The organism is Nocardia transvalensis NBRC 15921, assembly GCF_000308875.1.
Classification (GTDB): Bacteria; Actinomycetota; Actinomycetes; order Mycobacteriales; family Mycobacteriaceae; genus Nocardia; species Nocardia transvalensis.
The window spans coordinates 55676-113346 of the sequence record NZ_BAGL01000042.1; the positions used below are offsets into that span (position 1 = coordinate 55676).

The following is a 57671-nucleotide window of genomic DNA, read 5'->3' on the forward strand; positions in this document are numbered from 1 at the left end:
ATCGCCACGATCTGCTGCCCGCTCTGCGACAGCGCGGTGACGAAGGTCTGCAGGTTGGCGACGATCGACACCAGGTCGCCGCGGCCCTCCGACAGGGTCTTCATCGCCGCCGACAGCGTGGTGAGCGTCTCGTGCAGGCTCGGTCCCGCGCCGCGCAGATCGGCGGCCGCGGTGTCGACGATCTGCCCGAGAGGTCCGCGCGGGTCGGTATCGGTCGGCCCGAGCGCCGTGGCCAGCCGTTGCAGCTGCGTCTTGATCTGGTCCCATTCCACCGGAACGGCGGTGCGTCCCAAGGGAATCGTGGCCCCGTCGGCCAGCTTCGGCCCCCCGGTGTAGACGGGTGTGAGCTGAACGAACCGGGACGACACCAGATTCGGCGACATGACGACCGCCTTGGCCCCGGCGGGCACCGGCCGATCCTTGTCGACGTGGAATCGCACCCGGACCTTGTCGCCCGCCGGCTCGATCGCGTCGATCCGGCCGACCGCGACCCCCATGACCTTCACCTCGTCACCGGCGTAAAGCCCGGTAGCGGAGGGGAATTCGGCGGTGAAGGAGTCGGTGGTCACGCGCGGCGCGACGATATACGAGCCCACCGCGAGCACGGCGAGCACCGCGACGACGGACACCCACACCAGCGGCGAGCGACGGTTGCCGGAACGCGAATTCATCGTCCCCCCTGCGGAATCCCCGGTGCGGGCGGACCCAGTGCCGCGTCGACATACGGCGCGATGATCTGCCCGGGAATCAGGTTCTGGATATAGGAATTGAAGAACGGCCCGCTCGCCACGGCTTCCCCGAGTTCGGTCATGTACGGGCCGAGACGGCCGATCGCGGTGGCGATATTGTCGCTGTTCTCGCGCAGGATGCCGAGCACGGCGTTGACCCGGTCCAGCGTCGGGCCCAGCTGTGCCTCGTTGTCGCGGACCAGCCCGTTCAGCTGCGTGGCCAGCGCGCTCACATTGGTGAACAGGGTCGATACGGCGGCGCGCCGATCCTGCAATTCGCCGAGCACGGCGCCGGCGTCGATGATCAGGGTGTTGAGCTGCCCGCTGCGCTGCGACAGCACCTCGGTGACCTTCCCGGCGTGCGCGAGCAGATCGCGCAGTTGCTGGTCGCGCTCGGCGATCGTCGCCGACAACCGGCCGACACCGTCCACGGCCGCGCGAATGTCGTCGGGGGTCTGCTGGAGAGTGCCGGCCAGTACGCGCATGGACCGGCTCAGCTGATCGGTGTCGATATTTCCGGCGGTCCGGTCGAGATCGCTCAGGGCGTCGGTGAGGTTGTAGGGCGAGGTGGTGCGCTCGACCCCGATGGTGTCGCCGGGCCGCAGCGCGCCCGTTCCGGCCGGTTGCAGGCGCAGGTGCCGGGCGCCGAGCACCGTCGCGGTCGCGATCCGCGCGGTGGTGTCACGGCCGGGCGTCACCCCGCAGCCGAGATCGAAATCGACTGCGACAGTGGCGCCCTCGATGCCGATGCGGCGCACGCTGCCGCAGTCGACACCGGCGACCTCCACGACGTCGCCGGTGCGCAGCCCGCCGCTGTCGGTGAACAGGGCCCGATAGGTGCTGTGGCTGGAGAGGAACGGCAGCGCCTCGATGTTCAGCGTCGCCAGCACCGCCAGCAGGATCACGGTGGTGCCCACCAGTCCGGCCCGGAAGGGGTCGCGAGTGTCGTTGCCGCGCATCATTTCGGAGCGCACCGCCCCGTGGTCTGCCCGATCAGCGGGGTGGTGACCGAGGCGCCGTCCGGTCCGTCGAGCTGGATCCGCAACCCGCACAGGTAGTAGTTGAAGAAGTTGCCGTACGCGCCGAGCCGGGTCAGCGCCGCGTAGGTGTCGGGCAGCCGCCCCAGCACACTGTCCAGGGTGCCGGATCCGGCATTCAGCTGATCGGCGGTCCGGCCGAGTTCGCCGACGGTGCCCGCGAGCGCCGGACGGTCGTCGGCCAGCAGCCCGGCCAGCGCGGCGGTCGACCGGTCGATGTGGTCCAGCGCCTGTCCCCAGGCATCGCTGTCCCGGGCCAGCCCGGTGGCGATCTGCTGCACGGTGTCCAGCGCCGAGGACAGTTCGGCGTCATGCTTGTCGATACTGCCCAGCACCGTGTCCAGGTTGGCGACGACGCGTCCGATCACCTGGTCGCGATCGGCGAGCGTGCTGGTCAGCGCCGCGGCGTGCACCAGCAGGGACTGCACGGTCCCGCCCTGCCCCTGCAAGACCGCGATCAGCTCGCCGGAGAGATTGTTGATCTGCACGGGATCGAGCCCGCGAAACAGCGGCTGGAAGCTGCCGATCAGCAGGTCGAGGTCGAGCGCGGGTGCGGTGTGGTCGAGCGGGATGGTGTATCCGGGGGAGACGGGCGCGGGATCGCCTGGGCCCTCCTGCAATTCGAGATATCGGTCGCCCACGAGATTCTGGTAGCGGACCAGTGCGCGGGTCGCGCTCGTGACGCGGTAGGTGTCGTCGACGTCGAGTTCGACGTGCCCGCGGTATCCGTCGCCGACGCCGACCGCGGCGACACGGCCCACCTCGACGCCCGCGACCCGGACGAAATCGCCCTTCTTCAAGCCGGAGACATCGGTGAACTCGGCGCGGTAGCCGTGCCCGGAGTCGAAGCGGAACTGGCCGAACACGACGACCAGCGCGGCCACGATCACCAGCATCGCGGCGGCGAACAGGCCGGCCTTGACGGTCGTCGCGGTACTGCTCATCGTGGCCGTCCCGGAGTCGAGGTGGTGTACAGCAGATCCAGCAGCGAACCCGGGACCAGTCGCCGGCCGCCGGTGCTGTCGCGGAAGGGATTCGCGCCGGTGTCGGCGACCACGTAGGGCGTGGGGACGTCGGCCATGGTCGTCTTCGGCAGCGAGCCACAGCGCGGGCCGCCGCTCGCGCGGACCACCGGCAGATTGTCGGGGTAGGTGTACGGGCTGGTGCCGAGCAGCAGCGTCGAGCGCAGCAGCATGCTGGCCCCGTTGCCGCCGGATACCGGCTCGGCGAGTGTGCGGGCCTCGTCGGCGCCCTGGAGGAAGCAGGTGATCTCGGGCGCGTACTCGCCGAGCAGCGAGGTCGTCGGATCCAGCAGCGTGATCGCAGAGGTCAGCGGGTCGGCATTGGCGGACAGGACCTGGGTGCCGGTGTCGGACATGCCGATCACGGCCAGCAGGACGTGGTCGAGGGTGTCGGCGGTGTCGACCAGCGTGTCGGCCGTGGTCGACGCCCGGGTGAGGGTGTCCGACAGGTCGTCGGCGGCGTCGGCGTAGATTTCGGTCGTGTCGGCGGTGGACCGCATGTCGTGCCGGAGCTGGGGGAGTAGCGGATCGATCTGCGCCAGAACGGCATTGGCGTCGTCGATGGCGCGCCCCAGGTCGTCGCCCTGCCCGCGCAGCGCGCCCGCCACCGCCGAGAGGGTGACGTTCAGCTTCGCCGGATCCACGGCCCGCAGGATCGCGGTCAGGGATTCGAAGACCGAGTCGATCTCGACGGTCACGGATCCGGCGCGGATCGTCGCACCGGCGGCGATGGATCGCGTGCTGGGGTCCGGCGGATCGGTCAGGGTGATGTACTTCTCGCCGAAGACGGTGGTCGAGGTGATGTCGGCGCGAGTGTCGGACGGCACGGCGGCCGCCGCGTGCCGGTCGAGCCGGACCTCGACCACTGCCCCGCCCGGCCCGTTCTCGACGCCGACGACGCGGCCGACCTCGACGCCGTGCCGCTTCACCAGCGCGCCGGACCGCAATGCCAGTCCGGCCCGGCCGGATTCGACGGTGATCGGCACCGCGGGCCGGAACGCGCCCCGGTACGCGGCGTAGGTCAGCGCGAGCACACCGGCCAGCACGACCGCGAGCCCGAGGGCGGCCGCCTTCTTCGCCAGCGCTTTCCATGTCATCTCGATCAGCCCGCCAGATGTAGTTGCCGGGCGCTGCCGTACAGCGCGAGCGAGATCAGCAGCGTCACCGTGACGACGCAGATCAGCGACAGTCGCACGGCCCGCCCGGTGGCGACGCCGACACCCGCCGGGCCGCCGCTGGTGTGGAATCCGTAGTAGGTGTGCACGAGCATCACCACCGCGGCCATCGCCATCGCCTGCGCGAACGACCACAGCACGTCGGAGGGATTGAGGAAGGTGCGGAAGTAGTGGTCGTAGACCCCGGCCGACTGGCCCAGCACCAGCACGGTGGTGATGCGGCTGGAGAAGAACGCCGCGACCACGCTGAGCGCGTAGAGCGGGACCACCACGATCAGCCCCGCCAGCAGCCGGGTGCCGACGAGGAACGGCACCGACGCGATCGCCATGGCGTCCAGCGCGTCGATCTCCTCGCTGATCCGCATCGCGCCCAGTTCCGCGGTGGTGCCCGCGCCGACGGTCGCCGCGAGGCCGACCCCGGCCGTGACCGGTGCGACGACCCGCACGTTGACGTACGCGGACAGGAATCCGGTGAAGGCCTCCACGCCGATCCCGCCGAGCGCGTTGTACCCCTGGACCGCCACGGTCGCGCCGGCGAAGAACGTCAGGAAGCCCATGATCACGACGCTGCCGCCGACCAGCGCCAATACCCCTGTGCCGAGGCTGATCTCGGAGATCAGCCGCAGCGTCTCGTCGCGGTAGGAACGCGCGGCCCGGCCCACCGACAGCAGGGACCGCAGGTAGAACAGGACCTGATCGCCGATCTGATCGATCATCGCCGCCCGCTTCCCAGTACCAGGCCGATCGAGGTCAGCACCAGATTGGCGACGAACAGCGCGACCGCGGCGAAGACGACGGTCTCGTTGACCGCGTTGCCGACGCTCTTCGGGCCGCCGGTGACCGACAGTCCCCGGTAGCAGGCGACGAGCCCGGCGATGGCGCCCGACACCGCCGCCTTGACCTCCGACAACGCCAGATCGCCCGAGCCGACCAGCAACGTGACGCTCGACGCGTACGACCCCGGCGACACGTTCTGCAGATAGACCGAGAAGAAGAAGCCACCGACCAGCCCGATCGCGCACACCGCGCCGTTGAGCAGCACCGCCACCACCGTCGAGGCGAGTACCCGCGGCAGCACCAGGCGCTGCACCGGGTCGATGCCGAGGACCTCGATCGCGGCGATCTCCTCGCGGATGACCCGGGAGCCGATATCGGAGGCCATCGCGGTGGCCCCCGCGCCCGCGACGACGAGAACCGTGACCAGCGGCCCGATCTGGGTGACCGCGCCCAGTCCCGCACCCGCGCCGGACAGGTCGCTCGCGCCGATCTCGCCGAGCAGGGAGTTCAGGGTGAAGACGACCAGGACGGTGAACGGGATCGACATCATGACCGTCGGCAGCAGTGACACCCGCGCCAGGAACCAGCACTGGTCGACGAACTCGCCCCAGGGAAAACGTTTGCGGCCCAATGCCTTCGCGGTATCCAGCGCCAGGAGGTAGAACTCGCCCAGCGAGCTGACCGCCGCGTGGACACCGGCGGTGGCCTTGGCGAGTGCGGCGGTCATTCGCGCACCACCCGGTACCGCAGCATCATGTCGTGGTCTTCGTGGTCGAGGAGATGGCAGTGCCAGATGTAGCCCTGCAACTCGGCCGCGTCGTGGGCGTGGTCGTGCGACGACCCGGAAAACGGTGCGTCGGGGTCGAATCCGAGTTCGTCGGCGGTCGGGAAACGGACGATGATCCGGGTGACCGTGCCGCCGTCGGCGCGGACGATGTCCTTACGACCTGCCTCCCACGCTGCGGGCGGCTGTTGCGGACCGGCCAGGAAATCCTCGGCGGGCGGCGTCCACTTCACCCCGATCGGCGGTTGCGGATCGGCCGCCTGGTAGTCGACGGTCCGCAGCGGCGCCCGCCCGAGAATGCGGAAGTTGACCAGGTGCAGGTGGATCGGGTGCGGGTCGGGGGTGATGTTGACGATATTCCACTGCTCGACCGTGCCCTGCCGGGGCATCTCGATCTCGGGGCTGTCGAAGGTGAGGTTGTTCAGCGACATGATCGCCGGCGGGACGCGCAGTTCGTAGGGCTGGCTGACGGTCAGCGTCCGGACGGCCGCCGGAATCTCCAAGGGCGGCAACGCCGGTGGCAGCCCGGGACCACCACGCAATCGATCCGGTACCGGCCCGGTGAATCCGCGCGCGCCGCCGGCCACGAACCGGCAGAACCGCGGCATCGCGACCTCGCCGAGGATGGCCGCCTGGAACACCGGCGGTTCGTCGTTGCACAGCTCCACCGACTCGCCCGGCGCGAGCCGTGAGAAGTCGACCAGCAGATCGATCCGTTCACCCGGCGCCAGTTTCACGCTGCGCACCTCCACCGGTGCGTCGAGCAGGCCGTGATCGGTGCCGATCACCCAGAACCGCATGTGGTTGCCGAAGAACAGATTCCACAGGCTGAACGACGCCCCGTTGAGCACCCGGAACCGGTACAGCCCGCGGGCGACCTCGCACCGCGGCCACACCGCGCCGTTGACGACCCCGACGTCACCGACCGCGCCGCCCTCCCACGCGCTCTGCGGCACGACGAGGGTCGAGCGGAGATTCTGGCGCCCGTCGGCGGTGAACAGCTTCTCCTGCAACAGCAGCGGCAGTTCGAACTCACCGGCGGGCAGGCCGAGCGGATTGCCGGGCTCGCCGGTGTCGAACTCGTCGCGCAGCAGGACCGTGCCCGCCAGTCCCGCATACACATTCGCGCGGGTGATGCCCATCGCGTGGTCGTGGTACCAGAGGTGGGCCGCCGGCTGTCGCAGCGGGAAACGGTAGGTCCGGTGCTGACCCGGGAATGTCGACTGCTGCGGGTGCCCGTCGCTGTCGGGCGGGGTCACGCCGCCGTGCAGGTGCAGGGAACACGGTGGTTTCGTCCGGTAGCTCTCGGCGACGCCGTGCATGCTGGTGTCGATATCCGCCGAGAACGGGTGCGGGCCGAGGGTATTGGCGAATCGGACGGTCAGCGGCTCGTCGACCCGGTGTTCGACGGTCGGGCCCAGATAGCTCTCGCCGCCGTAGCCCAGCGCGGGGACCTCGCCGAAATCGCGGTGGAATCGGTGCGTCGTGGACGCGGCGGCCAGGTCCAGCCGGTCCCCGCGCACCACCGGCAGCACCGGCAGATCGTCGACGTAGGGCCGCATCGGCGGCGAATGGAACAGCAGCGGACTCGCCACTCCGGGAGGCGCCCCGGCCGCGTGTATCGCCCGGCAGGACAGCGCCGCGGCGGCCATCCCGACGCCGGCGCCGCGCAGAAAGCCCCGGCGGCCGATCGGTCCTTGCATCACTGGGTCCTCTCCGGATGGCCTCGTCGCGCACCCGGCTGCAGCGAATATACCTTTTGGTATAGTCAACGGTACTTCGCTGAATGGTACACAGTCGCGGACGCCAGGCAAGCGGATTCCGAAGACCGCCGACCGGAACCGAGGAACCCCGATGTCCACAGCACCCCGCCCGCACCGGCCGGCCCGGCCGCTGACCTAGCATCGAAACCGTGGCAGCCGCAGATGTTCCCCCAGCACCGGCCGCCGGGAGCCCCTCCCCGGCCGAGTCGGAATCCGGCGCTCGCCCGCGACGGTCGAAGAAGGCCGAGGCGCAGCGGCGCGGGCGGAGCCGGACGCCGCGGCTGTCCTACGACGACTGGGTGGACGGCGCGCTCGCGCTACTCGCCCGCGAGGGCGTGGCCGCGATCAAGATCCCCCGGCTGTGCAGCGAGCTGGGTGTCACGAAGGGCAGTTTCTACTGGCACTTCGACGACCTCCAGCAGCTCATGGAGGCGATGGCCGACCGGTGGAGCGCGGTGCAGTCCGACGCCGTGCGCGCGCTCGGCGCGATCGATTCCATCCCGGTCGAGCAGCGGATCGAGAACATGGCGACGCTCCTGGTCGATCAGAGCACCTGGATCGTCGAGGCCACCGTCCGCGAGTGGGCCCGCACCGACCCGAAGGTCGCCGGCGCCGTACAAGCCTTGGAGCGCAAGGTCTTCGACATCGTGAACCAGACCATGCTCGAACTCGGCTTCGACGAAACCCAGTCCCGCCTCCGCGCCGGCGCCATGGTCTACCTCGGCATCGGCCTCATCCACGGCCGCGACAGCCTCCCCACCCCCACCGCCGAGGAAGCCCAGGCCGTCATCGACCTCCTCACCACCCCCTCCCAGCCCCGCCGCCCCCGCACCTAGCGGGTGGAAATGGCTGCCTGCCCGCGCGATTGCTTGGATATCCGCTCGGCCGGTGAGGTGCGGGTTGGAAATCACTCCTCGGTGATTTTCTGTTTCAAACGTACCCGTACTTTCAAGCGCCCTCCTGCGTTCACCTTTTCAAGGGTGATCTCACCCTCCCGCTGGTTTCGGCGAATGAAGTCTTGCCACTCGTCGAGACCGTACTCGAGAATCCAGTTGAGACTGACCTCGCCGTCCGGTGAGAAGTCACGCGCGATAACAATAACGGGTCCGCGCGAAAGGGCAATATGCGACTTGAAATAGCTATCGATCTCTCCGCCGTTGCTGTCCTCGGCCAAGCCGAGCGCTCGCTCGATACTCCACGGCCCTACCGCTAGTTCGGACCGGGTCAACAGTTGAAGCACCTGTTTATGTGAGTCTCCGATGAGGGCGCCCTCCGAGGAGTTCGATAGGTCGAGTAGTTCGACACGGCACGAACGCATCCGGAGCTGAATGCCCGGACCTACGACCAAGTGCTGGATATAGGCTTGGTCGAGGTCAACCTGAGCAGTTCCTCGGAGTTCGAGATAATCGACGGTGATCCGTCGCGCAATGCGAGGGCTGTCGCCTACTGTCCCGTAAACATTCGACCAAAGCTCACCGAGGCTTATTGCACCCGGTGATCTGTGCTCGAATGGCTCCGTGTTGGTAACACTCCGTTGTAGAGCTGCGATCAGCTCGTGGGGTTCCTTGAGCTGCTCAGTACGCCACATAGAGACGATCAGTCGCGCGCATAGCGCAGAGATGGGCACGGCCAAGAGTAGGGTGACCGCCTGTTTGATCGGCAGTCGAGCTACTTGTCGAGCAAGGAATTGTTCGGCTATCGCGAGATGAGTGAATTTGAACGAAAGATCGTCATCTGACCATTCGGCGCTCACACCACACAATGCAATCAGCCGACGTCCCTCTTCCTTGGTGAGTTCACGATCCAAAGCTGCGGAGGCCGCGAGTTCCAATTCTTCTTCTGAAATCTCTGGAACGGCCTTTCGTGCAGCCAATTCCGCTACCTCGGAAAAAATGTCGGCCAATGTGCTCGTGGCAAACAGATCGCCTCCTCGTGAACCTGGCATCTTTCGTCGTTCTCGTTGCAGGTAAACCTCGACAACGAAAGGCAGGAAATCGTATGAAGTGCCGGATCGCGCCCAAGCTGCAAAAGCTAAACAAAAGAATGGTGTCGTGAGCAGTTGTCGAGTCTCGGCCGGGGTGTGCTCCCATGTTGTATCTACCGCTAGTTGACTTGTGAGCTCACGCAACTGCTCGGTCCGCCATGGCAAAAGCTCCAACGCTGTCACGTGTGGTGGCCAGTCCATCGCGTCACGAAGTGCCAAATTCTGCCGAAGCCGGGCTTCCCAGTAGCTCGACCTGGCCGAAAGAATGACCGTTCCTTTGCCGCGTAGTGCATCGAAAATAGGTTTTAGCCCAGTCAGCGGGTTGTCGTAGGTGCGGAATCCGAGCAACTCGTCGAAACCATCGATTACCAGGATTGCCAGGCCTGCGCGACACAGCGCCAGTATCGAACTCTTGTCGACAATCCGTGTGCGAGGCATCCCGGAGTCCAGCAAAGTATCGAGACTTTGAGCCGTCGATCCACTCGATGAGATATAGATTGCGATGGGTTTCAGCCCACCTCCGGGCGAAAGTGACTCCCGAGCGAACTGCAGCAAACTGTGCGTCTTGCCGGAGCCGGCTTCACCGGTCAGTGTTATAAGATTGGTTGCAGCACTATATATGTTTGTCCGCGCGGTTATCCGATTGCATACTTCGGTAATAGTAGCCGCGCGTCCGTCCCCGAAAATGCCAGCGGCGACATGGACCTGGGCGGGGACGTTAGGGATGTGTCGCTTGAGGTCCGGGAATAACTCCTCGCTGATCTGACTCTGCAACTCAACCGAATCCTCGAGCTCTTCTAGAAGACGCTCTTTCAGCAGTTCCCAGTTACATATATCAGCTAAGAACTCCTTGTAAGGTCTGGGGCCGGAGTCGGATCGCCAAATCCGAGCATGGTCGACGTCGATTTCAAAGTTGTCGACCCGGCGGGAGGCGCCGCTGGAAGTGCGCAAATCCCATCTCGCCACGATCGGGCCCGGAGGCTCGACGAGGATTTGGATCGAATTTCGTTCGGCAAATCCCCGTAGATCCTTCTGAATGTCCAGCGCGTAGCTTTCCGACAGTCGGTCACCACTTTGCGGCCCGAGTCTCTGCAATGAATCCAGAATCTCAGCGTCGGTTATGTCGGTAGCTGGGCCTCTTCGGGGCCAGTAGGTGGCGAATGCGGCTGAATAATCGTTCAATATGGCGAGTTCTCCACGGATTGTGATGAAGAACGGTTCGAGCTTTATAACGTGCCGGTGATCATAAATTTCCGAGATGTGACTCGCATTTTGCGTCACCACCTGATCGAGTATCTCATAGTCGATATTCTCCGGATCAGGGCCACCGTGGAAAACCTGGTTACGCATCTTGCGTACCGAAGCGCCTCCGGCGATCTCGGTGTTGATGCCGTCCGCGACGTCGAGCGCGAGGGACTCGCAAGCGTCACAGTTGAAAAACCGCTTGTTGAGGATGATGTATCGAGACCAGGTGTCGAGTGATCCCGGAGTGGTCAATCCTGTCGGTTCGTCGGCCGCTGCAGCACACATCAGACCCAACACGCGCAACTGAAACTCGACGTGGGCCAGGGTCTTTAGCGGATTCTGCTGCTGATCCGGCGCGGCGACCAAGTCCGCTATGGTCAACTCGTCTCCTGGTGGCTATCGGCTATGTAGAGAAACATTCTCCCATGACTGCGCCGCCGCCGAGGCGAGATGGTAAGTGTCGATCGGAAACCCTCGGGTGTAATTCGTTGCCCGTCGCGGGCTTCGGTCATAGGGTGACCTGCTCGCCTCGGGCAACAGAAATACTCGCACCGACACCGGTCTCATCAATTGGTTCAGGCAAATCATTCCGCCGTTGGCTGGTCTATGTGGCTGCACCAGCTATGTGTCGCAACCGGCGGTGCGGCCGCCGGGCTTAGGGCAGGGGTGCGGGGCGGTAGTGGGTGTCCGGCCGGCCCGGCCGGACCACCAGTTCGGTGCCGGGTTCGCCGAGGCGCAGGAGCCGCACCGCCGCGGCGGCGACCGTCTCGGCGGGCAGCATCGGAATTCCGGCCGCGCGGAAGCGATCTCGTCCCGGCGCGGTCAGGGGCGTGTCGACCAGCCCGGGGCAGACCGCGCCGAGGGTGATGTTCTCCTCCGAGAGGGGGCCGGACAGGGAGCGGACCAGGCCGATCACGGCGTGTTTGGTCATGGTGTAGACGGGGTCCTGGGGTGTTGCCCGGATCGCGGCGAGGGAGGCGGTGACGGCGATGGAGCCGCCGCCCCGGCGGCGCATGACGGGGAGGGCCGCGCGCAGGCCCCACATCACCGCGTGCTGGTTGATGCCGACCACGCGGTGGTAGCGGTCGAGGTCCAGGGTGGCGGGGTCCTTGTCGGCCGAATTCGTTCCGGCGTTCAGCACCAGGAGGTCGAGGCGGTCGCCGGCGAGAGCGACCGCGCGCGTGGAGGTTTCGGGATCGGTCAGGTCGCCGACGACGGCCTCGCCACCGATCCGGTCCGCTACCTCCGTGACGTGGGGCTCGCGGTCCACGACGACGCACCGGACACCGTCGGCGGCGAGCAACCCGGCCACGGCCGCGCCGATTCCGCCCGCCGCGCCCGTGATTACTGCCGTCTCGTGCATCGGCGTCCCCTGCCTGTCGACCGTGTCGCCTTGCCGACCTCAAGATTGACAATCTCTGTATGGAGAATAGCATTCTCCGGAGAGAGATTGCGGTATTGAGGAGGGCTCGTGGGATATGCCGATGAGGTGTTCGATCTGACGGACAGGGTTGTGGTGGTCACCGGGGGGAGTCGGGGGCTCGGGCGGGAGATGGCTTTCGCGGCTGCGAGGTGCGGTGCGGATGTTGTCGTCGCCAGCCGGGACTATGACAACTGTGCGGCGGTCGCCGCCGAGATTCACGAGCGGACCGGTCGTGCCGCGATGGCCTACGGTGTGCACGTCGGGCGGTGGGATCAGCTCGACGGGCTGGTCGACGCCGTGTACGACCGGTTCGGGAAGGTGGACGTGCTCGTCAACAACGCGGGGATGCAACCGGTTTACGACAGTCTGACCTCGGTGACCGAGAAGCTCTTCGACGCCGTGCTGGCCCTCAATCTCAAGGGTCCCTTCCGGCTGTCCGCGTTGATCGGCGAACGCATGGTGGCCGCGGGGCGGGGATCCATCGTCAATGTCAGCTCGACCGGGTCCATCCGGCCCCGGCCCTCGATCGTGCCGTACGCGGCGGCGAAGGCCGGACTCAATGCCGTGACGGAGGGGTTGGCGCTCGCCCTGGGCCCGTCGGTCCGGGTCAACACGCTCATGGCGGGCCCGCACCGTACCGACGCCACCGCCGGATGGGACCTCGGGAATCTCGAGCCCGGCCACAACCCGTTCGCCGCCCATGCCCTCCAGTGCATCGGCCGGCCCGACGAAATCATCGGCGCCGCACTGTATCTCGCCTCCGATGCCTCCAGTTACACGACCGGCGCCACCCTCCGCTGCGACGGCGGCATGCCGTAGCGATCAGCCGGGCCCATCGGTGGATCCGGTCGCGGCGCTCGTCTATTGACAGCGATAGTGCCGTCGATCACACTTGTCGGGAAAGTTGACATGACTGTCACGTCATGATGCGAGGAGGCGACGGTGCCTGAAGTTCCCGATATGCGCACGCTGGGCCGGAAGGTCAGCAACTGGGGTCGGTGGGGGACCGAGGACGAGCGCGGGACCACCAATCTGATCACCCCGGAGCGTGTGCGGGCCGCCGCGAGCCTGATTCGCTCCGGAACGACGTTCCCGCTGGGCATTCCGCTCGACGGGGACGGCCCGCAACCGGGCGGCCTGCGGATCAACCCGATCCGGCTGATGTCGGAGAACGGCCAGGAGCAGGTGCTGCCGGGCGGGTTCAAGTGGGCCGACGATTTCGTCTTCATGCCGCTGCAGGCCGGATCCCAGTACGACTCGCTGGCACACGTGCACTACGACGACCAGCTCTACAACGGCCATCCCGGCGACGGGATCACGGTCAAGGGCGCCGCCCGATGCGGGATCCACACCCAGGCCGGGGGCATCGCCGGGCGCGGCGTCCTGCTCGACGTCGCCCGGTCTCGCGGCGTCGACTGGCTCGAGGCGGGCACGGCGATCGGACCCGACGAACTCGACGCGGTGGCCGCCGCCCAGGGCGTCACGATCGGCGCGGGCGACATCCTGCTGATCCGCACGGGATGGCGCCGGAAGTTCCTGGCCGACCGCGACGCCGCGGGCTTCATGGCCGGCGAGCCCGGTCTGAGCCTGGCGTGCGCGCCCTGGTTGCGGGAACACGATGTGGCCGTGCTGGGTTCGGACAACTGGGCGGTCGAGGTGATGCCGGGCGAGCATCCGGGCACCGCGTTCGAACTGCATATGGTGCTCATCCGGGATATGGGCCTCACGCTCGCGGAGATGCTCGATTTCGAGGAGCTGTCCGAGGCGTGCGCGGCCGACAACCGGTGGGAATTCTTCTACGCCGGACCGCCGCTGCCGTTCACCCGCGGCGTCGGCTCGCCGATCAATCCGCTCGCGATCCGGTGAGCGCCAAGGGAATCCGATCCGGCGAGGAGTTGCGCGAATGCTGATCGGGGACATCGTCGAATACGGCGCGCGCAAACATCCGGACCGGATCGCGGTGCGATTCGAGGACGAGGCCATCGACTACCGGCAGCTGTGCGAGCGCAGCCGCCGCCTCGCCAACGCGCTGCTGGGCGTCGCCGCGCCGGGTGACCGGGTCGCGATCCTGTCCGGCAACTGCACGCGGTACCTGGACTGCTACTACGGCGTCCCGATGGCGGGTATGGCGCTGACGATTCTCAACTTCCGGCTGCATCCGGACCAGATCGTCTCGCTCCTCACACATTCCGGCGCGCGGGTGCTGATCGTGGCGCCCGAGTTCGCGGACCTGGTGGACCGCGTGCGCGAGCGCATCCCGTCGGTGACGACGGTGATTTCGATCGGCACGGCCCCGGGCACGCTCGCCTGGGACGAGTTTGTCGGCGCGGCATCGGCCGAGGTCCCGGCCACGCGCCCGGACCCGAGCGAGATGGCGTGGCTGGTGTACACCAGCGGCACGACCGGCGCGCCGAAGGGCGTGATGCTGTCGCATCGCAACCTGCTCGCCGGTCTGACGTCGTCGGCCCTCCAGTGGGGCATACCGGAGGAGACGGTATTCCTGTTCTGCTTCCCGCTGTGTCACATCGGCGGGTACGTCGTCATGATCAACCATCTGGTCGGCGCGACGGTCGGCATCCTGCGCGCCTACGACAACGCGACCTTCCTCCGGCTGGTCGACGAATGGCGGGTCACCCACACGGGTCTGGCCCCCACGATGATCAACTTCCTGCTCCAAGACCCGGAGCTGGACCGGCATTCGCTGACCACGCTGGAGGCGGTCGGCTACGGCTCCTCCGCCATTCCCGCCGCCGTACTCCGCGCGGGACTGCAACGCTTCGGCTGCGATTTCTATCAGGGCATGGGCATGACCGAACTCGCGGGCAATGTGCTGCACCTGGATCAGGCCGCGCATCGCCGGGCCGCGCAGGGTGAGACGCATCTGCTCGCCTCGGCGGGAAAGCCGATGCGGCTGGCCGACATTCGCATCGTCGACGACGATTTCGCCGACGTGCCCGCCGGGGCCGTGGGCGAGATGATCGTGCGCGGAGACCAGGTGACCGCCGGGTACTGGAACGATCCGCGGGCGACCGCGGAGACCCGCGTCGACGGCTGGTTCCGCACCGGTGACCTGGTCCGCCAGGACGAGGAGGGCTTCGTCTACATCGTCGACCGGAAGAAGGACCTGATCATCAGCGGCGGCGAGAACGTCGCCTCGTTGACGGTCGAACAGGCCCTCTACCGGCAGCCCGGAGTCGCCGAGGCGGCCGCGATCGGCGTGCGCGACGAGACCTGGGGTGAGGTCGTGTGCGCGGTGGTGGTGCTCCGCGAGGGCGCGACCGTGTCGGCGGACGATATCGTCGCGGGCTGCCGTGATCACCTCGGCGGTTTCCAGGTGCCCCGCCGGGTCGAGTTCGTCGACGCGCTGCCGAAGAACGTGACCGGCAAGGTCCTCAAACGCGAACTGCGCGAGCGATTCTCGTGAGGTGGGGTCAGCCGAGGTGACGCGGATTCGCGACCTGGAGGCGGGACAGGACCGCGAGCGTGGTGACGCGGCGAATCTCGTTGTCGGCGTAGTCGTTCTCGCCCGACCGCAGCCGGATCGCCAGTGCCGCTTCGGAATCGCAGCCCAGGGCGGCGAGTTGCCGTCGGACCTCGGTGCCGGCCGCGGGTCCGGCGCGGAGTTCGCGGGCCGCGGTGCCGAGCAGGGTCGTGCAGACGCGCAGCAGGTAGCGTCGGCGCTGATCCGCCTCGGTGAGCGCCGGGCCGATCTCGGCGGCGAGGGTCTCGGTGACGAGTTCGATGATCTCGGCGGGCGCGGGGCGGTCGTGCACGGTGTCGGCGGGTTCGGCCGTCGTGGGCACGGTGACCGCGTCGTCGAGCAGACCGAGCGCGGTGAGCAGGTCGAATTCGGATTCGCAGACCCGCCGGCCGATGGCCGCCAATTCGATCGAGCGTTCCGCGCCGCTGTGGTGGCGCTCGGCCTGGAACATGCTCAGCACCAGCCACTTCAGCGTGCCGAACACCTCCCACCAGTGCAGTTCGTCCGGGGCCGGCCGGGTCCCGGTGGCGCGCTCGTAGCCGTCGAGGAGTTGGTCGCGGGTGCCCAGGCCGCCGACCGGGGCCGGGGCGCCGAAGCGCCAGGCCCGGACGCACAGCCAGCCCAGATCCTCGATCGGGTTGCCGATATGCGCCAGTTCCCAGTCGAGCACCGCGCGCAGGCCGTCCGGTTCGACAAGGAAGTTGCCGAGCCGGAAGTCGCCGTGTACGAGCGCGTTCGGGCGGGCGGCCGGGGGCCGGTCGCGCAGCCATCGCAATCCCATCTCGACCACCGGACGGGGCTGGGCGAGGTCGCGATAGATCTGTTCGAGCGTGTCCAGGGGATCGCTGTCGTCGAGCGGGCCCAGCGTGTCGAGCGGGGTGCGGTGGATACGGCCGAGGACCTCGCCGAGGTCTCCGGCGAGGCGGTCGCGCACCGAGGCGAATTCTGGATTCCGTTGCAGCCTACGGGGAATGGACTCGCCGGTGACCAGCTCCATCACCAGGTAGGGCGCGTCGATGCCCGGCGCGTCGTCCGCGGCGGCGAGGACGGCCGGGACCGGGACGCCCGCCGCTGCCGCCGCCCGCAGGCAGGACGCCTCGGCGCGCATTCGGGCGGCGTCACCGTGCCCCGGCGGATCGCGGCGCAGCACCGCCCGCACCGGCGCGCCCCTGTCGTCGCGGGCGGCGATCGCGTAGACCTCCCTGCTGGCGCCGCCAGTGAACCGCCGCAACTCGACATCGGTCAGCGCGGTGCCCAAAGCCGCCGCGAGCACATCGCGGACGCCGTCGGGCAGGGAAACGGTCACAGCCATGGCGCGGCCTCCGGGGACTTCAGCAAACGCCGTGCGGTGGACATGCGGTGCACCTCGTCGGGACCGTCGTAGACGCGGGCGTAGCGCGCCTGCCGGTACATCCGTTCCAGCGGGGTGTCGGCGGTCAGGCCGAGTGCGCCGTGCACCTGGATGGCGCGATCGATCACGTTGTGCAGCATGCGCGCACCCCAGAACTTGATCAGCCCGACCCGCACCCGGTAGTCCTCGCCGGCGTCCATGGCGCGGGCGGCGTCGAGGGTCATGAGCCGGGCGGCGTGGATCTCGGCGGCGGATTCCGCGATGTACCGGTGGATCTCGCCCTTCTCCGCGAGCAGCGAACCGTGCGCGTAGCGGGTATTGGCGCGGACGCACATCAGTTCGTAGGCGCGCTGGGCCTGGCCGAGCCACCGCATGCAGTGGAAGATCCGGCCCGGCCCGAGCCGATCCTGCGCCACGGCGAAGCCCTTGCCGCGCTCACCCAGCAGGTTCGCGGCGGGTACGCGCACATCGGTGAGCCGGATCTCGTAGTGGTCGCTCGGGTCGTGTCCCATCGTCGGGATGGCGCGGACGATCTCGAAGCCGGGGGTGTCGGTCGGCACGATGATCGCGCTGATCCGGGCGTGCCGCGGCACATCGCCGGATTCGGTGTTCGCGAAGACGGTGCAGTACGCGGCCTGCTGGGCGCCGGTGGTGAACCACTTGTGCCCGTTGATGATCCAGGTGTCGCCGTCGAGTTCCGCGCGGGTGGCGACGAGAGTGGGATCGGAGCCCGCCACCTCCGGTTCGGTCAGCCCGACCGACGGCATGACGTCACCGGCGACCATCGGCGGGATCCAGCGGCGGCGCTGGTCCTCGGTGCCGTGCCTGTGCAGCATGAGGGTGTCCTGCATGGACACCGAGCCGACGGCCAGCTGCCCGAATTCCGAGCGGCCGATGATCTCGTTGAGCCGCACGAAGTCGAGGAACGGCACTCCGCCGCCGCCGAGTTCGGCCGGATGGCCCAGCGCCCACAGCCCGAGTTCCTTCGCGCGCTCCCGCAGCCGGGCCAGCGCGGCCTGCGCCGCCTCGCCCTCGACGACCAGCACGGGCTCCGCCGGCACGACTTCCTCGTCGATGAAAAGCCGCATGCGCGAGATCGTTTCGGTGATGTCCGCGGTCGTCATCGGCGCTCCCGGGCCGCGGCGGCCAGCTCGCGCAGCGGCCGGGTGGCCGCCGAGTCGACGTACTCGTCTATGCGGCCGATACGGCCGTCCCGCACGCGCACGAACAGGGCGGCGGGCACTTCCAGTGCGCCGTGGCCGGGCAGATGTCCGCGCAGGACGTGCTGCTGAGCGAAGCCGTCGCGCAGGGGATAGCGCCGAATCTCCTCGTACCGAAGGTTGTCCACGGTCCGCGACAGCCAGCGCAGCACCCGGAGGTTCTCGGTGACGGTCTGCTCGGTGGCGTCGTCGTTGTGCCAGATGCGCGCGTCCGGCAGGTACATCTCGGTCAGTGCCGCCGCGTCGCCGGCGCTGACGGCGGCGAAGAAGCGATCGGCCAGGTCGTTCATCGGAGGATCTCCTCGAATTCGAGTTCGGCCGTCGAGCGAACCCACCTCGCGGATGTCGACGGCGGTCATGCGATGGTGCCTTGCGCGCGCAACCGGGCCAGCCGGTCGTGGTCGTAGCCGAGCAGGCCGCCGAGGACCTCCTCGGTGTGGGTGCCCGGGCGGCTCGCGCCACCCCACCGGACGCCGCCGGCGGTCTCGCTGAGCCGGGGGACGACGCCGACGCCCTTGGCCGGTACCGGGTCGAACTCCGGATCGTCGCGGCCGCGCGACGGGTCGACGTGATCGACGAAGAGGCCGCGCGCGGTGAACTGGGGGTCGGTCATCACCTCGGCGACCGTGTTCACCGGGCCCGCGACCACGCCGAAGGTGGCGAGGAGGTCGATCAGGTCGGCGGCGTCGTAACCGCCGGCCCACTCGGCGATCAGCTCGTCCAGTTCGTCCTGGTGTTCGCCGCGCGCGGTGTGCGTGGCGTACCGCGGATCGGCGGCGAGGCCGGGCCGGTCCATCGCCTTCGCCAGCCGCCCGAACACCGTGTCCTGATTGGCGGCGATGATCACCCACAGCCCGTCGGCGGCCCGGTACAGATTCGACGGCGCCACCCGGTCGAGGCGGGTGCCCGACGGCTGCCGGATATGGCCGGTCTTGTGGTAGTCCGGGATAGTCGACTCCTGAACGGCCAGCGACGCTTCGGTCAGCGCCGCGTCGACGATCTGCCCGCGGCCGGTGCGTTCGCGCACCAGCAGCGCGGCGAGGACGCCCTGGAAGGCGAACAGCCCGGCCAGGCTGTCGCCGAGGGACAGCGCCAGCCGCGGCGGCGCCTGCCCCGGGAATCCGTTGAGGTGCCGCAGCCCGCTGATGCCCTCCGCGACGGAGGCGTACCCGGGCCGCGACGCGTACGGCCCGGTCTGCCCGTAGCCGGAGACCCGCGCCAGCACCAGTCGCGGATTGCGCGCGGTGAGCGTGTCGTAGCCGAGGCCCCAGCGTTCGAGGGTGCCGGGGCGGAAGCTCTCCACCACCACGTCGGCCGTGGCGGCGAGTTCGAGGAAGACCTCGCGGCCCGCCTCGGTGCGCAGATCCAGGCTGACGCAGCGCTTGTTGCGCGCGTGCACGGTCCAGAAGTACTGGTGCCCGCCCTCGGCCTGACCCCAATCCCGCAGGGGGTCGGGACGATCCGGTGCTTCGATCTTGATGACGTCGGCGCCCATATCGCCGAGCAGGCGGCCGCAGTAGGGGCCCGCGATCAGCGTCCCGAGTTCGAGCACCCGGTATCCGTCCAGGGCGCCGGGAATCTCGGTGGGCGGGGGAGCTGCTGTCATGGTGCCTCCTGCTCGGCGCCGGTGTCCTACGTCTGGTCCGGGTCGAGCCCGAGCGCGCTGACCGACATGCGGTCGAGGGTGTCCAGCAGCGCGGCCTCGTCGGCGTCCTCGCCCTGGATCAACCACAGATAGAGGGTGTGTTCGACCATCGCCGACATCGCGCGGGCCGCCAGCTCCGGATCGAGCTTCGGATGGACCAGGCCCTCGCCCTGCCAGCGGGCGATCGCCCGGGAGGTGCGGTCGAGGAGCTGACGGCGGTGCTCGTGGCGCAGCCGCCGGAAGTCCTCGTTGAAGGTCGCCACCTGTTCGACGATCGCCATGAAGCGGGCGTTGCGCCGATACGCCTCGTAATAGGAGCGGTTGGCGGCGATCAGTTTGGCGGCGGGGGACAGCTCCGCCGGGGCGGGGTCGCGGCGGTGCATATCTTCGAACAGCCGGGTGCTCAGCTCGCCGAAGACATCGTCCTTCGACTCGAAATAGCGGTAGAAGGTGCCATAGGAGACGCCCGCCTCCTGGGCGATCAGCTCCACCCGGGTATCGAGGAATCCGACGGATTCGAAGACGACGCGCGCGGCGTCCAGGAGGGCGTCACGCGTTTTCCGGCCCCGCGGCGTCAAGGTGTCGACCGCGGCGGGCGCGCTATTGACAGATGACTTCGGCACGGATCAGACTATCCAACAACATGACATGACTGTCAAGTCAGTTCATGCGCCGAGCGGAAGGATTGCCATGAGCGCCGCCAACCCGAAATTCCGACTGGGCGGGATCAATCATCTCGCGCTGGTGTGTGCGGATATGCGCCGAACGATCGAATTCTATTCGGGAACACTCGGTATGCCGCTGGTGAAGACTATCGAACTGCCCGGTGATCTGGGTCAGCATTTCTTCTTCGACTGCGGCGGCGGAAATACCCTGGCCTTCTTCTGGCTCGCCGACGCGCCCGACGCGACGCCCGGCCTCGCCGCGCCGAAGGGCCTGCCGGACGAGGGTGAACTGGTCAGCGGGGTCGGCTCGATGAATCACGTGGCGTTCGCGGTGCCGCCGGAGGAGTTCGACGAGTACTACGAGCGGCTGCGGGCCGAGGGCGTCAAGGTCAGCCGGGTGCTCAATCACGACGACAGCCGCAAGGGGGTGTCGCGCGAGGTGCATCCCGGCACGTTCGTGCGGTCGTTCTATTTCCAGGATCCGGACGGCGTTCTGCTCGAATTCGCCTGCTGGATGCGCACTTTCACCGACGCCGACGTGACCCACGAGCCGAAGACGGCGGCCGATCGCCGCGTGCCCTCCGCCCGCTGAACCGCGAAACCCGCACCACCCGAGAGGAATCCGCACGATGCCGCGTCTCCGCGAAGTGCCCCGCGCCGAAGTGACCGACGAGAAGATCCTGTTCTTCTACGACCGGCTGTTCGGCCCCGACAAGGACCCCGCCGTCGATCACGGCACCGTGCACGGCACGCCGGGCGACTGGTGGACCGTCTTCGCACAGTCGCCGGAGGTCTTCCGGCACGCGGTCCGGGGTTTCGCGGTCTACCGCAACGCCACCCTGGATCCGGCGCTGCGCGAACTCGGGCAGAGCCGGGCCGGGTATGCCCGCGGCAGCCGGTTCGTGTTCTCCCAGCACTGTAAGCAGATGCGGTCGCTGGGGGTGGCCGAGGAGAAGATCGCCGCTATTCCGCATTGGCAGGTGAGCGGCTGTTTCTCCGATCTCGAGCGGGCGGTGCTGGCCTATACCGACGGCCTGGTCTACGACGGCGGGCGGGTGCCCGACGAGGTGTTCGCGGTGCTGCGGGCGAATCTCACCGATCCGGAGATCCTGGAGCTGACCTACATCACCGCGCTCTACGACATGCACGCCACCATGTGCCGCGCGCTGCGCCTGGAATTCGACGACCGCCCGGAAGTGGTTGCGGAGGTGCGGGATCCGGAGGGCGTCGAGGTGCGCGATCTGGCGTCGGATCTGACGGGGGACAGGTGAGCTAGCCGCCCACGGGCGACCCGTTGTGCCCGGCGAGAAGTTCGGCGAACGGGGTCGGGGCCGGGAGGGTGTTGCCCGAGGTGCGAGCGCGCACGGGCTCCTCGTCGAGGAAGCCGGAGACCGTGGCCGGCTCCGCGACCACCAGCCGGACGAATTCGGCGGCGGCGCGCCGCACCCGGTCGGTGAGTTCGGCGGATCCGAAATCCGCTGTGGCGGCGAAGACTCCGGTCGGCGTCACCACGGCGCGCAGGTAGCTGAACAGCGGCCGCATGGCGTGGTCGAGGACCAGCGCGTGGCGCGGCGTGCCGGCGGTGGCGGCGATCAGGACCGGCATGCCGTTGAGGGCGTCGGGGTCCAGGACGTCGATGAACATCTTGAACAGTCCGCTGTAGCTCGCCGCGAACACCGGGGTCACGGCGATCACGCCGTCGGCGGCGGAGATCTGCTCCCGCACCGCGGCGACCGCCGGGGTGGGCAGGCCGCCGGTGGTGAGCGTGGTCGCCAGATCGGTTGCCAGATCCCGCAATTCGACGATCTCGAAGTCGACGGACTCGCCGCGGCCGGTGACGGCGGCGTCGACGGCCCCGGCCAGTTGATCGGCGAGCAGCCGGGTGGTGGACGGTTGGGACAGTCCCGCGGTGAGGACGACGACGGTGCGACTCACGGGTTCATTCCTTCCGGGCTGCGGCCAGCCGTTCGCGGGCGGGTTCGACGAGATGGTGCGGGGCCTCGGGGCCGGCGGCCACCAGCGAGGCGTGCGTGGGCGGGTCGCTGGGCACGTGGCTCGGGCGGCGGGCCTCGAACTCCTTGCGCAGCACGGGAACTACCTCGCGGCCGAGGATCTCGAGCTGCTCCAGGACCACGTCGAGCGGCAGGCCCGCGTGATCCATCAGGAACAGCTGACGCTGGTAGTCACCGACGGCGTCGGCGAATCCGAGGGTCCGCTCGATCACCTGCTCGGGCGTGCCGACGGTCAGCGGGGTGAGCTCGGTGAACTCCTCCATCGACGGGCCGTGGCCGTAGACGGGCGCGTTGTCGAAGTACGGCCGGAAGAACTTCTTGGCCGCCGCCTCGGTCTCGGCCATGAAGACCTGACCGCCCAGGCCCACCACGGCCTGATCGGCGGCGCCGTGGCCGTAGTGCTCGTAGCGCTGCCGGTACAGGCCGACCATCTGCGCGGTGTGCTCGATGTTCCAGAAGATGTTGTTGTGGAAGAAGCCGTCGCCGTAATAGGCGGCCTGCTCGGCGATCTCGGGCGACCGGATCGAGCCGTGCCATACGAACGGCGGGGTGTCGTCCAGCGGGGCGGGCGTCGCGGTGAAGCCCTGCAGCGGGGTGCGGAACTTGCCCTGCCAGTCCACGCGCGGCTCGCGCCAGAGCGTGCGCAGCAGGTGGTAGTTCTCGATCGCCAGTGGAATGCCCTCGCGGATGTCCTTGCCGAACCACGGATACACCGGGCCGGTGTTGCCGCGCCCGAGCATCAGATCCACCCGGCCGTCGGCCAGATGCTGGAGCATGGCGAAGTCCTCGGCGATCTTCACCGGATCGTTGGTGGTGATCAGGGTGGTCGCCGTCGACAGCTGCAACCGTTCGGTGCGCGCGGCGACATAGCCGAGCATGGTCGTCGGCGACGACGGCACGAACGGCGGATTGTGATGCTCCCCGGTCGCGAACACATCCAGCCCGACCTCTTCGGCCTTCAACGCGATGGCCACCATCGCCTTGATCCGCTCGGCCTCGGACGGCGTCCGCCCGGTCGTCGGGTCGGCGGTGACATCCCCGACGCTGAAGATCCCGAACTGCACGGTGTCCTCCTCACTCCCTCATCCACCACTTTAGTGGACATGGCAACCAAGCCAACACCCCACCCCGCTGTCCTATTCCAAGGCGCGTCAGCGGGAGATCGGCCATTCCTGGCGTTGGTCGCCGTCCCAGCGGCGGATTCCGACGACCGTTGCGGGGAGGTCGCGGTCGGTGGCGACGGCGTGGACGGCTTCCGCGAGTTGGTGGGGCTTCAGGCGGCGGGCGAGGGTTATGTGGGGGGTCCAGGTGTCGGGGCGGACGTTGGCGGGGATGCCGGGGCAGTGGGCGATGACCGTGAAGATGCGGCGCTGGAGGTCCAGGAGGGTGTCGGTGGGGACGACCGGGCGGACGAGGATCGGGTGGCGGGCGCCGAAGATCAGGAGGCCGCCGAGGCGGATGGGGAACGGGTGGAATTCCTGGGCGGCGAGGGACTGGTCGAGGTGCGGCCAGATCTGGCGGGCGACGGCGACGGTGATGTGCGGGCGGTGATGGGCAGCGGGACTGGGCACGCCCGCCTCGGCGAGCAGGCGCCACTGCCGCCGGATCTCGTCCTCGGCCGCGTCGTCCACCAGTAATTCGACCGACTGAACCATGATCGAACCCAAGATACGTGTCGAGGCCGTCCGCTGTATTTCCGGCGTGCCGGTAACAAGAGAGGCGCGCTGGAACAAGATGAGGATGGGTGACGTGGGCGGACTGACGAACGGGGAACAGACACGGATGCGGCTGGGGCTGATCGAGGGGGACGGGATCGGGCCGGAGGTGGTCCGGGCGACGCGGGAGGTGGTGGACGAGGCGTTCGCGGCCGGCGGTGCGGGCCCGGTCGACTGGGTGCCGCTCGCCATGGGGCACACCGCGATCGAGGAGTTCGGCGACCCGCTGCCCGAGCCGACGCTGGCGGCGCTGGAGACGCTCGACGCGTGGATCCTCGGGCCGCACGACAATGCCTCCTACGCCGCCGAGCACCGCGTCGGCGCCCCGCCCGGCGGCGCGATCCGCAAGCGGTTCGGGCTGTTCGCCAATATCCGCCCGGCACGGGTGTTTCCGGGCGTGCGGGCCGCGGCGACGGAGATGGACCTGGTCATCGTCCGGGAGAACAGCGAGGGTTTCTACGCCGATCGCAATATGTTCTCCGGGTCGGGGGAGTTCGCGCCGGCCCCGGACGTCGCCCTGTCGGTCGGGGTGGTGACCCGCCAGGCCTGCGCGCGGATTGCGCACGAGGCCTTCCGGCTGGCCGCCGCGCGCCGCCGTCACGTGACCATCGTGCACAAGGCCAATGTGCTGCCGCTGACCATGGGCCTGTTCCGCGACGTCTGCCGCGAGGTCGCGCACGAGTATCCGGGGGTGCGGGTCGACGACGAGCACGTCGACGCGGTGGCCGCGCACCTGGTCCGGGCGCCCGCCGACTACGACGTCCTGGTGACGGAGAACCTGTTCGGCGACATCCTCTCCGATCTGGCGGGCGAGCTGAGCGGATCGCTCGGCCTCGCCGCCTCGCTGAACTGCTCGGCGACCCAGGCGATGGCGCAGGCAGTGCACGGCGCCGCCCCCACGCTGGCCGGCCACAACCGAGCGAATCCGGCGGCGCTGCAACTGTCGGCGGCAATGCTGTTGCGGTGGCTGGGAATCCGGCGCAACAGCACTGTTGCTGCCCACGCGGCGGAACGGATCGAACGCGCGGTCGCCGCCACCTTCGCCGCGGGCATCGCGACCACCGATCTGGGCGGTCTGGCCTCGACCGGCGAATTCACCGAACAGGTGCGGGCCCGGCTGCATCGCTGGTGATAGGGTCCCGAACTCGGCGTGTAAGGCCGTCCGCCGTACCCCGTGCGGATTAACCTTCGGTAACCGACCGACACAGTCGGTCCGAATCGCCTACATTTCGAACGGCGGGCGACCACCATATGTCGCTCACCCAAACATGGAGGGCTGCTGTGTCTGTTCGATCCGGTGCTCGCGGGTACGCCCTGCGGGCCTTCTGTGTCCTCGCCGGCGGTGCGCTGGCACTGTCCGGCTGCACCACGAATACCGAGGACAACGCCCCCGCGGTGGAGAAGGTCCAGGTCGCCAAGGCCGACGCGATCGCCGCCAAGCTGCCCGACAAGATCAAGCAGTCCGGCAAGCTGGTGGTCGGGGTGAACATTCCCTACCAGCCCAACGAGTACAAGGACGGCTCCGGCAAGATCATCGGCTACGACGTCGACCTGATGGACGCCGTGGCGTCGACGCTCGGCGTGCGTGCCGAGTACCAGGAGTCCGACTTCGAGAAGATCATCCCCGCGATCCAGGCCGGCACCTACGACGTGGGCATGTCGTCGATGACCGATACCAAGGAGCGCGAGGCGACCGTCGATTTCGTCGACTACTTCAGCGCCGGAATCCAGTGGGCGCAGCAGAAGGGTAAGCCGGTCGACCCGAACAACGCCTGCGGCAAGCGAGTGGCGGTGCAGCGCACCACCATCGAGGAGACCGACGACGTCCCGAATAAGAGCAAGGCGTGCGAGGCGGCGGGCAAGCCCAAGATCGAGGTCGTCGCCTTCGACGAGCAGAGCGCGGCGGCCACGGCCCTCGTCCTCGGCCAGGTCGACGCCATGTCGGCCGATTCGCCCGTGACGGCCTACGCGATCAAACAGAACCAGGACAAGATCGAACCGGCCGGCCCGCTGTTCGAATCGCAGCCCTACGGCTGGCCGGTGCCCAAGGGCGCGCCGCTGGCGAGCGTGCTGCAGGAAGCGGTGCAGCACCTGATCGACTCCGGTGACTACCGCAAGATCGCCGAGAACTGGGGCGTCCAGGACGGCGCGATCACCAAGGCCACGATCAACGGCGCGGTGGGCTGACACCCGTGAGCGAGCACGACTCCCCGCCGGGGACCGACCCCGCGGCGATCACGGCGGTGCCGCTGCGGCATCCGGGCCGATGGGTCGCCGCGGCGGTCATCCTCGCGCTGCTGGCGCTGTTCGTCTACGGCGCCGCCACCAACCCCGCCTACCGGTGGGACATCTACTGGAAGTACCTGTTCGACACCAGGATCGAGTCCGGCGTTCTGATCACGCTGGAGCTGACCGTGCTGGCCATGGCCATCGGCGTGGTGCTGGGCGTCGTGCTGGCGGTGATGCGCCTGTCGCCGAATCCGGTGCTGCGGTCGGTGGCGTGGGTGTACCTGTGGGTCTTCCGCGGCACGCCCGTCTACGTGCAGCTGGTGTTCTGGGGCCTGTTCCCGTCGCTGTACAAGGTCATCGATCTCGGTGTCCCGTTCGGCCCGCAGCTGCTGCACCTGTACATCCAGGACTGGCACACGCCGTTCCTGTTCGCGATGATCGGCCTGGGTCTCAACGAGGCCGCCTACATGGCCGAAATCGTCCGTGCGGGAATCAATTCCGTGGGCGAGGGGCAGCGCGAGGCATCCGTCGCGCTGGGCATGTCGTGGGGGCAGACGATGCGCCGCACCGTCCTGCCGCAGGCCATGCGGGTGATCATCCCGCCGACCGGCAACGAGCTGATCAGCATGCTCAAGACCACCTCGCTGGTGGCCGCGATCCCGCTGACCACCGACGTGTACGGCCGCGCCCGCGACATCTACGCCGTCAACCTGCAACCCATTCCGCTGCTGCTGGTCGCCGCGACCTGGTACCTGGTGATCACCAGCGTTCTCATGGTCGGACAGCACTATCTGGAGCGGTACTACTCGCGCGGCGCCAGCCGCCAGCTGACCGCCAAACAGCTGCGGGCCCTGGCCGACGCTCAGCTGGAGGTGGGCAAATGACCGCCGCGGTGAACGATGCCGCGCCGATGATCCGCGCGCAGCAGGTGTGCAAGAACTTCGGTGCGCTGCAGGTGCTCAAGGGCATCTCGCTGGAGGTGCCGCGCGGTGAGGTGATGTGCCTGGTCGGGCCGTCCGGCTCGGGCAAGTCGACCTTCCTGCGCTGCATCAACCACCTGGAACAGGTGAATGCCGGGCGGCTCTACGTCGACGGTGATCTGGTCGGCTATCGCGAGAAGGGCGGCAGGCTCTACGAACTGCATCCCCGCGAGGCCGCCAAACAGCGTCGCGATATCGGCATGGTGTTCCAGCACTTCAACCTGTTCCCGCACCGCACGGCGCTGGAGAACGTCATCGAGGCGCCCACCCAGGTCAAGCGGATTCGCAAGGCCGACGCGGTGACCCGGGCCAAGGAACTGCTGGACCGGGTCGGCCTGTCGGAGAAGGCCGACGCGTATCCGGCGCAGCTGTCCGGCGGGCAGCAGCAGCGGGTCGCGATCGCCCGTGCGCTGGCCATGGATCCGAAGCTGATGCTCTTCGACGAGCCCACCTCGGCGCTGGATCCCGAACTGGTCGGCGAGGTCCTCGGCGTCATGCGGGAACTGGCCGCCTCCGGCATGACGATGGTGGTGGTCACCCACGAGATGGGCTTCGCCCGCGAGGTCGCCGACCAGCTGGTGTTCATGGACGCCGGCGTCGTCGTCGAATCGGGCCCGCCCCGCGACCTCCTGGCCGCTCCCCGCCACGATCGCACCAAGGAATTCCTCTCCCGGATCCTCTGACCTACCCTGCCGCGAGGGCGAGGCGGAGCTGGCCCAGGAGGACCTTCGCGGCGGGGGCGGTGAGGCGGTCGGTGCGCCAGGCGAGGGCGAGGCGGCCGTGCAGCGGCGGGTCGACGAGGGGAAAGGTGCGGACGCCGAAGACGGCGGCCTCCTCGGGGGTGAGCGCGGGGACGACGGCCAGGCCGAGGCCGCGGGCGGCCAGCCGCAGCAGCAGCGGGGGAGAGGCCGCCTCGAAGGCGACGTAGGGTTCGAAACCGGCTGCGGCGCAGGATCGTTCGAGGAGCCCGCGGATGCCGGTGCCGCGGACGAGGCAGATCAGGGCGCGGTCGCGGAGGTCGTCGAGGGCCATCTCGGTGCGCGGATCCGGATCGTCGGCGGCGAGGGCGGCCACGACGGGAGTGTCGAGCACGATCTCGATGCCGACGCGCGGGTCGAGCACCTCGCCGGTGAGACCGACCAGCGCGATATCGAGGACGCCGCGATCCAGGTCGGCCAGCATGAGGTCGGAATCGGTTTCGGTGAGGGTGATCTCGACCTGCGGGTGGTCGTCGTGGAAGTCGGCCAGCACGGTCGCCAGGTCGAATTCGCCGGTGGCCGCGCCGGAGATGGTGCCGAGGCGGATGTGCCCGCGCAGCAGGCCGGTGAACTCGTCGGCCGTGTGCCGGACCTGCGCGGCGGCGTCGAGTGCTGCCCGTGCGTGCGGCAGGACGGCCGCACCCGCCGCGGTCGGCGTCACCGCGCGGCCGGACCGGTCGAGCAGTTGCTGGCCCAGTTCCCGTTCCAGCTGCCGGATCTGCGCGGACAGCCCCGGCTGGGCGAGATGCAGCCGGGCCGCGGCGCGGGTGAAGTTGGCCTCCTCGACCACGGTGACGAAGTAGCGCAGCTGGCGAAGCTCCATAACCAGTAATTCTAACTACGAGAAGAACTATCTGTTTTACTTCTCATTGTCGCGGCGGAATCGTGGAAGCCATGACGAACTCAGACTTCCCCTCTTTCACCGGTCCCGTCTTCCGTCCCGGAGACGACGGCTACGACGCCGAGGTCGCGGGATTCCAGACCGCCTACACCCATCGCCCGGCCCTGGTCGTCGGCGCCGCCCATGCCGAGGACGTCCGCGCGGCGGTGGAATACGCCGCGCGCCACCACCTTCCGGTCGCCGTCCAGGCCACCGGCCACGGCCTGTCGGTGGCCGCGGACGGCGGTGTCCTGATCAGCACCCGGCGGATGACCGACGTCTCCGTCGATCCCGAGTCCCGCACCGCGCGGGTGGCCGCGGGCGTGCAGGCGGGCGCGCTGATCGAGGCGGCCGTGGCGCACGGCCTGGCCCCGCTCAACGGCTCGTCGCTGTCGGTCGGCGTGATCGGGTACCACCTGGGCGGCGGCCTGGGCATCCTGGGCCGTACCTTCGGCTACGCCGCGGACCGGGTGCGCGCGATCGACCTGGTCACCGCCGACGGTCGCCTGCGCCGCCTGGCGCCGGGCGACGAGCTGTTCGGCGCGGTGCTCGGCAGCGGCGGCAACTTCGGCGTCGTGACCGCGCTGGAGATCGACCTCGTACCGGTCACCACGGTCTACGGCGGCGCGCTGACCTTCGACACCCCGCTGGTCGAGCGGGCGCTCGAGGCGTGGCGGGTGTGGACCTCGGACCTGCCGGAGGAGATGACCTCCGCGATCACGATCATGACCATGCCCGATATCCCCGCAATCCCGGAACCGTTGCGCGGCCGCCACATCGCCACGGTCAATATCGCCTTCACCGGATCGGCGGAGGACGGCGAGCGGCTGGTGGCCCCGCTGCGGGCGGTCGGGCCCCGGCTCGGCGACGAGCTACGGTCCATGCCGTACGCGGAAACCCATGGCATCTACCGGGATCCGGACTTCCCGCACGCCTACACGGCGACCAACGTCCTGCTCTCGGAGCTGCCCGCCGACGCCGCGCGGGCCTTCCTGGACACCACCGGGCCGGAGTCCCCGGTCGCCGTCGTCGCCGGATTCCGCCACCTCGGCGGGGCCCTGCGCAGGCGCGGACCGGCCGGAATCGCGGTCGATCATCGCGAGGCCGAGTACATCGCCCGCTTCATCACGATGCCGGAGGGAGACGGCACCGCCGTGCGCGACCGCCACGACCTCATCGGTAAGGCGCTGTCGCCGTGGACGATCGGCCACAGCCTCAACTTCCTGTACGGCGCGGGCGACTGGGCCGGCGAGACCCAGACCCGGGGCGGCTACGACTCCGAGACCTACGACCGCCTCGCCGGCCTCAAGTCCGCCACCGACCCCGCCAACCTCTTCCGCTTCAACCGCAACATCCGCCCGTCCCGCTGACGCCCGTGGTGGACGAACCGTGACGACGGACGCTATCGTAGTGATATCACTTAGATATTGGGAGGATGTCATGGAGCTTCGTCCGGCGTTCCGGGTGAACGGGTTCCTCGTACTGCTGGTGCTGGTCGTGGTCGGGGGTGGGGCGCTGGCCGGCGCGATCGTCGCGGCGGGCGCCGCGTCCGACGGTGGCGGCGGGGCCGGAGCGGCCGCGGGCGCGGTGGCAGGCTTCGTGGTCGCGGGCCTGGCGGTGGTGTTGCTGACCGGGCTCACCACCGTCGGCCCGAACGAGGCGAAGGTGTTGCAGTTCTTCGGCCGCTACATCGGCTCGGTGAACGATGCCGGATTCTTCTGGGTCGTCCCGCTGACCACCAAGCGCCGAATCTCGTTGCGGGTGCGCAACTTCGAGACCCAGACCCTCAAGGTCAACGATTCCGACGGCAACCCGGTGCAGATCGCCGCGGTGGTCGTCTACCGCGTGGTCGACAGCTTCAAGTCCGCCTTCGCCGTCGACGACTACGAGGAGTACGTGCAGACCCAGTCCGAGGCCGCCGTCCGTCACCTCGCGACGGTTCATCCCTACGACTCCGACGATCCGGACCGCACCAGCCTGCGCAACGGCGCCGAGGTCGCCGAGGAACTGACCACGGAACTGAGTGAGCGCACCGCCCTGGCCGGGATCGACATCCTGGAGGCCCGGATCACCCACCTCGCCTACGCCCCGGAGATCGCCCAGGCGATGCTGGTCCGCCAGCAGGCCGCGCAGGTGGTCGCGGCGCGCAGCCGCATCGTCGAGGGCGCGGTCGGCATGGTCGGGATGGCGCTGGAGCGGCTCACCGCCGAGGGCATGGTCGATCTCGACGAGGAGCGGCGGGCGACGATGGTGTCGAACCTGCTGGTGGTCCTGTGCGGCGACCGCTCGGCGCAGCCCGTGGTCAACACCGGATCGCTGTATTCGTAATGGCGCGGAAGGAGCCGAAGCGGGTGCTGCTGCGGCTCGATCCGGCCGTCCACGAGGCCATCGCCAAGTGGGCGGCCGACGATCTTCGCAGCGTGAACGCCCAGATCGAATACGCGCTACGGCTGGCGCTCGATCAGGCCGGCCGGTCGCCGCGGTCCCGCGACTAGAAACATACCGTGCGACTGTTTTGTCCTGTATTTATCACCAACATGTCACGTATTGGGCACAAAACGCACAAGGATGTGCGCCTTTGCTTCTAATCGGTAACGTGGTCGCGTGCCTATCGCGTTCGAAACCGGCGGACTGCAGCAACTCGATCCGAGCACATGGGGCAATCCGGCGACCGGCGACCTCGTCACGCTCTCATACATCGACGCCGTTCCCGATCTACCGGCCCCGCTGGAAGACGTCGAGGCCTTACGCCGGGGCCTGACGGAACAGCAGGCCGAGTTCGGTTGTCTCATCGAGGCGTACGTGATCGGCGTGGCGGGTCAGCCGGCGCTGCTGCGTCTCGAGAAGTTCCCGCTGCCGGACGGGAGCGGGCTGGGATTCACCGCCGGGATCGTGCTCCCGAAGGCCACGTGCAGCGCGATCCTGAAGGTGATGTGCCGCGAATCGGGCCGCTCGGGCACGCGCGAGGCGGCGATCGTGCCCAAGGTCGGCTTCCAGAACATGTTCCGCCCGCACCCGTACGCGCCGGACATCCGCGGCAAACTGCCCTACAACGTCGCCGACGACGCGCAGTGGGATGCGCAGTTCCCCGACCATCCGCTCACCCGGGCCCGCCGCTGGATCTCGCAGGCCAGCCGCACTGCCCGGGTCGACCCGCGATTCGCCGCCCTGCCGCCGTTCACCGGGCCGGTGGCCGCCGGCGCGCAGGAGCCCGACGGCAGCGCGCCGCACGAGGACACCGGCTCGGGACGGCCGGACGGTTCCGGCCCACTATCCGGGGACGCCCGGCCGGACGATCTGCCGGGTCTCCGCGATCGGGAGCCCTCTGCCGGGGCCGCCGAGACCGCGCCGATCCCGAGCGCGTCGGCGCTGGGCACCGCTCCGCGCAAGCCGGCAACCGCGCCGCAGCCGACGCAGACACCCGGCAGCTTCCCGCGGCTGCCCGCCAGTGCCGCGGCCTACGCGAGTTCCGCGCCCGCCGCGAAGACCACCGCCCTTCCCGCCACATCGGGATCGGTGAATTTCCTGCAGCCGCCGGCCGTGGACCAGGACTCCGACGTTCGCGGCCCGGTGCGTACGGACGCCGCCGAGACCACCGCGATGCCCGCCGGCTCGGCGAGCAGCCCGCGCGTGCCGGTCCTGCCCGCGGACGAGACGACCATGCTGCCCGCCGACACCCCGCCGAGCGGATCGCTGACCGGGCTCTCCGATGCCGATCGTTCCGACGACGAGTCGTCCGCTCGCCCGACGCCCGCCGAGGACCCGGACCGCGCCGAGAGCGAGCCGAGCGCCCGGCCGGTACTCCCCGCGGACGAGACGACGGCCATCCCCACCGGCGAGATCGCCAAGACGCCGGACGCCGCCGAGACGACGGCCCTGCCCGCCGGCCGCCTGACCCGCGAGCCCTCGTTCCCCGAGGACACCCCCACCGCCGCAGTAGCCGCAGGCGCCGAAACCCGCCCGATCCCCAAGCGCTGACCAGCGGCCCACAGCACCCCCTCCACTCGGCCCAGCAACTATGCCTCCCTGGCGCCACAGCACCCCTCCTGCCCGGTGCCGCAGGACCCCCTTCCTGCCCGGCGCCGCAGGCTAGTTGCCGGGCTTCTCGGTGACGAAAATGGCTGTGCCCGGGAAGATCTCGCCGCGCAGGGGGCTCCACTGCCCCCACTCGCGGTCCAGCCACTCGGGCCAGTCGGGCTCGATCAGGTCGATCAGCGTGAGCCCGGCGCCGACGATCTCGCGGACGCGGTCGCCGAGCGTGCGGTGGTGTTCGACGTAGGTCGGCTCACCCTCGGCGTCTACCTCCACATACGGCGTCCGATCGAAATACGAGAGGGTCGCGTGCAGGCCCTCGGGCCCCGGATCGTCGGGGAAGATCCAGCGCATCGGGTGGTTCACCGAGAACACCCACCGCCCGCCGGGCCGCAGCACCCGCGCCACCTCGCGCATCACGGCCGCCGGATCGGCGACGAACGGCACGGCCCCGAACGCCGAGCACGCCAGGTCGAAGGAGGCGTCGGCGAAGGGCAGCGCCTCCGCGCCCGCCTGCACCAGCGGCACCCGCGGCCCACCTCGTTCCATGGCGTCCAGGCCGCGCCGCAGCATTCCGGCCGACAGGTCGAGGCCCACCGGTTGCGCGCCGTTCGCGGCCAGCCACCGCGAGCACGGCGCCGACCCGCAGCCGATTTCCAGAACACGCTTACCGGCGATATCTCCGAGCAAATGCCAATCGCCCTCGTGCAGGCCCTCCGGGCACCAGACGAATTCACCCGAGGGCGAATCCACACCGAGGAAGTCGGCGTGCGTGTCGTGGTATTGCTCGGCGTCCGCGTCCCACCATCGCCGGCTGGCGCGCTGGCTTTCCGCCGGCCCCAGCGCCGCCCGAGCCACCCCCGTCGTCCCGAGCAGGGCGTTGGCCTGCGCATGGCGCTCCTCACCGGCCGGATCGCGGTATTCCGGGGCGGCGATTCCGGGCTCGGCGTGCGCGCCGGGATGATCTTCGGGCATCATGTGAGAGTAGCCATACGCCCAGGGGGACCCTTGTTTGCTTGCCGCAACTCACGTCGCGTACGCTGTTTCCCGCGAGTGCCTTTCGTACTTGCGTACACAAGGCGCGCGCATGCTGTGAGTTCCGAGCAATGAGTACAGCGTTGTGCTGTGTCGCAGCGATGTGCTGTACACGCCAACGTTAGTTCCCTCGCTGTGAGTTCACAGCAAAACCGAAAGCCCACATGTCCACTACCGACCACAATCCGTCCGGAGCAACCCAACACATGCCCACCACTGTCACCTCGCCGCAGGTAGCCGTCAACGACATCGGCTCCGCCGAGGACTTCCTCGCCGCCATCGACAAGACGATCAAGTACTTCAACGACGGCGATATCGTCGAAGGCACCATCGTCAAGGTCGATCGCGACGAGGTCCTGCTCGACATCGGTTACAAGACCGAAGGCGTCATTCCTTCCCGCGAACTGTCCATCAAACACGATGTCGATCCGGCCGAGGTCGTTTCCGTGGGCGATGAGGTGGAGGCCCTTGTTCTCACCAAGGAGGACAAGGAAGGCCGGCTGATCCTGTCGAAGAAGCGGGCGCAGTACGAGCGGGCGTGGGGCACCATCGAGGAGCTCAAGGAGAAGGACGAGGCCGTCAAGGGCACCGTCATCGAGGTCGTGAAGGGCGGTCTGATTCTCGACATCGGCCTGCGCGGCTTCCTTCCCGCCTCGCTCGTCGAGATGCGCCGCGTCCGCGATCTGCAGCCGTACGTCGGCAAGGAGATCGAGGCCAAGATCATCGAGCTGGACAAGAACCGCAACAACGTGGTCCTGTCCCGCCGCGCCTGGCTCGAGCAGACCCAGTCCGAGGTCCGTTCCGAGTTCCTGCACCAGCTCCAGAAGGGCCAGGTCCGCAAGGGCGTCGTGTCCTCCATCGTCAACTTCGGCGCGTTCGTCGATCTCGGCGGTGTCGACGGCCTGGTGCACGTCTCCGAGCTGTCCTGGAAGCACATCGACCACCCGTCCGAGGTCGTCGAGGTCGGCATGGAGGTCACCGTCGAGGTGCTCGACGTCGACCTGGACCGCGAGCGGGTCTCGCTGTCGCTCAAGGCGACTCAGGAAGACCCGTGGCGTCAGTTCGCCCGCACCCACGCCATCGGCCAGATCGTGCCCGGCAAGGTCACCAAGCTGGTTCCGTTCGGTGCGTTCGTGCGTGTCGAGGAGGGCATCGAGGGCCTGGTGCACATCTCCGAGCTGGCCGAGCGCCACGTCGAGGTGCCGGATCAGGTCGTCTCCGTCGGCGACGACGCGATGGTCAAGGTCATCGACATCGACCTGGAGCGTCGCCGGATCTCGCTGTCGCTGAAGCAGGCGAACGAGGACTACCACGCCGAGTTCGATCCGTCGAAGTACGGCATGGCCGACAGCTACGACGAGCAGGGCAACTACATCTTCCCCGAGGGCTTCGACCCCGACACCAACGAGTGGCTCGAGGGCTTCGACAAGCAGCGCGAGGAGTGGGAGGGCCGCTACGCCGAGGCGGAGCGCCGTCACAAGATGCACACCGCGCAGATGGAGAAGATGGCCGCCGACGCCGCCGCGGAGGCCGCCAACGGTGGCGGGTCGTCCAACTACTCCTCCGAGAGTGGTGGCGAGCGGGCCTCGTCGTCGTCGTCCTCGCAGTCGGAGTCGGCCGGCGGTTCGCTGGCCAGCGACGCGCAGCTCGCCGCGCTGCGCGAGAAGCTCTCCGGCAACGCGTAGTTCGCACGCAGCTGACGCGGAGGCCCCGATCCGGACGGATCGGGGCCTCCGCTATTTTGTGTACTGTTCTCGGCGGGAATCTTTGAAACTGTCCTTTTTCAGAATTCGCGGGAAGGTCGTATCAGCGGCATGGGGCTCTTCGATGGCATCAACCGGCGTGACTTCCTGGCGAAGGCGATGGCCGCGGGCGGGGTGGGCGCGCTGGCGGGCTGGGCGAATCCGATCATCGAGCGGGCCTACGCCGCCGATCCGGCCGGGATGGGCGGGCTCGGCGATATCGAGCACTTCGTCCTGCTGATGCAGGAGAACCGGTCCTTCGATCACTACTTCGGGACCATGTCGGGGGTGCGCGGATTCTCCGACCCCTCGCCCGCGTGGCAGCAGTACGGCTACCAGCCGGGCGTGGGCCCGGCCGCCGACGGCTACCTGCTGCCGTTCCGGCTCGACACCACCCGGGGTCCGAGCCTCGACGGCGAATGCGTGAACGATCCCGACCACAGCTGGGCGGGTATGCACGAGGCGTGGAACGGCGGCGCGAACGACCGCTGGATGCCGATGTCCATCGCCAGCGTGGGCCCCGGAAACGGGCCCGCCGCCATGGGATACCACACCCGTGCCGACATCCCGGTGCATCACGAGCTGGCCGACGCGTTCACGCTGTGCGACGCCTACCACTGCTCGGTGCTCGGGCCCACCGACCCGAACCGGCTGTACTGGATCTCGGCCACCATCGATCCGGACGGTCTCGCCGGTGGCCCGCTGGTGGAGACGCCGCCGATCATCCCGCAGAACGCCTACAGCTGGCGCACCTTCCCCGAGAACCTCTCCGCGGCCGGGGTCAGCTGGAAGATCTACAACAACCGCGACGTCGGCCCCATCTCCTCGGTGATCCTGGACGGCATGATGGGCTGCTTCACCCAGGCCGCCGACCCGAATTCCGAACTGGCGCAACGGGGTAAGGCCCCGGTGTACCCGCAGGACTTCGCCGCCGACGTGGCCGCGAACCGGCTGCCGTCGGTGTCGTGGGTGATCCCGCCGCTGTTCAACTGCGAACATCCGGCGCTGCCGCCGGCGCTCGGCGCGGTCGGCATCATGCAGGTGCTCGACATCCTGACCGCCAATCCGGCGGTATGGGAGAAGACGGCCCTGATCGTCATGTACGACGAGAACGGCGGCTTCTTCGACCACGTCACCCCGCCGACGCCGCCGCCCGGCACGCCGGGGGAGTTCCTGACCGTGGACCTGAACCGGGTCCCGGCCGCCAAGGGTGTCGCGGGCCCGATCGGCCTGGGCTATCGGGTGCCGTGCTGGGTGGTGTCGCCGTATTCGCGTGGCGGACTGGTGTGTTCGGAGACCTTCGACCACACGTCGCAATTGCGTTTGCTGGAACGGCGATTCGGTGTGGACGTCCCGAATCTCACGGACTGGCGGCGCAGCGTCACCGGCGATATGACATCGGCGTTCGATTTCGCGTCGGCGCCCGATGCGGCGCCGCCGCGGATCACGGATCCGAATTCCCGCACCGAGGCCGCACTGGCGCAATGCGGGCCGAATATCGCGCTGGGATCGGCGGGGCAGGGCGCCCCTTATTCGGTGCCGCCCAACAGTATGCCGAGTCAGGAGGCGGGGACACGGCGACGCCCGAGCGGGGTCGTGTAGGAGGCGATCAGCTCGCGGTGGCGGGCACCCACTGCGCCGCGGCGTCGGCCGTGCGCTTGCGGATCGCGGCGAGGCTGTGACGTGCGGGACTGATCAGCGCGGTGATCCAGGAGCGGCGATACTCGGCCAGCGCGCTCGCGACTTCGCGGATCTCGACACAGTGCACCGTGCCGGTCCTGCCCAGGCGGTGGCGACCCGTCTGGATGTTTCTGGTGCCCAATGGTGTTCCTTTGCTTGCGTGGTACGGCCTGGCTCGCCTGCGGCGAAACATTAGCGGAACGAAAGTGTGTGGCAGCGTATTTTGCGCGACTTTCGTCCCGGCGTGTCGGAAAGTTGCGGACCACAGGTCGGGATCCGGCGGAAAAAGTTTCGAATTGATATCGCCGCCATCACGGATTGAGAAATTTGCCGGTGACCGCGTGAGAGATATTGCGGCGATGGGTAATAGACCCTTTCGGGTCGCTTCCGGCGAGACCGGCGTACGACGCGGGCGTGCCCGGATGCGAGACTGGACGAATGTTGCGTATCGGTCTCACCGGAGGCATGGGAGCGGGTAAGTCGACGGCGGCGCGGCGGCTGGCCGAGCGGGGCGCCGTCCTGATCGACAGCGACGTGATCGCCCGCGAGGTGGTGGCGCCGGGCACCGCGGGGCTCGCCGCCCTGGTCGAGGCATTCGGATCGGACATCCTGGCGGCCGACGGGAGCCTGGACCGACCGGCCCTCGCGGCCAAGGCCTTCGCCGACGACGAGTCCCGCCGCACGCTGAACGGCATCACCCATCCGCTGGTCGGGCAGCGCACCATGGAGCTGATCGCGGCCGCGCCCGCGGACTCGATTGTGGTGCAGGATGTTCCGCTGCTGGTGGAGAACGGGATCGGCGCGATGATGAATCTCGTGGTCGTCGTCATGGCCGAGACCGAGACCCGGGTGCACCGGCTCGAGGAGTTCCGGGGCATCACGCGCGCCGACGCGCTGGCCCGGATCAAGACGCAGGCGACCGACGAGCAGCGCCGTGCCGCGGCCGATGTGCTGCTGGACAACAACGGCGACCCCGAGGCGCTGGAGTCGCAGGTGGACGCGCTGTGGGAGCACCGGCTGGCGCCCTTCGAGCACAACCTGCGCACCCGGACCCCCGCCCCGCGCGGCGAGGTGCACCTGGTGGGGTCGGACCCGACCTGGGATTCGCAGGCGCAGCGGCTCATCGCCCGCCTGGCCCTCGCCTGCGGGGCGGGCGCGCGGCGCATCGACCACATCGGGTCGACGGCGGTGCCGGGACTGCCCGCCAAGGACGTTCTCGACATCCAGGTCACCGTCGCCGATCTCGCGGCCGCCGACGAGATGCGGGAGGGGCTGGAGTCGGCCGGCTTCCCGCGCGCCGAATATCTGACCGACGATCCGAAGCCGGGCACCGATCCCGCCCTGTGGGGCAAGCGCGTTCACACCAATGCCGATCCGGGCCGCCCCGCGAATGTGCACGTGCGGGTCGAGGGGTGGCCGAATCAGGTGTGGGCGCTGGCGTTCCGGGACTGGCTGCGCGCGAACGCCGAAGCTCGCGAGGAGTATCTGGCGGTGAAGCGGAAGGCCGAGGCCGCCGCGACGGGCCTGTCCGGTCCCGCGGCGATCGACGCCTACCTGGATGTGAAGACGCCGTGGTTCGACGAGGTTTATGCGCGGGTGCTCGAGGGCGGGGAGGCTACTTCCAGCTGAGGCTGATGCCCTGCGATTCCATCCAGTGCTCGAAAACGTAGCCGTGACTCGCGATTCCGTCGATGGCCGCGGTGGCGGTCTCGACGGCGCGCCGGGAGTCGGACAGGCTCAGGTATCCGGCGGCGTGCGCGGCGAGCAGTTCGTCGACGTCGAGCAGCTCGAGGTCGCGGCCGGTGCGCACGACGATGTCGAGGTAGTGGTCGATCGACTTCCAGCAGTCCGGCCGGATCTCGGCGAATTCGCCGATGTCCAGGTAGTAGTCCTGGTCGCGGTGGTGCACGGGGTTGTAGTGGAAGACGGTCGCGCGCAGCGACACATGGGGTAGCAGCCACGACTCGAGGTAGTGGAATTGCGGATGGTCGGAGGCGCGGGCCATGTACAGCCCCCACGGCTCGACGTGATAGCGCTCGACCGGCCGCACGAACCCCTTCGGGTCGGTATTCGTGAGTTCGGCCAGGTCGAAGAACTCGACCTTGGGCGGGTGCAGATCCACAACTGGTGCCTGGGACACAGCCCCGAATTTACCGCCGGATCGCTGTCGGCGCGCAGGTACCGCGTGTTCCGGCAGGTGACGCGGGGTGCCCGGCGCGTCGGCGGCCCGGCGGTGCACCGGGCCGCCGACGGCTCACAGCCAGGTCAGCCGGATGCCTCGTGAGGTCAGCCAGCGTTCGAAGCAGTGGTCGTGCGAGGCGATTCCGTCCACGACGGAGGTGGCGTGCTCGAACGCGTGCTGGGCGGTAGCGGCGTCCACGAATCCGGCGGCGTGCGCGGCGAACAGCTCGTCGACGCCGCGCAGTTCGCAGGCGTGGCCGTTGCGGGCCTCGATGTCGAGGTAGTGGTACACCGCCCGCCACCGCTTCGGCTCGATCCGGGCGAACTCGCCGATGTGGATGTGGTACCGGGGATCGCGGTCGTGCGCGGCGTTCACGTGGTTCATGCTCACCCGCAGCGACAGCTGCGGCAGCAGCCACGTCTCGGTGTAGCGGTCGGGCGGCGTATCGGCGGTGCGCATGAGGTACAGGCCCCACGGCTCGGCGTGGTAGTGCTCGACCGAGCGGACGAAGCCGCGGGCGTCGGTCTTGGTGTAATCGGCCAGGTCGAAGTACTCGGTGTGCGGCCGATGCGGGGGTCTCGCCGGGGCGGGGGTCGCGTCGGAGTTGTGGTTCGGGGTGCTGCGGTGTCTGAACTGCATGGGGACAACTCCGTTGAGCGCGGTGGAACGCCGGTTCCGGAGGAGTTCCGCGACGGCGTTGCTCGCTGGCGCTGCGGTGCGTGAGGCAAGGAAACCGGCCATGACACTGCCCTTCTCGACTGTCGGACCGGATCAGAGTACACCCGGGCAACCTCGTGGGGAGGTTCGTGAACAGACCGGAATTGTCCTGTCACGGTTTCGCCATCAACGATGAGGTTCCTTGCGGCACCGGACAATTCGGACATCCTGCGATCGGTCGCGCGCGCCGCGTGGAGGTTGCCCGCGCAGTGCTCCGCGGTCGCAGCAAACGCTGCGGGGATACGGTCGCGGGCGTGGTTTCGACGGGCGGGGAAGCGGTTGTCGGGCGGGGTGTTCGTAGCCGGGGACTGCCGAATATGGTGTGCGGCAACGGTATTACTCACCCTTGAATTGGACATCTGACCGAGGCTCGGTCGGAGGAATGGCCGATGCCGGGACATTGATGGATTGGAATTGACTGCGCGAGAATGATTTTCGACTGTGATGTGGTGACGTTTCGAATCTGTGCGACGCCTGTCCGGCGGAGCGCATCGGCCGTCGGATGCGCGTGTCCGGTGGCCGCTCCGATCGGCTCTTGTGCGACCGGGTTGCGGAGAGATAGCGGTGTGGCGGTGGTCACGGTCGCGCCGCATCCGGTCGGAGGGGTCCGGGCGGGTATGGCCGGGTGCCCCGGCGGTGGGATTCGTCACGGCCCGCCGGTCACCCCCTCAGCGTGTCGGGGGTCGCCCGGCGCTCGGGTGATAGTTGTCGGTGGCTCGTCCTAGGCTGGTAACCATGGCTTTCGCAACCGAGGTCCCCGCCGAGGGCAACACACCGCTGGCGCATTCGGAGTTCCGGCCCATCGGTGAGATCGAGCGTGCCGACGGCCGGTTCCGGGTGGTCAGCGAGTACGAGCCCGCGGGCGACCAGCCCACCGCCATCGCCGACCTGGAGCGCCGGCTGGAGGCGGGCGAGCGGGACGTGGTGCTCCTGGGCGCCACCGGCACCGGCAAGTCGGCCACCGCGGCGTGGCTGATCGAGCGCATGCAGCGCCCCACCCTGCTCATGGCGCCCAACAAGACGCTGGCCGCCCAGCTGGCCAACGAGCTGCGCGAGATGCTGCCGAACAACGCCGTCGAGTACTTCGTCTCGTACTACGACTACTACCAGCCCGAGGCGTACATCGCGCAGACCGATACGTACATCGAGAAGGACAGCTCGATCAACGACGACGTCGAACGCCTGCGGCATTCGGCGACCCAGAACCTGCTGTCCCGGCGCGATGTGGTGGTCGTGGCGTCGGTGTCGTGCATCTACGGCCTGGGCACGCCGCAGTCGTACCTGGACCGTTCCGTGCAGCTCGAGGTGGGCGGCGAGATCGACCGCGACCGGCTGCTGCGCCTGCTGGTGGACGTGCAGTACACCCGCAACGACATGGCGTTCACCCGCGGCTCCTTCCGCGTCCGCGGCGATACGGTCGAGATCATCCCCTCCTACGAGGAACTCGCGGTCCGCATCGAATTCTTCGGCGACGAGATCGAGGAGCTGTACTACCTCCACCCGCTGACGGGCGATGTGGTCCGCCGGGTCGACCGGCTGCGCATCTTCCCCGCCACCCACTACGTCGCGGGGCCCGAGCGCATGGAGCGCGCGGTCCGCGATATCGAGGCCGAACTCGAGGAGCGCCTCGCCGACCTGGAACGCCAGGGCAAACTGCTCGAGGCGCAGCGCCTGCGCATGCGCACCCAGTACGACCTGGAGATGATCCGCCAGGTCGGATTCTGCTCGGGCATCGAGAACTATTCGCGGCATATCGACGGCCGCGCGGCCGGCTCCGCCCCGGCGACGCTGCTCGACTACTTCCCCGACGATTTCCTGCTGATCATCGACGAGTCGCACAACACCGTCCCGCAGATCGGCGGCATGTACGAGGGCGATATGTCGCGCAAGCGCAACCTCGTCGAATACGGTTTCCGGCTGCCGTCCGCGGTCGACAACCGCCCGCTGACCTGGGAGGAGTTCGCCGACCGGATCGGCCAGACCATCTACATGTCCGCGACGCCTGGTCCGTACGAACTCGGCCAGACCGGGGGCGAATTCGTCGAGCAGGTCATCCGCCCGACCGGTCTGGTCGACCCGAAGGTCGTGGTGAAGCCGACCAAGGGCCAGATCGACGACCTGATCGGCGAGATCCGTCAGCGCACCGAGAAGGACGAGCGCGTCCTCGTCACCACCCTCACCAAGAAGATGGCCGAGGACCTCACCGACTATCTGCTCGGCCTCGGCGTCCGGGTGCGCTACCTGCACTCGGAGATCGACACCCTGCGCCGCGTCGAACTGCTGCGGCAGCTGCGGCTCGGCGAGTACGACGTGCTGGTCGGCATCAACCTGCTGCGCGAGGGCCTGGACCTGCCCGAGGTCTCGCTGGTCGCGATCCTCGACGCCGACAAGGAGGGCTTCCTGCGCAGCACCACCAGCCTCATCCAGACCATCGGCCGCGCCGCCCGCAACGTCTCCGGTGAGGTCCACATGTACGCGGACAAGATCACCGACTCGATGCGCACCGCGATGGACGAGACGGAACGCCGCCGCGCCAAGCAGATCGCCTACAACGAGGCCAACGGCATCGAGCCGACGGCGCTGCGCAAGAAGATCGCCGACATCCTCGACCAGGTCTATCGCGAGGCCGACGAGACCGAGGTCGAGGTCGGCGGCTCGGGCCGCAACGCCAGCCGCGGCCGTCGCGCCCAGGGCGAGCCCGGGCGCGCCGTCAGCGCGGGCGTCTACGAGGGCCGCGACGTGAAGAACATGCCGCGCGCCGAACTCGCCGACCTGATCAAGGAGATGACCGACCAGATGATGAACGCGGCCCGGGAGCTGCAGTTCGAGCTGGCCGGCCGGCTCCGCGACGAGATCGCCGACCTCAAGAAGGAGCTGCGCGGTATGGACGCGGCCGGGCTGAAATGACCTCAGCCCTGGGTTTTCATCCATTCGTTCACGCGGCGCTCGGCCTCCTCGCGGGGGACGTCCTCGACGCGGGTCATGCAGACCCAGCGGTGCCCGAACGGATCGATGACCGCGCCGTAGCGGTCGCCGGTGACGAAGGTCTGCGGGTCGTCGACGCTGTGTGCGCCGTGCTCGCGGGCCCGCTCCGCCACCAGGTCCACGTCGTCGCAGTAGTGCACGATGCTGGTGTGCACCCACTCGCCGGTCGGCGCGCGCAGCCCGTGCTCGGGAACCGGCATGCCGACCTGGATGGTCGAGTCGCCGATCTTCAGCTCGGCGTGGGCCGGCTGCCCGTCGGGCAGATCGTTGCGGCTCACCACCTCCGCGCCGAAGACCGCGGTGTAGAAGTCGATGGCCTTGTTGCCGTCGGGGACGGCCAGGAAGCAGGTGATGGAGTGGTAGCCCTCGGGGATCGGGTTCACGGTGTTCGTCATGCCCGTAACTCTCGTCGCTCGCGCGGCGTGGGTCTTGTAAGAACGCGACAGCCCCGGCGGCGGCCGTGAGCCGCCCGCCCGGTCCGGCGGAAAGCGGTGCGCCGGAACGGATTCCGGTGCCACCGCCGGAGGTGACCAAAGGCATCCTGCATCCCCGGGAGCAGGAGCGGCACCGCACCCTGGCCCGGTTTCCGGCCGGGCCGCAGACGTCCCGGTTCGCCGAGTGGTACTGGTCGGTGCGGTGGGATCTGCGCGGGCGCCCGCCGTATGTGGCCGAGGTGCTGCCGTTCCCGTGCGTCAACGTCACCTTCGAACAGAGCCACACCCGCAGCGGCGGCTGGGTCAACGGCGTGTGCACCACCAAGTTCACCCGCGAGCTGGCCGGCGTGGGGGAGACCTTCGCGCTGAAGTTCCGGGTCGGCGGCTTCGGCGCGTTCACCGGGCTCGATGTCGGCTCCTTCCGCGACACCGCGGTCCCGCTGACCGACGTGCTGCCCGAGGCGGTGGGGCTGAGCGAGAAGGTGCTGTCCGAACCGGAGCCCGAGGCCCGCCGCGATCTGATCGAGGATTTCTTCGCCGACGCCGCGCAGCACGCCCCGGACGACGAGTCCTATCGCGCGGTGCTGAGGATCGTCGCCGCGATGGCGGCGGACCCCGACCTGACCCGCGTCGACCAGGTCACCGAGCGGTTCGACGTGCCGATCCGCACTCTGCAGCGGCTGTTCCGCCGCTATGTCGGCGCGGGCCCGAAATGGGTGCTGCGCCGCTACCGCCTACAGGACGGCGCGCAGCTGCTGGCCGACGGCCGCACCGACGACCTGTCCTCGCTCGCACTGGATCTCGGCTACTTCGATCAGGCGCACTTCTCCCGCGAATTCGCCCGGGAGGTCGGGATGGCGCCGCTGGAGTACGCGCGGACCACCTCGGCCCCGCCGGGCTGAGGTCACCGACCCGTGCGGGCGGCGGCGGCCCCCGACATGCGGTCCAGGGCCTCGTCCAGGGTCGTCGCCGCATCGATCAGCGCGAGGTGGGTGAACGCCTGCGGGAAGTTGCCGAGCTGTTCGCCGGTGAGGCCGATCTCCTCGGCGTACAGGCCCACATGATTGGCGTAGGTCAGCATCTTCTCGAAGGCCAGCCGGGCCTGCTGCGCCTGTCCCGCCCGCGCCAGCGCGGTGACATAGGTGAAGCTGCACAGCGAGAACGTGCCCTCGGTCCCGCGCAATCCGTCCGGAGCCGCCTCGGGGTCGTAGCGATAGACCAGGCTGTCGGTGACCAGCTCCTGCCCCATCTCCGCCAGCGTCGACAGCCACATCGGATCGCGGGGCGCGACGAATCCGACCTGGACCATGCGCAACAGTGACGAGTCGAGCACATCGCTGTCGTAGTGCTGCACGAAGGCCCGGCGCTTCGGATTCCAGCCCTGATCCCATACCTGGGCGTAGATCCGGTCGCGCTGGCTCCGCCACAGCTCGACCGGGCCGGGCAGGCTGTGGCGGGCGGCGAGGCGCAGCGCGCGGTCGAATGCCACCCAGCTCATCAGCCGTCCGTAGGTGTAGTCGGCGCGCCCGCCGCGGGTCTCCCAGATGCCCTCCTCCGGTTGATCCCAGTTCACCGTGAGCCAGGTCATCAACTCGCCCACCGTCTCCCAGCCCTGGTGGCCGATCCACAGCCCGTGCCGGTCGGCCTGGTAGAGGCTGTCCAGCAGTTCGCCGTAGATGTCGAGCTGCAGCTGATCGGAGGCGCCGTTGCCGATGCGCACCGGGCTGGACCGGCGATAGCCCTCGAGGTGGGTGAGCTCCTCCTCGCGCAGATCCGAGGAGCCGTCCACCCGGTACATGATCTGCAGGGGCCGGCCGTTCGAGCGGTAGCGCCCGTGCAGCCAGCGCGCGAAATCGCCTGCCTCCTCGGTGAATCCGAGGGCCAGCAGCGACGACACCGAGAACGACGCGTCGCGCACCCACGCGTAGCGGTAGTCCCAGTTCCGTTCGCCGCCGATCTGTTCGGGCAGCCCGGCGGTGGGGGCGGCGACGATGGCGCCGGTCGGCGCGTAGGTGAGCAGTTTCAGGGTGATGGCGGAGCGGTTCACCATCTCGCGCCACCGGCCCCGATACGTCGACCGTGCCACCCAGGCGTGCCAGAAGCGGACGGTCTCGTCGAAGGTCGCCTCGATCTCCGAGACGCGCACGGCGTGTGGCGTGCGCGACGTCCCGGATTCGAGGACGAATCCGCGCACCTGCCCGGCCGTCAGCGGCAGCCGGCCGTGCAGATCGCCGTCCTCGGTGACCCGGACCTGCGCCAGGCGTTCGTCGTGCGGTTCGCGTACCGCATGCAGGGTGAGGCCGATATCGCCGCCGTCGAAGGTCGCCCCGTCGGCGGTCGCGCTGGTCGAATGATCCTGCCGCCCATAGCCGAAGCGCGGCGCGACCTCCAGCTCGAAGGTGATCCGGCCGCGGATACAGCGCAGCATCCGCACCAGCCGATGGGTGCCGGTGATGTCGCGGCCCGCCGGGGGCATGAAGTCGACGATCTCGCCGGTTCCGACCTCGGTGCTGAACCGGGTGATGAGGATCGCGGTGTCCGGGAAGTACATCTGCGTACTGCGGTAGGGCCGTTCGGCCGGCCGGATCCGGCAGTGCCCGCCGCGGCGCCGATCCAGCAGCGCGCCGAAGACGCTCGGCGAATCGAAACGGGGACAACAGAACCAGTCGATCGAGCCGTCGACGGTGACCAGCGCGGCGGTCTGCAGATCGCCGATGAGGCCGTGGTCCGCGATCGGTGGATAGTCGGTCACGAGCAGCTCCCTCGTCCGGATTCTCCGCGGTCACCGACCATGGTCCCGCGCGCGCTCGCGCCGGGCGTCACCCGCCGAGGGTGAGCCGGTCACGTGCGCCGATTCATTCGCGACGGAGGACGCCGATTCCCGTCCCGGCCCGCCAGATTCGTGGTGCGTCCATCACTGCGAGCAGAAGGGGTCGACCATGACACACGCGCCCGAAACACACGTGCCGGAGCTGAGGCCGGTGGCGGAACGCACCGAGATTCCCGGTGGCGTACTCGCCGCGGCGATCCTGCTGGTGACGGTCGGCGTTCTCGATATGTTGCAAGGCATTTCGGCCGTCGGCGCCGACCAGCTGTACGTCGTGGGCGTCGAGTACCTGTACCGGTTCGACACCACGGCGTGGGGGTGGATCCACATCGTGGTCGGCATCGTGCTGGTGCTCACCGGGATCGGCCTGATGAGCGGCACGGCGGCCGCGCGGATCGCGGCGATGGTGATCGCGGCGCTGTCGATCATCGCGAATTTCATGTCGCTGCCCTACTATCCGGCCTGGTCGATCCTGGTCATCGTGCTCGACGTGGTGGTCATCTGGGCCGTCGCGACCTGGTACGCACAGGCGAGCCGGTAGGGGTGAGCCGACGCATCGTGCCTGTGCCGCAAGGTTTTTCCCAACGGTTGCGTGCCGATTCCGTTGCGGGGTTCGCCATCTGGGCCGCGGCGGTGCCGGAGGCGTTCGCGTGCGCGTCCATCGCCGGGCTGCCGGCGATGGCCGGGCTGTACGCGCTCGTTCCGGCGCTGGTCCTGTACGCCGTCGCCGGTGGCTCGCGGCAGCTGGTGGTGGGGCCGACGCCGATGACCGCGGCGCTGACGGCGGCCGTCGTGGCGCCGTTCGCCGCGGCGGAGGGCCGGGCCGTCGCGGCGGCCCTGGCGGCGGCGTGCGGGCTGGCCGGGATCGCCGCCGGGATGGCCCGGCTGGGCTGCGCGGCGTCGGGGATCGCCCGGCCCGTGCGGCGCGGATTCGCCGCCGGGCTGGCCGTGCTGATCGCCGTCGAGCAGGCTCCCGCGCTGCTGGGCCTGCGGGAATCCCCGAGCGAGTCGTGGCGGGAGGCGTGGTCGGTGGCCGGACATCTGGGCCTGTCGGACTGGCGGACCGTCCTGCTCGGCGGCGGCTGCCTGCTGGTGCTGCTCGTATTGCAGCGCTGGGCGCCGCTGGTCCCCGCGGCACTGGTCGTGGCGGTGGCCGGGGTGGCCGCGGTCCGGCTGCTGATGTGGGACGGGCAGGTCGCGATGCTGAGCGGTCTCGCGTCCGGGCCGCCGCCGATCGAGATCCCCGAGCCGGGCGATGTGCGGGCGGTGCTGGTCCCGGCGTCGGCGGTGCTGCTGATCGGATTCGCCGAGGGGCTCACGCTCGCCGAAACCCTCGCGGCGCGAGGCGGTTACCGGATCAGCGCCCATCGCGAACTGTTCGGGCTCGGCCTGGCGAATCTGGGCGCGGCGTTGTGTTCGGGCATGGCAGTCGGCGGCAGTCCCGCGCAGACCGCGGGACTGTGCGGCGCGGGCGCGCGCACCCGGCTCGGCGGGCTCGTCGTCGCGGCCCTCGCGGCGGTGACGATGCTGACGCTCACCGGCATGTACGAGGGCCTGCCGGCGGCCGTGGTGGCGGCCATCGCGATCGCGGCGGCGATCCGGCTGGCCGAACCGGCCGAACTGCGACGGCTGTACCGGATGTGGCGGGAGCGGCGGGGGAGTATCTACGGGAACGCGGCCGGGGCCGACTTCGCCGCGACGCTGCTCACGGTGGTGTCGGTCGTGGTCGCGGGCGTGCTGCCGGGGCTGCTGATCGGGCTGGGCGGCTCGATCCTGTTGCTGCTGTACCGTTTCGCGCAGTCGCGTGCCGCCGGGCCGTCCGGCGCGGCCCGGCCCGCCCCGGACGATCGTCACCTGCTGATCGTGCCGTTGGGCCCGATCCTGTTCTTCGCCACCGCGAACCGGCTGCGGCGGCGGATCCTCCGGCAGTGCACGGACCACACGCGGCTGCTCGTCCTCGACGCCGTGGCCTGCCCGGTCATCGATGTGACCGCGGCCCGGGCACTGGGCGAGCTGAGCGAGGATCTGGCCTGGCGCGGCATCGCCGTACGACTCGCAGGCCGGGCCACCCCGGACCGCACCCCCTCGCGCCAGGCCTGGTCCGGTGATGGGCCGATCACCGTATACCCCAGCGTCGCGGCGGCTTTGGCGGACGGTGTGCGTTGACAGGGCCGCTGCGGTTGTGACGGCATTGGCGGACGGTGCGTACCGACCCGCCCGGTGCGGTCGGGGCGGCGCCTGGCGTCTCGGCGACGTCGCCGCAGCTTGCCGGTGTGTACTCGTCCTGGGTGCCGCTTCGTCACAGCAGGCCGGTGCGGCGGGCCAGTTCGAGGGCGCCCGCTCGGGTGCTGGTGCCGAGTTTGCCGTAGATGCCGCGGAGGTGGGTTTTCACGGTGTTGATGGAGACGCCGAGGACGTCGGCGATCTGCTGGGCGGTGCGGCCCGAGGGTAGTTGGTTCAGGACGGTGAGTTCGGTCGCGGTCAGGCTGGGTGGCCGGTGCTGTCGCCGTAGCGCGGGGTGGGCGCGCACGGCGGCGGCGAAATCGTTGTCGTGCCCGAGGGTTCCGATATGCGCGTCGAGTAGTTCGGCCGCGCCGGGTACGTCGAGGAACGGGCGGACCAGGCCCTCGGGCGCCGCGTGGTGCACGGCGGTGGCGAGGGCGCGGCGCGCCCGGGGCGGATTGCCCAGCGCCGCCTGGGCGGCGGCTTCCAGCAGCCATGCCGGCGCCGTGGTGAGCGGCTGTGCCGCCGCCGCGGTCGCGAGCAGCGGCGCGACCATCGCGGAGGTCGTGGCCGGCCGGTGCGCGAGAGTCGTTGCCGCGCGGGCGAGGACGACGTCGGCGGATTCCCCGAGGACGTCGGCGGCCTGATCGACGAGCAGCCGCGCCGAATGCCCCGCGTCGACGGCGAGCAGCACCCGCACTACATGCGGCAGCAGCCGCCCCGCGGCGGCCGGGAGCGGCAGCGGCGTGCGCAGCATGACCACCGTGCTGCGCCGCAGCGTCTCGGCCGCCGTGTACCGGTCGTCGGAACGATCGAACTCCAGCAGGTGCGCGACGACCTCGTCCCAATCGCCGGAATGCGTTGCGGTGGTATCGATCTCGCTGCCAGTTGTTTCGCCCCGCAGGTACCGCGAGAAGGCCGAGACGGCCTGCGCGCCGAGGGCGTCACCGGTCGCCGTGCGCCCGGATCTCGCCGCCGCGGCGACCGCCCGGCCCGCGTGTTCGCGCATGCCGGTGACGGTGCCGCGGATCAGCGCGGCGACCGCGAGCCGGGCCTCGGCGCGCACGCTCAGCGACGCGCAGCCCGCGCACCCCGCCTGGGCGCGACCGCGGCGGAACTGCCGCTCGGCGCGCTCGATATCGCCGTGCGCCAGCGCGACGGTGCCGAACTGCAACGCGGCGTACCCGTCGACATCGGGTTGTCCGGTGACGAAAACCCGGTCGGGGAAACGGAATTCGGCCAGTCCGGCGCCGGTTGCCAGCGTGACGCCGGCGCCTGCGGCCGTGGCCAGCAGCCGGATCCAGCTGTCGGGCACGATCGCACCGGTGCCGGCCGGACGGCGGTAGAGCTTGTCGAGAAGGATCATCGCCTTGCCGATATCGCGCTGTTCGAGGGCGTCGATCGCGCGCAGCACCCGCACCAGCGGGTCGTCGGGCGGGACCGCGTCGCTCTGGTCGAGCTGCCGGAACAGGTCGGGGCCGTCACCGTCGAGCACCATGCGAAGTCCGGTGTCGCGCAGGAACGTCCGCAGTTGCGAGGCGGCCGGTGCGCGCAGCAGATGATGCAGCGCCGACCGGGGCAGGCCCGCCGACAGATAGGAGTCCGCGGTCCGCAGCTGCAGCGCGGTCATATCCTCGCAGCGGCGCGCCTCGCCGAGCAGATGGGCGCGCATCAGCGGGTGGTAGGTGAACCACAGGTCACCGTCGCGGGCGTGACGAGTCATCGGGAATCCCGCGCGGACCAGCTCGTGCAGCACCGGCACGGCGATATCTCCTGTCAGCCGTTCGGCGAGCGCACCCGTGAACGAGCCGGGGACACTCGTGATCCGGACGAACCGCCGGATCCGGTCCGGGAGCGGCGCGAGCACCTCGTCGGCGAGGAAATCCGCGATCGGCGCGGGCGCCTCGGCCAGTTCGGTGAGCGCCGTCGACCGGTCGTCGTGCGCGGCGAGACGCCCCGCCGCGATGCGGACCAGCGCGGGCCACCCACGGGTCAAACCCATCAGCATGGCCAGTTCCGTACCGGTGAGCGGGCAGTGGTGCTGGCGGCACAGCTGCGCCGCGCGGATCTCGCTGAACGCCAGATCCACGGCGTGCAAACGGAATACGCGGCGCCGCAGGTCCACCGCGTGCCAGCGCAGGGGCGGATCGTGCCGGGCCGAGAGGACCGCGGTGAGATTCGGCGGCGCGTCGGTCAGCAGCCGCTGCAGATACGCCAGGTCCCCGGGATCGGTGAGCAGATGCGCGTCGTCGACGACCAGGACCCGCGGGCGGTCGTCCGCGCGCAGGGCCGAGATCACCTGTGCCGCGGCCGTATCCGGATCGGTCACCGGTTCGATGTCGTCGATGCCGAGACTCGCCGGCACGGCGTGGCGCAGTTCGCCCGCCGTGGCGCCCGTGGGCGTCGCCGTGAGCCATCCGATCCGGGTGCCGGGATACGACCTCGGCAGATGGGTTCCCGCCCAGCCCGCGATCAGCACCGTCTTCCCGGTCCCCGCCGCCGCGGTGATGAGGAGTACGCGGCCGCCGCCGGCCGGTCCGGTATCGAGCCGGACGTACAACTCCGGTCGCGGCACCGGTGTGAACGCGAATTCCGGTAATGCCGTATTCGACAAATCGGGTGATTCTGTCACAGGCCCTCCAGACAATGGACACGGATGATGCGTCCGGTCGTTGCCGACCGGCGCAGTCAGTGTTCAGCAGGGCACTTCCACCGTTCTTCCGGGCGAGTGCGGACCCGATTCCGCCGGTAACCGGAATCGGGTCCGCACTCGCAATTTCCGGAGGGTCGCGCCGGAGAATTATCGAGCGGCCGGCATCGGGACGAACGGTCCGTAGTCGCGGACGTGGCCGTCGGCCCAATCCCACGTCGAGGTGCTGTCCGCGGCGACGCCGCGCTGCAGGAACAGCCGCCAGCCGGACTCGGTCTTCTGCCAGATATCTCCGTCCCGGTCCCGATACCAGCCGGGATCGGCCGGCTCCGGCATCTCGGCGGGCGACGGGACGAGGCCGGGAGGAACCGGCGTGGTCAGTAACTGGCCGGCCAGTTCCATCACCCGCTCGGCGACGCCGAGCAGACCGTTGAGGACATTCGAGTCGGGTAGCACCGGCATATTCATGGTATTCAGCTCCTGCGGTTGTAGCGACATGTCCCGGCGATTATCCGGCCGCTTACTTCCACATTTCTTCCGCGGTGGTTCCATGGTGCTCGAGCGGCACTTCCGCCCCAATTCGTTGCCATTTCGTAATTCCGCCCGGTGGCGACATTACCGGATCGGATGCATACAGTGGCGGCATTCCGGAACGATCTTCCGGAATAGATTCGACCCCGCGGGACGCAGGCATCGGCCCGGCGGGACGGTACAGGAGGTGATCGTGTGAACTGGCGAAAAGACGCCGCGTGCCGCGAGGCGGCGCCGGGACTCTTTCATCCCCCGCCACCGCCGAAGGGAGATCCGCGCCGGGCGCTCGCTTACTGCCGGGGATGTTCGGTCGTGGCCGATTGCGCCAGGCATTCGCTGGCGGTCGGGCTGCCGCGCGGGATTGCGGCCGGAGTATGGGCCTCGGGTGACGGCGACAGCGCCGCGCTTTTGCGTCTCATTGCGTCGGGCCACGGGCGCCTGCCGCGCTGTGTGCAGTGCTGGCGGATCGTCCCGGCCGGTTCGGTGAACAGTGTCTGCCAGGTCTGCGCCTTCGCCGAGATTCCCGCGTGATACACCGATGTTGTTGTTGCTCAACCAGTTTGCTGGGACCACCCGTAGCCGTTGATTTGTCTTCACGCGTAGGCGACGGTAATTTACCGAAGAGTATTTCGGACTATTCGTACTTTGCCAGCCCGACAGCCGGAGGGGCGTCGTGTGATGATGTCGGAGCCACAGGTTCAGGTGTTCGGACCATTGCAGGTCTTACTCGGCGGCCGCACGGCCCGCATCGGCGCGGGACGGCAACGCGCGATACTGGGTCGGCTGGTTTTGGCCGGGGGCAAGACCCTCGGCGTCGATCGGTTGGTCGAGGACGTCTGGGAGGGCGCACCGCCGCCGCACGCCCCCTCCGTTCTGCAGGTACAAATCCACAATCTGCGCCGAATCCTGGAGCCGTCGCGCAGGCCCCGAACGCCGGCGCAGATTCTGGTCTCCGAAGGCAGTGGGTATGCGCTGCGGCTGGATTCCGGAAATGTCGACGCGTGGCAGTTCGAGGCGTTGCTGCGGCAATACGAGGACCGCGTGCACGCGCCGTCCGGCCCGCCGGGCCCGCTCGAGCGTTATCGAATGCTGGACGCCGCACTTTCCTGCTGGCACGGCGCCGCATTCGAATCCTTCGCCGGGGCGAGCTGGGCCGCCGCGGAATCGGCGCGATTGACCGATCTGCGCGCCACCGCAATCGAGATGCGCGCGCAGGCCGCCCTCGAACTCGACCGTATCGGCGAGGTCGTCGCGGTGCTCCGGCAACAGGTGGAGGAGTTTCCCGGCCGCGAGGAAACCGCGCGGCTGCTGGCGCTGGCGCAATATCGGCTCGGGCAGCAGGTGGACGCGCTCGCGACGGTGCGCCGAGTGCGCGATTATCTGCGCTCGGAATACGGAATCGACCCCGGCCCGCGGCTGAGCGAATTGGAATCCGCGCTCCTGAATCACACGGTCGCCGACGAGCGAGCGCCGGAACAGATACGGGCCGCGCCGACGGTGCCCCAGCGCGTCACGCCGGCCGACCGGCCCGTACCGGAGGAGTCGACCTGCTATCCGGGTCAGCACGCCACCATCGCGGCCGCGTCCGACGAGGTCCGCGCCTCGGGGATGCGCCTGATCTGGGTCATCGGCGATGTCGGCACCGGGAAGACCACGCTGGTGTGCAGGGCCGCGGCGGATCTGGCCGCCGCGGGATGGGTCACCGCCTACGGCAAGGCCCCCGAGGTCGACAGCGCGCCCGCGGCCTGGATCTGGCGGGAGATCCTGGCGGAACTCGGTGGCGGATCGGTGCTTTCGGAGGAGGTGGCCGAATCCGGCGACCCGTTCACCGTGGTCCGGGCGGTGGCCAAGCGGTGCCGCGAACTGGCCGGGCACGCCCCGGTCGCGATCGTGCTCGACGATATGCACCGCTCGGACGCGGCGAGCCTGCAGGTGCTGCGGCAGCTGGTGAGCTGGTTGCATCGCGAGCCGGTGCTGGTGCTCGTGACCGCGCGGGGCCCGGAGCTGTCGCCGGTCTTGCGCGCCACGGAGGCGGCGCTGGCCGATCGGGTGAGCGAGCGCATCGAACTGTCCGGGCTCGATCTGCCGGGCACGGAGGAGATCGCGCGGGGCGCCGGGCTCGCCGAGCTGGATCACGAGACACTGCAGTCGCTGCATCGCCGGACCGGCGGTAATCCCCTGTTCGTCCGGGAACTGTCGAAACTGATGGTGACGCGCGGCGAGGCGCGGATGCTGCCGGAGGGCATCCGGGCGGTGCTGAGCGAGCGGATCGGGCGGCTGCCCGCGGGTGTGGTCACCGTGCTGCAGTACATCGCGGTGTGGGGCGGGACGATCGACATCGACACACTGATCGGGCTGTCGGGCATCGGCGAGATCGACATCGTCGACGGTATAGACGCCGCGGCGGCCGCCGGGCTGGTCGGATTCGACGCGTACGGGCGGATCGCGCTGGACCACGCGCTGATCCGGGACACCGTCTACGACGGCATCCTCCCGCTGCGCCGCCGCCGGATGCACTGGCGTGCCCTGGAATTCCTGGAGCGCCGCTCGCCCGAACGCCCGGACGCCGCGGCCGATATCGCGGCCCTGGCACATCACGCGGCGCGCGGCGCCACGCGGACCACCGCGACACACGCGCTCGCCTACCTGGTCACCGCGGCGCGCGGCTCCGACCGCGGCGACACCCGCGCCGACGCCACCGAACACTGGCAGGCCGCGGTCGCACTGCACGAACTCGCCGGGCACGCCGGGGAGACGGCCGACCGCGCCGACCGGATCGCCATGCTCGATTCGCTGTGCGGGCTCACCGGCGCCCTGGCCTACGGCGGCCGGAGCCTGGCGGCCCGGGAGTCGCGGCGGCGGGCCGTCGCGCTGGCCGGTGAACTCGGCGACCCCGCCCTGCGCGTGCGAGCGCTCACCTGCTGGCGGGCGCCGGTGATCGCGGGCGTGCGGGACTGGCGCACGCCCGACGCCGAGCTGATCGACATGCTGAAAGCCGCACTGGCGGAAGCGGATTCATCGGCGGACGAGGCGCGGCTGCTGGTGACACTGGTGCTGGAGTCCGAGGCGACGGGCGACGCCGCACAGGTGCACCGGTGGGCGCGCCGGGCGGTCGACGCAGCCCGCAAGACCCACGACGCGCGGCTGACGTGCGCGGCGCTCAACGCACTCGCCTACGCGATCACGGGGCCCGCGACGCTGGACGGCTGGGAGCGCGTCGCCGACGACCTATTACATGCCGCTCGCGCGGCACGATTACCCGAGTACCAGGCGGTCGCCCACTACCTGCGATTCCGATCCGCCTGCCGCGCCACCGATCTGAACGCGGCGCGGCGGCACGCGGACCGTGCCCTGGAATACGCCTCGGCCGGGCATCTGCGGCCGCTGCTCGATCTGCTGGCGGCCTTCGCGGCGGTCTCGGCGGTGCTGCGCGGCGATCTCGACGCCGCCGAGACCGAGTACCGGCGCTTCGACGCCCGGATTCGCCAGTCCGGCAGCGCCAACGAAGCGGAGTCCCTGCTCATCGGGCCGCTCACCATGGCCTGGGCGCGCGAGGACCTGTCGGGCCTGGTGGACCGGCTGGCCGTACTGTATGCCGCCGAACCCGAGCTGGTCGCCCAGGTCTATACCGTCGCTTTGCTCGACGCGGGCGACCGCGACCGTGCCCGCACCCTGTTCCACCGGCACGGCACCGTGCGCCCGGACTTCTACCCGACGGTCATGACGGTGTTCCGGGCCCACGCCGCGGTGGCGCTCGGCGAGGCCGAGGCGGCGCGGGCGCTGCTGGAGGAGTTGCGCCACTGCTCGGGAACCATGACCGGACTCGGCTCCGGCGTCGCCGTCTTCGGGCCCGTGGACGCGGTACTGGCCGACCTCGCCGACCTCGCCGGCGACGGCGCGGCCGCCCGCACCTTCCGCGCTCGCGCCGTGACGCTGCTGCGCCGGGTCCGCGCGGAACTGGCGTCGCCGGACGCCGAATCGCCGCGTCGCGCCCCGTCCCCGCGCGCCGTCGCGGCCGCGGACGCCGACCCCGAACTGCTCTGCGGTTGATCCCACCGGAATGGCGCGACCGCGATCGGCGAGCGCCTCGCTAATCTCTCATCGTGCGAGTTCCACGGGGAATACCCCGGCGGAAGACGCTGGTTGAATACTGCATTACCGACAACCAGAGGAGTTGGCGATGAGTGTTCTGGTGCTGATCGGGCGGATCTTTTTCGTCGTCCTGTTTCTCAGCTCGGCCGTCGGGCATCTGACCCAGGCCGAGGGTATGGCGGGCTACGCCCAGAGCAAGGGCGTCCCGGCCGCGAAGCTGGCCGTGCTCGGATCGGGTGTGTTGCAGGCGGTCGCGGGGCTGAGCATCCTGCTGGGCGTCTGGGCGGATCTGGGCGCGCTGCTCCTGGTGATCTTCCTGGTGCCCACCGCGATCCTGATGCATCCGTTCTGGAAGGAAACCGACGCACAGGCCAAGCAGACCGAGATGATCCAATTCAACAAGGATCTGGCGCTGGCCGGCGCCGCGCTCATGTTGTTCGCCTTCTTCGCTCACGTCTGCGATCTCGGATTGACGATCACAGGGCCGCTTTTCCACCTCGGCTGAGGGTCGTCACGGACGTGATTCAACGCATTAGTCGGGATTTCCTGGCGAACGACCGGCAGGCGTCGCGGTGGCGCAATTGTGAACCCTCACGAACCGGCCCCGACCTGCACTGGGACCCGCCGGTAGTGGGTATGTGCCACCGAATTGACGTGTTGTGACGAAAATCCCAGGGGCACAAGACCGTTCGGTCCACGGCGGTGGATCGCCCGGTCTGTCCCGCAATATCGGAATCGCTGCTGGTAGCGCGGGTCGTTTCCGGCATCCGCCGAGCGAATGTGTGTTGCGCGTTACTCGGCACATGAGTGTGATGTGTTGCGATTTCGGTTATTTCCGGCCGGACACCGGTTATGGTCTAGCGCAGTTGCCGCGCGGTACCCGCAGTTGCGGGCGTAATCGCGCCGGCATCCGACAAGTTGCACCTTTGGAGGAGAGATGACCGCCTACCGATCCATTGTCGTCGGTACCGATGGCTCGGACTCGTCGTACGTCGCCGTCGAGAAGGCCGCCGCATTGGCCGGTGACGCGGGCGCCACCCTGTACGTCGCCTGCGCGTACTACCCGACCGATGACCGCGATGTGGCCGCCGCGGCCGATGTCCTCAAGGAGGAGGCCTACCAGGTGCGCGGCTCCGCGCCCACCAACGAGATCCTGCGCGTGGCCCGCGACCGGGCCACCGCGGCCGGGGCGAAGAACATCGTCGAGAAGGCCATCGTCGGCGAGCCGGTCGAGTCGCTGCTGAACCTGGTGAAGGAGGTCGACGCCGAACTGCTCGTCGTCGGTAACCGCGGCCTCAACACCCTCACCGGCCGCCTGCTCGGCTCGGTGCCCTCGGACGCCGCCCGCAAGTCCCGCACCGACGTGCTGATCGTGCACACCGTGCGCTGAGGCCCGACGTAGGCGCACCCCGGCGCACCTGCGCCCCCGTTGTCCCGGCGTGCTTTTGGCCGGGACCTCACGGTGAGATCCCGGCCGAAAGCACGCCGGGAAATGGGGGACGGGTTGCGTCTGCTATTCCGCCGCCTTCAGCCTGCTCAGCACGTCGGGCAGGTCGCCCGTGTGGACCACGGACAGGCGCTGGGTCGCGCGGGTGAGCGCCACGTAGAGGTCGTTGAGGCCGCGCGGGGACTCGTCCAGGACGGCCTGCGGCTCCACCATGATCACC

At 69.1% G+C, this 57671-nt stretch carries 52 protein-coding genes (2 of these 52 running past the window's edge); 25 read left to right on the top strand and 27 right to left on the bottom strand.

Translation table 11 applies throughout. The features are described from left to right. The 7 genes in view from ON41_RS12740 to ON41_RS12770 are tightly spaced (at most 5 nt apart) and all read right to left on the bottom strand, a layout consistent with a single transcriptional unit that may run on beyond the window. Nucleotides 1-671 carry the 5' portion of an MCE family protein gene (locus tag ON41_RS12740; protein ID WP_040747794.1) on the bottom strand. The gene continues 592 nt to the left of window position 1, outside the view, so the window shows 671 of its 1263 coding nt (coding positions 1-671); it begins with the start codon at nt 669-671; its stop codon lies off the left edge, out of view. Then, nucleotides 668-1702: an MCE family protein gene (locus tag ON41_RS12745; protein ID WP_051161329.1), complete on the bottom strand. Its 1035-nt coding sequence runs from the start codon at nt 1700-1702 to the stop codon at nt 668-670. Before ON41_RS12745 ends, ON41_RS12740 begins: the two co-directional genes overlap by 4 nt. After that, on the bottom strand, nt 1687-2709 hold the full coding sequence (locus tag ON41_RS12750) for an MCE family protein (protein ID WP_040747796.1): 1023 nt from the start codon (nt 2707-2709) through the stop codon (nt 1687-1689). The genes ON41_RS12745 and ON41_RS12750 overlap by 16 nt, the downstream gene beginning before the upstream one ends. Continuing rightward, nucleotides 2706-3884: an MCE family protein gene (locus ON41_RS12755; RefSeq protein WP_040747797.1), complete on the bottom strand. Its 1179-nt coding sequence runs from the start codon at nt 3882-3884 to the stop codon at nt 2706-2708. Before ON41_RS12755 ends, ON41_RS12750 begins: the two co-directional genes overlap by 4 nt. A 5-nt stretch (nt 3885-3889) precedes the next feature. After that, complete coding sequence (locus tag ON41_RS12760) at nt 3890-4678, bottom strand: ABC transporter permease (protein ID WP_040747798.1); 789 nt, start codon at nt 4676-4678, stop codon at nt 3890-3892. After that, on the bottom strand, nt 4675-5466 hold the full coding sequence (locus ON41_RS12765) for an MlaE family ABC transporter permease (RefSeq protein WP_051161331.1): 792 nt from the start codon (nt 5464-5466) through the stop codon (nt 4675-4677). Before ON41_RS12765 ends, ON41_RS12760 begins: the two co-directional genes overlap by 4 nt. Beyond that, a complete protein-coding gene (locus tag ON41_RS12770; protein WP_040747799.1) occupies nt 5463-7226 on the bottom strand; it encodes a multicopper oxidase family protein in 1764 nt (587 codons plus the stop codon). The genes ON41_RS12765 and ON41_RS12770 overlap by 4 nt, the downstream gene beginning before the upstream one ends. Before the next feature lie 209 nt (nt 7227-7435). Between ON41_RS12770 and ON41_RS12775 the strand changes: the two genes are divergently transcribed. Then, nucleotides 7436-8122 (top strand): TetR/AcrR family transcriptional regulator, encoded by a 687-nt coding sequence (locus tag ON41_RS12775; protein ID WP_040747800.1) that lies wholly within the window; start codon nt 7436-7438, stop codon nt 8120-8122. Between the two features lie 71 nt (nt 8123-8193). Here the strand turns inward: ON41_RS12775 and ON41_RS41520 are convergent, their stop codons facing one another. Both ON41_RS41520 and ON41_RS12785 read right to left on the bottom strand, forming a co-directional pair. After that, nucleotides 8194-10896 (bottom strand): NACHT domain-containing protein, encoded by a 2703-nt coding sequence (locus tag ON41_RS41520; protein ID WP_157185443.1) that lies wholly within the window; start codon nt 10894-10896, stop codon nt 8194-8196. A 274-nt stretch (nt 10897-11170) separates the two neighbouring features. After that, nucleotides 11171-11878 (bottom strand): SDR family oxidoreductase, encoded by a 708-nt coding sequence (locus ON41_RS12785; protein ID WP_040747802.1) that lies wholly within the window; start codon nt 11876-11878, stop codon nt 11171-11173. Nucleotides 11879-11986: 108 nt separating this feature from the next. On the opposite strand from ON41_RS12785, the gene ON41_RS12790 reads away from it, so the two are divergent. From ON41_RS12790 to ON41_RS12800, 3 genes are all read left to right on the top strand, one after another. Continuing rightward, a complete protein-coding gene (locus ON41_RS12790) occupies nt 11987-12757 on the top strand; it encodes an SDR family NAD(P)-dependent oxidoreductase (protein ID WP_040747803.1) in 771 nt (256 codons plus the stop codon). A gap of 141 nt (nt 12758-12898) precedes the next feature. After that, complete coding sequence (locus ON41_RS12795) at nt 12899-13804, top strand: cyclase family protein (RefSeq protein ID WP_040747804.1); 906 nt, start codon at nt 12899-12901, stop codon at nt 13802-13804. 37 nt (nt 13805-13841) lie between these two features. Then, nucleotides 13842-15362 carry a long-chain-fatty-acid--CoA ligase gene (locus ON41_RS12800; protein WP_051161333.1) on the top strand — a complete coding sequence of 507 codons (1521 nt, stop codon included), beginning with the start codon at nt 13842-13844 and terminating at the stop codon, nt 15360-15362. 7 nt (nt 15363-15369) lie between these two features. On the opposite strand, the gene ON41_RS12805 is transcribed toward ON41_RS12800, so the two are convergent. The 5 genes from ON41_RS12805 to ON41_RS12825 all read right to left on the bottom strand — a co-directional run bounded on the left by ON41_RS12805 (nt 15370) and on the right by ON41_RS12825 (nt 20258). Beyond that, nucleotides 15370-16731: a phosphotransferase gene (locus tag ON41_RS12805; RefSeq protein WP_040747805.1), complete on the bottom strand. Its 1362-nt coding sequence runs from the start codon at nt 16729-16731 to the stop codon at nt 15370-15372. Then, nucleotides 16722-17894: an acyl-CoA dehydrogenase family protein gene (locus ON41_RS12810; protein WP_174411322.1), complete on the bottom strand. Its 1173-nt coding sequence runs from the start codon at nt 17892-17894 to the stop codon at nt 16722-16724. Before ON41_RS12810 ends, ON41_RS12805 begins: the two co-directional genes overlap by 10 nt. Beyond that, nucleotides 17891-18280 (bottom strand): nuclear transport factor 2 family protein, encoded by a 390-nt coding sequence (locus ON41_RS12815; protein WP_040747906.1) that lies wholly within the window; start codon nt 18278-18280, stop codon nt 17891-17893. Before ON41_RS12815 ends, ON41_RS12810 begins: the two co-directional genes overlap by 4 nt. A 65-nt stretch (nt 18281-18345) precedes the next feature. Next, entirely contained in the window at nt 18346-19596 is a 1251-nt protein-coding gene (locus ON41_RS12820; protein ID WP_040747806.1) for a CaiB/BaiF CoA transferase family protein, read from the bottom strand. A 26-nt stretch (nt 19597-19622) separates the two neighbouring features. Continuing rightward, nucleotides 19623-20258, bottom strand: a complete 636-nt coding sequence (locus tag ON41_RS12825; protein ID WP_040747807.1) for a TetR/AcrR family transcriptional regulator — start codon at nt 20256-20258, stop codon at nt 19623-19625. Nucleotides 20259-20325: 67 nt separating this feature from the next. Between ON41_RS12825 and ON41_RS12830 the strand changes: the two genes are divergently transcribed. Both ON41_RS12830 and ON41_RS12835 read left to right on the top strand, forming a co-directional pair. Next, nucleotides 20326-20892: a VOC family protein gene (locus tag ON41_RS12830; protein ID WP_040747808.1), complete on the top strand. Its 567-nt coding sequence runs from the start codon at nt 20326-20328 to the stop codon at nt 20890-20892. Nucleotides 20893-20929: 37 nt separating this feature from the next. Then, nucleotides 20930-21571: a carboxymuconolactone decarboxylase family protein gene (locus tag ON41_RS12835; RefSeq protein ID WP_040747809.1), complete on the top strand. Its 642-nt coding sequence runs from the start codon at nt 20930-20932 to the stop codon at nt 21569-21571. A gap of 1 nt (nt 21572) precedes the next feature. On the opposite strand, the gene ON41_RS12840 is transcribed toward ON41_RS12835, so the two are convergent. The 3 genes from ON41_RS12840 to ON41_RS12850 form a co-directional block, all read right to left on the bottom strand. After that, nucleotides 21573-22235, bottom strand: coding sequence for a CE1759 family FMN reductase (locus ON41_RS12840; RefSeq protein ID WP_040747810.1), 663 nt, complete (start codon nt 22233-22235; stop codon nt 21573-21575). Between the two features lie 4 nt (nt 22236-22239). Further along, nucleotides 22240-23376 carry an LLM class flavin-dependent oxidoreductase gene (locus ON41_RS12845; protein WP_040747811.1) on the bottom strand — a complete coding sequence of 379 codons (1137 nt, stop codon included), beginning with the start codon at nt 23374-23376 and terminating at the stop codon, nt 22240-22242. Between the two features lie 87 nt (nt 23377-23463). Further along, entirely contained in the window at nt 23464-23967 is a 504-nt protein-coding gene (locus ON41_RS12850) for a 2'-5' RNA ligase family protein (RefSeq protein WP_040747812.1), read from the bottom strand. Between the two features lie 127 nt (nt 23968-24094). On the opposite strand from ON41_RS12850, the gene ON41_RS12855 reads away from it, so the two are divergent. From ON41_RS12855 to ON41_RS12870, 4 genes are all read left to right on the top strand, one after another. Further along, the gene (locus ON41_RS12855) at nt 24095-25159 is read left to right on the top strand and encodes an isocitrate/isopropylmalate dehydrogenase family protein (protein WP_040747907.1); all 1065 of its coding nucleotides are present in this window, start codon (nt 24095-24097) and stop codon (nt 25157-25159) included. A 149-nt stretch (nt 25160-25308) separates the two neighbouring features. After that, entirely contained in the window at nt 25309-26214 is a 906-nt protein-coding gene (locus tag ON41_RS12860) for an ABC transporter substrate-binding protein (RefSeq protein ID WP_040747813.1), read from the top strand. Continuing rightward, nucleotides 26211-27140 carry an amino acid ABC transporter permease gene (locus tag ON41_RS12865; protein ID WP_051161335.1) on the top strand — a complete coding sequence of 310 codons (930 nt, stop codon included), beginning with the start codon at nt 26211-26213 and terminating at the stop codon, nt 27138-27140. The genes ON41_RS12860 and ON41_RS12865 overlap by 4 nt, the downstream gene beginning before the upstream one ends. A 26-nt stretch (nt 27141-27166) precedes the next feature. Continuing rightward, the gene (locus ON41_RS12870) at nt 27167-27919 is read left to right on the top strand and encodes an amino acid ABC transporter ATP-binding protein (protein ID WP_040747908.1); all 753 of its coding nucleotides are present in this window, start codon (nt 27167-27169) and stop codon (nt 27917-27919) included. 1 nt (nt 27920) lies between these two features. Here ON41_RS12870 and ON41_RS12875 read toward each other — a convergent pair whose 3' ends face one another. Then, entirely contained in the window at nt 27921-28817 is an 897-nt protein-coding gene (locus ON41_RS12875; RefSeq protein WP_040747815.1) for a LysR family transcriptional regulator, read from the bottom strand. Between the two features lie 71 nt (nt 28818-28888). On the opposite strand from ON41_RS12875, the gene ON41_RS12880 reads away from it, so the two are divergent. From ON41_RS12880 to ON41_RS42485, 4 genes are all read left to right on the top strand, one after another. Next, the gene (locus tag ON41_RS12880) at nt 28889-30244 is read left to right on the top strand and encodes an FAD-binding oxidoreductase (RefSeq protein ID WP_040747816.1); all 1356 of its coding nucleotides are present in this window, start codon (nt 28889-28891) and stop codon (nt 30242-30244) included. 70 nt (nt 30245-30314) lie between these two features. After that, on the top strand, nt 30315-31202 hold the full coding sequence (locus ON41_RS12885; RefSeq protein WP_040747817.1) for an SPFH domain-containing protein: 888 nt from the start codon (nt 30315-30317) through the stop codon (nt 31200-31202). After that, entirely contained in the window at nt 31202-31369 is a 168-nt protein-coding gene (locus ON41_RS42260) for a type II toxin-antitoxin system antitoxin (protein WP_169336480.1), read from the top strand. The genes ON41_RS12885 and ON41_RS42260 overlap by 1 nt, the downstream gene beginning before the upstream one ends. 109 nt (nt 31370-31478) lie before the next feature. Next, nucleotides 31479-32852 (top strand): hypothetical protein, encoded by a 1374-nt coding sequence (locus tag ON41_RS42485; RefSeq protein WP_063709871.1) that lies wholly within the window; start codon nt 31479-31481, stop codon nt 32850-32852. 111 nt (nt 32853-32963) lie between these two features. Here ON41_RS42485 and ON41_RS12895 read toward each other — a convergent pair whose 3' ends face one another. Further along, nucleotides 32964-33881, bottom strand: coding sequence for a class I SAM-dependent methyltransferase (locus ON41_RS12895; RefSeq protein WP_083905321.1), 918 nt, complete (start codon nt 33879-33881; stop codon nt 32964-32966). A gap of 266 nt (nt 33882-34147) precedes the next feature. Between ON41_RS12895 and rpsA the strand changes: the two genes are divergently transcribed. Both rpsA and ON41_RS12905 read left to right on the top strand, forming a co-directional pair. Next, on the top strand, nt 34148-35626 hold the full coding sequence (gene rpsA / locus ON41_RS12900) for a 30S ribosomal protein S1 (protein WP_040747818.1): 1479 nt from the start codon (nt 34148-34150) through the stop codon (nt 35624-35626). A gap of 129 nt (nt 35627-35755) precedes the next feature. Beyond that, nucleotides 35756-37285, top strand: a complete 1530-nt coding sequence (locus tag ON41_RS12905) for a phospholipase C (protein ID WP_040747819.1) — start codon at nt 35756-35758, stop codon at nt 37283-37285. 7 nt (nt 37286-37292) lie between these two features. On the opposite strand, the gene ON41_RS12910 is transcribed toward ON41_RS12905, so the two are convergent. Beyond that, on the bottom strand, nt 37293-37505 hold the full coding sequence (locus ON41_RS12910) for a hypothetical protein (RefSeq protein ID WP_040747820.1): 213 nt from the start codon (nt 37503-37505) through the stop codon (nt 37293-37295). 296 nt (nt 37506-37801) lie between these two features. Here ON41_RS12910 and coaE point away from each other — a divergent pair, with 296 nt between their 5' ends. Then, nucleotides 37802-38992: a dephospho-CoA kinase gene (gene coaE / locus ON41_RS12915; protein ID WP_040747821.1), complete on the top strand. Its 1191-nt coding sequence runs from the start codon at nt 37802-37804 to the stop codon at nt 38990-38992. Here the strand turns inward: coaE and ON41_RS12920 are convergent. Together ON41_RS12920 and ON41_RS12925 are read right to left on the bottom strand one after the other, a co-directional pair. Further along, on the bottom strand, nt 38979-39503 hold the full coding sequence (locus tag ON41_RS12920; protein WP_040747822.1) for a ribonuclease FAU-1 family protein: 525 nt from the start codon (nt 39501-39503) through the stop codon (nt 38979-38981). The genes coaE and ON41_RS12920 overlap by 14 nt on opposite strands. A gap of 114 nt (nt 39504-39617) precedes the next feature. Then, the gene (locus ON41_RS12925; protein ID WP_246461689.1) at nt 39618-40184 is read right to left on the bottom strand and encodes a DUF402 domain-containing protein; all 567 of its coding nucleotides are present in this window, start codon (nt 40182-40184) and stop codon (nt 39618-39620) included. Nucleotides 40185-40997: 813 nt separating this feature from the next. Here ON41_RS12925 and uvrB point away from each other — a divergent pair. Beyond that, nucleotides 40998-43169, top strand: coding sequence for an excinuclease ABC subunit UvrB (uvrB, locus tag ON41_RS12930; protein ID WP_040747824.1), 2172 nt, complete (start codon nt 40998-41000; stop codon nt 43167-43169). Between the two features lie 2 nt (nt 43170-43171). Here the strand turns inward: uvrB and ON41_RS12935 are convergent, their stop codons facing one another. Beyond that, complete coding sequence (locus ON41_RS12935) at nt 43172-43642, bottom strand: VOC family protein (RefSeq protein WP_040747825.1); 471 nt, start codon at nt 43640-43642, stop codon at nt 43172-43174. A 116-nt stretch (nt 43643-43758) separates the two neighbouring features. Here ON41_RS12935 and ON41_RS12940 point away from each other — a divergent pair, with 116 nt between their 5' ends. Then, nucleotides 43759-44583, top strand: a complete 825-nt coding sequence (locus ON41_RS12940) for an AraC family transcriptional regulator (protein WP_246829518.1) — start codon at nt 43759-43761, stop codon at nt 44581-44583. A 2-nt stretch (nt 44584-44585) separates the two neighbouring features. On the opposite strand, the gene ON41_RS12945 is transcribed toward ON41_RS12940, so the two are convergent. Further along, entirely contained in the window at nt 44586-46433 is a 1848-nt protein-coding gene (locus ON41_RS12945; RefSeq protein WP_040747826.1) for a glycoside hydrolase family 15 protein, read from the bottom strand. Nucleotides 46434-46620: 187 nt separating this feature from the next. Between ON41_RS12945 and ON41_RS12950 the strand changes: the two genes are divergently transcribed. Continuing rightward, nucleotides 46621-47049 (top strand): DUF7144 family membrane protein, encoded by a 429-nt coding sequence (locus ON41_RS12950; RefSeq protein ID WP_051161338.1) that lies wholly within the window; start codon nt 46621-46623, stop codon nt 47047-47049. Nucleotides 47050-47096: 47 nt separating this feature from the next. Next, on the top strand, nt 47097-48674 hold the full coding sequence (locus tag ON41_RS12955) for a SulP family inorganic anion transporter (RefSeq protein ID WP_051161340.1): 1578 nt from the start codon (nt 47097-47099) through the stop codon (nt 48672-48674). 133 nt (nt 48675-48807) lie between these two features. On the opposite strand, the gene ON41_RS12960 is transcribed toward ON41_RS12955, so the two are convergent. Both ON41_RS12960 and ON41_RS12965 read right to left on the bottom strand, forming a co-directional pair. Beyond that, nucleotides 48808-51363: a winged helix-turn-helix domain-containing protein gene (locus ON41_RS12960; protein ID WP_157185444.1), complete on the bottom strand. Its 2556-nt coding sequence runs from the start codon at nt 51361-51363 to the stop codon at nt 48808-48810. A gap of 168 nt (nt 51364-51531) precedes the next feature. Beyond that, nucleotides 51532-51849: a hypothetical protein gene (locus tag ON41_RS12965; RefSeq protein ID WP_157185445.1), complete on the bottom strand. Its 318-nt coding sequence runs from the start codon at nt 51847-51849 to the stop codon at nt 51532-51534. Between the two features lie 258 nt (nt 51850-52107). Between ON41_RS12965 and ON41_RS43755 the strand changes: the two genes are divergently transcribed. The 4 genes from ON41_RS43755 to ON41_RS12985 all read left to right on the top strand — a co-directional run bounded on the left by ON41_RS43755 (nt 52108) and on the right by ON41_RS12985 (nt 57394). After that, complete coding sequence (locus tag ON41_RS43755; RefSeq protein ID WP_157185446.1) at nt 52108-52443, top strand: WhiB family transcriptional regulator; 336 nt, start codon at nt 52108-52110, stop codon at nt 52441-52443. 183 nt (nt 52444-52626) lie between these two features. Continuing rightward, on the top strand, nt 52627-55962 hold the full coding sequence (locus tag ON41_RS12975) for an ATP-binding protein (protein WP_169336481.1): 3336 nt from the start codon (nt 52627-52629) through the stop codon (nt 55960-55962). Nucleotides 55963-56092: 130 nt separating this feature from the next. Further along, nucleotides 56093-56509, top strand: coding sequence for a DoxX family protein (locus ON41_RS12980; protein ID WP_040747830.1), 417 nt, complete (start codon nt 56093-56095; stop codon nt 56507-56509). 432 nt (nt 56510-56941) lie between these two features. Beyond that, complete coding sequence (locus ON41_RS12985) at nt 56942-57394, top strand: universal stress protein (RefSeq protein WP_040747831.1); 453 nt, start codon at nt 56942-56944, stop codon at nt 57392-57394. A gap of 123 nt (nt 57395-57517) precedes the next feature. Here the strand turns inward: ON41_RS12985 and ON41_RS12990 are convergent, their stop codons facing one another. Continuing rightward, on the bottom strand, nt 57518-57671 hold the 3' portion of the coding sequence (locus ON41_RS12990) for a HelD family protein (protein ID WP_051161344.1). Its footprint extends 2153 nt past the window's final position; 154 of the gene's 2307 nt are visible here — the last part of the coding sequence; the start codon falls outside the window, past its right edge; the stop codon is at nt 57518-57520.

Excerpts from the sequence above, each read along its gene's own strand:
- ON41_RS12750 (WP_040747796.1), bottom strand. The coding sequence starts at position 2,709 with ATGAGCAGTACCGCGACGACCGTCAAGGCCGGCCTGTTCGCCGCCGCG.
- ON41_RS12755 (WP_040747797.1), bottom strand. The coding sequence starts at position 3,884 with ATGACATGGAAAGCGCTGGCGAAGAAGGCGGCCGCCCTCGGGCTCGCG.
- ON41_RS12760 (WP_040747798.1), bottom strand. The coding sequence starts at position 4,678 with ATGATCGATCAGATCGGCGATCAGGTCCTGTTCTACCTGCGGTCCCTG.
- ON41_RS12765 (WP_051161331.1), bottom strand. The coding sequence starts at position 5,466 with ATGACCGCCGCACTCGCCAAGGCCACCGCCGGTGTCCACGCGGCGGTC.
- ON41_RS12770 (WP_040747799.1), bottom strand. The coding sequence starts at position 7,226 with ATGCAAGGACCGATCGGCCGCCGGGGCTTTCTGCGCGGCGCCGGCGTC.
- ON41_RS12785 (WP_040747802.1), bottom strand. The coding sequence starts at position 11,878 with ATGCACGAGACGGCAGTAATCACGGGCGCGGCGGGCGGAATCGGCGCG.
- ON41_RS12795 (WP_040747804.1), top strand. The coding sequence starts at position 12,899 with ATGCGCACGCTGGGCCGGAAGGTCAGCAACTGGGGTCGGTGGGGGACC.
- ON41_RS12800 (WP_051161333.1), top strand. The coding sequence starts at position 13,842 with ATGCTGATCGGGGACATCGTCGAATACGGCGCGCGCAAACATCCGGAC.
- ON41_RS12805 (WP_040747805.1), bottom strand. The coding sequence starts at position 16,731 with ATGGCTGTGACCGTTTCCCTGCCCGACGGCGTCCGCGATGTGCTCGCG.
- ON41_RS12810 (WP_174411322.1), bottom strand. The coding sequence starts at position 17,894 with ATGACGACCGCGGACATCACCGAAACGATCTCGCGCATGCGGCTTTTC.
- ON41_RS12815 (WP_040747906.1), bottom strand. The coding sequence starts at position 18,280 with ATGAACGACCTGGCCGATCGCTTCTTCGCCGCCGTCAGCGCCGGCGAC.
- ON41_RS12820 (WP_040747806.1), bottom strand. The coding sequence starts at position 19,596 with ATGACAGCAGCTCCCCCGCCCACCGAGATTCCCGGCGCCCTGGACGGA.
- ON41_RS12830 (WP_040747808.1), top strand. The coding sequence starts at position 20,326 with ATGAGCGCCGCCAACCCGAAATTCCGACTGGGCGGGATCAATCATCTC.
- ON41_RS12835 (WP_040747809.1), top strand. The coding sequence starts at position 20,930 with ATGCCGCGTCTCCGCGAAGTGCCCCGCGCCGAAGTGACCGACGAGAAG.
- ON41_RS12850 (WP_040747812.1), bottom strand. The coding sequence starts at position 23,967 with ATGGTTCAGTCGGTCGAATTACTGGTGGACGACGCGGCCGAGGACGAG.
- ON41_RS12855 (WP_040747907.1), top strand. The coding sequence starts at position 24,095 with ATGCGGCTGGGGCTGATCGAGGGGGACGGGATCGGGCCGGAGGTGGTC.
- ON41_RS12870 (WP_040747908.1), top strand. The coding sequence starts at position 27,167 with ATGATCCGCGCGCAGCAGGTGTGCAAGAACTTCGGTGCGCTGCAGGTG.
- ON41_RS12875 (WP_040747815.1), bottom strand. The coding sequence starts at position 28,817 with ATGGAGCTTCGCCAGCTGCGCTACTTCGTCACCGTGGTCGAGGAGGCC.
- ON41_RS12880 (WP_040747816.1), top strand. The coding sequence starts at position 28,889 with ATGACGAACTCAGACTTCCCCTCTTTCACCGGTCCCGTCTTCCGTCCC.
- ON41_RS12885 (WP_040747817.1), top strand. The coding sequence starts at position 30,315 with ATGGAGCTTCGTCCGGCGTTCCGGGTGAACGGGTTCCTCGTACTGCTG.
- ON41_RS42260 (WP_169336480.1), top strand. The coding sequence starts at position 31,202 with ATGGCGCGGAAGGAGCCGAAGCGGGTGCTGCTGCGGCTCGATCCGGCC.
- ON41_RS12895 (WP_083905321.1), bottom strand. The coding sequence starts at position 33,881 with ATGCCCGAAGATCATCCCGGCGCGCACGCCGAGCCCGGAATCGCCGCC.
- rpsA (WP_040747818.1), top strand. The coding sequence starts at position 34,148 with ATGCCCACCACTGTCACCTCGCCGCAGGTAGCCGTCAACGACATCGGC.
- ON41_RS12905 (WP_040747819.1), top strand. The coding sequence starts at position 35,756 with ATGGGGCTCTTCGATGGCATCAACCGGCGTGACTTCCTGGCGAAGGCG.
- coaE (WP_040747821.1), top strand. The coding sequence starts at position 37,802 with ATGTTGCGTATCGGTCTCACCGGAGGCATGGGAGCGGGTAAGTCGACG.
- ON41_RS12925 (WP_246461689.1), bottom strand. The coding sequence starts at position 40,184 with ATGCAGTTCAGACACCGCAGCACCCCGAACCACAACTCCGACGCGACC.
- uvrB (WP_040747824.1), top strand. The coding sequence starts at position 40,998 with ATGGCTTTCGCAACCGAGGTCCCCGCCGAGGGCAACACACCGCTGGCG.
- ON41_RS12935 (WP_040747825.1), bottom strand. The coding sequence starts at position 43,642 with ATGACGAACACCGTGAACCCGATCCCCGAGGGCTACCACTCCATCACC.
- ON41_RS12950 (WP_051161338.1), top strand. The coding sequence starts at position 46,621 with ATGACACACGCGCCCGAAACACACGTGCCGGAGCTGAGGCCGGTGGCG.
- ON41_RS12965 (WP_157185445.1), bottom strand. The coding sequence starts at position 51,849 with ATGAATATGCCGGTGCTACCCGACTCGAATGTCCTCAACGGTCTGCTC.
- ON41_RS12980 (WP_040747830.1), top strand. The coding sequence starts at position 56,093 with ATGAGTGTTCTGGTGCTGATCGGGCGGATCTTTTTCGTCGTCCTGTTT.
- ON41_RS12985 (WP_040747831.1), top strand. The coding sequence starts at position 56,942 with ATGACCGCCTACCGATCCATTGTCGTCGGTACCGATGGCTCGGACTCG.